Annotated in this window: 50 protein-coding genes (1 of these 50 running past the window's edge); 32 read left to right on the forward strand and 18 right to left on the reverse strand. The window is 33.0% G+C overall.

Going from position 1 to position 57,671, the window contains the following annotated elements; genetic code table 11:
- On the forward strand, positions 1-49 hold the end of the coding sequence (locus F0460_RS06185; protein ID WP_150011310.1) for a hypothetical protein. Its footprint begins 593 nt before the window's first position; only the last 49 of its 642 coding nucleotides appear in the window; the start codon falls outside the window, past its left edge; it ends in the stop codon at positions 47-49.
- A gap of 35 nt (positions 50-84) precedes the next feature.
- Here the strand turns inward: F0460_RS06185 and F0460_RS06190 are convergent, their stop codons facing one another.
- The 3 genes from F0460_RS06190 to F0460_RS06200 are packed head-to-tail and all read right to left on the reverse strand — an operon-like array spanning position 85 to position 2,074.
- Complete coding sequence (locus F0460_RS06190; protein ID WP_150011312.1) at positions 85-801, reverse strand: tRNA threonylcarbamoyladenosine dehydratase; 717 nt, start codon at positions 799-801, stop codon at positions 85-87.
- A gap of 49 nt (positions 802-850) precedes the next feature.
- Entirely contained in the window at positions 851-1,486 is a 636-nt protein-coding gene (locus tag F0460_RS06195) for a TatD family hydrolase (RefSeq protein ID WP_150011314.1), read from the reverse strand.
- Between the two features lie 3 nt (positions 1,487-1,489).
- Positions 1,490-2,074: a DUF1684 domain-containing protein gene (locus F0460_RS06200; RefSeq protein ID WP_150011316.1), complete on the reverse strand. Its 585-nt coding sequence runs from the start codon at positions 2,072-2,074 to the stop codon at positions 1,490-1,492.
- A 90-nt stretch (positions 2,075-2,164) separates the two neighbouring features.
- Between F0460_RS06200 and F0460_RS06205 the strand changes: the two genes are divergently transcribed.
- Positions 2,165-2,617 (forward strand): hypothetical protein, encoded by a 453-nt coding sequence (locus F0460_RS06205; RefSeq protein ID WP_150011318.1) that lies wholly within the window; start codon positions 2,165-2,167, stop codon positions 2,615-2,617.
- A gap of 54 nt (positions 2,618-2,671) precedes the next feature.
- Positions 2,672-3,538 (forward strand): hypothetical protein, encoded by an 867-nt coding sequence (locus tag F0460_RS06210; RefSeq protein ID WP_150011320.1) that lies wholly within the window; start codon positions 2,672-2,674, stop codon positions 3,536-3,538.
- Here the strand turns inward: F0460_RS06210 and F0460_RS06215 are convergent.
- Complete coding sequence (locus F0460_RS06215) at positions 3,535-7,227, reverse strand: metallophosphoesterase (protein WP_190304104.1); 3,693 nt, start codon at positions 7,225-7,227, stop codon at positions 3,535-3,537. The two genes, F0460_RS06210 and F0460_RS06215, sit on opposite strands and share 4 nt — an antisense overlap.
- A 26-nt stretch (positions 7,228-7,253) precedes the next feature.
- On the opposite strand from F0460_RS06215, the gene F0460_RS06220 reads away from it, so the two are divergent.
- Positions 7,254-8,435 (forward strand): Pycsar system effector family protein, encoded by a 1,182-nt coding sequence (locus F0460_RS06220; protein WP_150011324.1) that lies wholly within the window; start codon positions 7,254-7,256, stop codon positions 8,433-8,435.
- Here F0460_RS06220 and F0460_RS06225 read toward each other — a convergent pair.
- Together F0460_RS06225 and F0460_RS06230 are read right to left on the reverse strand one after the other, a co-directional pair.
- Positions 8,422-10,812: a GAF domain-containing protein gene (locus F0460_RS06225; protein ID WP_150011326.1), complete on the reverse strand. Its 2,391-nt coding sequence runs from the start codon at positions 10,810-10,812 to the stop codon at positions 8,422-8,424. The genes F0460_RS06220 and F0460_RS06225 overlap by 14 nt on opposite strands.
- Before the next feature lie 126 nt (positions 10,813-10,938).
- Positions 10,939-11,349, reverse strand: coding sequence for a DUF1573 domain-containing protein (locus tag F0460_RS06230; RefSeq protein WP_150011328.1), 411 nt, complete (start codon positions 11,347-11,349; stop codon positions 10,939-10,941).
- 179 nt (positions 11,350-11,528) lie between these two features.
- Here F0460_RS06230 and F0460_RS06235 point away from each other — a divergent pair, with 179 nt between their 5' ends.
- The 5 genes from F0460_RS06235 (at position 11,529) to F0460_RS06255 (ending at position 18,316) form a co-directional block, all read left to right on the forward strand.
- Positions 11,529-12,785 carry a sensor histidine kinase gene (locus F0460_RS06235; protein ID WP_150011330.1) on the forward strand — a complete coding sequence of 419 codons (1,257 nt, stop codon included), beginning with the start codon at positions 11,529-11,531 and terminating at the stop codon, positions 12,783-12,785.
- 3 nt (positions 12,786-12,788) lie between these two features.
- Entirely contained in the window at positions 12,789-13,466 is a 678-nt protein-coding gene (locus tag F0460_RS06240; protein WP_150011332.1) for a response regulator transcription factor, read from the forward strand.
- A gap of 165 nt (positions 13,467-13,631) precedes the next feature.
- The gene (locus F0460_RS06245) at positions 13,632-15,605 is read left to right on the forward strand and encodes a M43 family zinc metalloprotease (protein ID WP_190304105.1); all 1,974 of its coding nucleotides are present in this window, start codon (positions 13,632-13,634) and stop codon (positions 15,603-15,605) included.
- A 131-nt stretch (positions 15,606-15,736) separates the two neighbouring features.
- Positions 15,737-16,102 (forward strand): BlaI/MecI/CopY family transcriptional regulator, encoded by a 366-nt coding sequence (locus F0460_RS06250; protein ID WP_150011336.1) that lies wholly within the window; start codon positions 15,737-15,739, stop codon positions 16,100-16,102.
- Positions 16,103-16,105: 3 nt separating this feature from the next.
- Positions 16,106-18,316 carry a M56 family metallopeptidase gene (locus F0460_RS06255; RefSeq protein ID WP_150011338.1) on the forward strand — a complete coding sequence of 737 codons (2,211 nt, stop codon included), beginning with the start codon at positions 16,106-16,108 and terminating at the stop codon, positions 18,314-18,316.
- Positions 18,317-18,367: 51 nt separating this feature from the next.
- Here the strand turns inward: F0460_RS06255 and F0460_RS06260 are convergent, their stop codons facing one another.
- Positions 18,368-21,001, reverse strand: a complete 2,634-nt coding sequence (locus F0460_RS06260) for a valine--tRNA ligase (RefSeq protein WP_150011340.1) — start codon at positions 20,999-21,001, stop codon at positions 18,368-18,370.
- Positions 21,002-21,193: 192 nt separating this feature from the next.
- Between F0460_RS06260 and F0460_RS06265 the strand changes: the two genes are divergently transcribed.
- The 4 genes from F0460_RS06265 (at position 21,194) to F0460_RS06280 (ending at position 26,486) form a co-directional block, all read left to right on the forward strand.
- The gene (locus F0460_RS06265; RefSeq protein ID WP_150011342.1) at positions 21,194-21,583 is read left to right on the forward strand and encodes a DUF1573 domain-containing protein; all 390 of its coding nucleotides are present in this window, start codon (positions 21,194-21,196) and stop codon (positions 21,581-21,583) included.
- 232 nt (positions 21,584-21,815) lie between these two features.
- Complete coding sequence (locus tag F0460_RS06270; RefSeq protein ID WP_150011344.1) at positions 21,816-24,038, forward strand: NADP-dependent isocitrate dehydrogenase; 2,223 nt, start codon at positions 21,816-21,818, stop codon at positions 24,036-24,038.
- A 90-nt stretch (positions 24,039-24,128) separates the two neighbouring features.
- Entirely contained in the window at positions 24,129-26,060 is a 1,932-nt protein-coding gene (locus F0460_RS06275; RefSeq protein ID WP_150011346.1) for an AAA family ATPase, read from the forward strand.
- Between the two features lie 24 nt (positions 26,061-26,084).
- Entirely contained in the window at positions 26,085-26,486 is a 402-nt protein-coding gene (locus F0460_RS06280) for an NUDIX hydrolase (RefSeq protein WP_150011348.1), read from the forward strand.
- A 9-nt stretch (positions 26,487-26,495) separates the two neighbouring features.
- Here F0460_RS06280 and F0460_RS06285 read toward each other — a convergent pair whose 3' ends face one another.
- Both F0460_RS06285 and F0460_RS06290 read right to left on the reverse strand, forming a co-directional pair.
- Positions 26,496-27,209 carry a LytR/AlgR family response regulator transcription factor gene (locus tag F0460_RS06285; RefSeq protein ID WP_150011350.1) on the reverse strand — a complete coding sequence of 238 codons (714 nt, stop codon included), beginning with the start codon at positions 27,207-27,209 and terminating at the stop codon, positions 26,496-26,498.
- A complete protein-coding gene (locus F0460_RS06290; protein WP_150011352.1) occupies positions 27,206-28,249 on the reverse strand; it encodes a sensor histidine kinase in 1,044 nt (347 codons plus the stop codon). The genes F0460_RS06285 and F0460_RS06290 overlap by 4 nt, the downstream gene beginning before the upstream one ends.
- Before the next feature lie 175 nt (positions 28,250-28,424).
- Here F0460_RS06290 and F0460_RS06295 point away from each other — a divergent pair, with 175 nt between their 5' ends.
- The 17 genes from F0460_RS06295 (at position 28,425) to F0460_RS06375 (ending at position 46,365) form a co-directional block, all read left to right on the forward strand.
- Positions 28,425-30,797 (forward strand): TonB-dependent receptor domain-containing protein, encoded by a 2,373-nt coding sequence (locus F0460_RS06295; protein ID WP_150011354.1) that lies wholly within the window; start codon positions 28,425-28,427, stop codon positions 30,795-30,797.
- A 97-nt stretch (positions 30,798-30,894) separates the two neighbouring features.
- Positions 30,895-33,267 carry a TonB-dependent receptor gene (locus F0460_RS06300; protein WP_150011356.1) on the forward strand — a complete coding sequence of 791 codons (2,373 nt, stop codon included), beginning with the start codon at positions 30,895-30,897 and terminating at the stop codon, positions 33,265-33,267.
- Between the two features lies 1 nt (position 33,268).
- Entirely contained in the window at positions 33,269-34,078 is an 810-nt protein-coding gene (locus tag F0460_RS06305; RefSeq protein ID WP_150011358.1) for a DUF4249 domain-containing protein, read from the forward strand.
- Positions 34,079-34,141: 63 nt separating this feature from the next.
- Positions 34,142-34,384 carry a hypothetical protein gene (locus F0460_RS06310; RefSeq protein ID WP_150011360.1) on the forward strand — a complete coding sequence of 81 codons (243 nt, stop codon included), beginning with the start codon at positions 34,142-34,144 and terminating at the stop codon, positions 34,382-34,384.
- A complete protein-coding gene (locus tag F0460_RS06315; protein WP_150011362.1) occupies positions 34,366-34,668 on the forward strand; it encodes a type II toxin-antitoxin system RelE/ParE family toxin in 303 nt (100 codons plus the stop codon). Before F0460_RS06310 ends, F0460_RS06315 begins: the two co-directional genes overlap by 19 nt.
- 108 nt (positions 34,669-34,776) lie before the next feature.
- Positions 34,777-35,385 (forward strand): flavin reductase family protein, encoded by a 609-nt coding sequence (locus F0460_RS06320; protein ID WP_150011364.1) that lies wholly within the window; start codon positions 34,777-34,779, stop codon positions 35,383-35,385.
- Positions 35,382-37,673: an oxidoreductase gene (locus F0460_RS06325; RefSeq protein ID WP_150011366.1), complete on the forward strand. Its 2,292-nt coding sequence runs from the start codon at positions 35,382-35,384 to the stop codon at positions 37,671-37,673. The genes F0460_RS06320 and F0460_RS06325 overlap by 4 nt, the downstream gene beginning before the upstream one ends.
- A 2-nt stretch (positions 37,674-37,675) precedes the next feature.
- Positions 37,676-39,256: an AMP-binding protein gene (locus tag F0460_RS06330; protein ID WP_150011368.1), complete on the forward strand. Its 1,581-nt coding sequence runs from the start codon at positions 37,676-37,678 to the stop codon at positions 39,254-39,256.
- 23 nt (positions 39,257-39,279) lie between these two features.
- Positions 39,280-39,699, forward strand: a complete 420-nt coding sequence (locus F0460_RS06335; RefSeq protein WP_150011370.1) for an acyl-CoA thioesterase — start codon at positions 39,280-39,282, stop codon at positions 39,697-39,699.
- Positions 39,700-39,702: 3 nt separating this feature from the next.
- Positions 39,703-40,176 (forward strand): hypothetical protein, encoded by a 474-nt coding sequence (locus F0460_RS06340; protein ID WP_150011372.1) that lies wholly within the window; start codon positions 39,703-39,705, stop codon positions 40,174-40,176.
- Between the two features lie 17 nt (positions 40,177-40,193).
- Positions 40,194-40,667: a DUF1572 family protein gene (locus F0460_RS06345; protein ID WP_150011374.1), complete on the forward strand. Its 474-nt coding sequence runs from the start codon at positions 40,194-40,196 to the stop codon at positions 40,665-40,667.
- Positions 40,668-40,720: 53 nt separating this feature from the next.
- Positions 40,721-41,689, forward strand: coding sequence for a carbon-nitrogen hydrolase family protein (locus F0460_RS06350; protein WP_150011376.1), 969 nt, complete (start codon positions 40,721-40,723; stop codon positions 41,687-41,689).
- Between the two features lie 27 nt (positions 41,690-41,716).
- Positions 41,717-42,826 carry a cupin domain-containing protein gene (locus F0460_RS06355; protein WP_150011378.1) on the forward strand — a complete coding sequence of 370 codons (1,110 nt, stop codon included), beginning with the start codon at positions 41,717-41,719 and terminating at the stop codon, positions 42,824-42,826.
- Entirely contained in the window at positions 42,801-43,907 is a 1,107-nt protein-coding gene (locus F0460_RS06360; RefSeq protein WP_150011380.1) for a serpin family protein, read from the forward strand. Before F0460_RS06355 ends, F0460_RS06360 begins: the two co-directional genes overlap by 26 nt.
- A 23-nt stretch (positions 43,908-43,930) precedes the next feature.
- Positions 43,931-44,563: a DNA alkylation repair protein gene (locus tag F0460_RS06365; protein WP_150011382.1), complete on the forward strand. Its 633-nt coding sequence runs from the start codon at positions 43,931-43,933 to the stop codon at positions 44,561-44,563.
- Positions 44,564-44,578: 15 nt separating this feature from the next.
- A complete protein-coding gene (locus F0460_RS06370; RefSeq protein WP_150011384.1) occupies positions 44,579-45,487 on the forward strand; it encodes a fumarylacetoacetate hydrolase family protein in 909 nt (302 codons plus the stop codon).
- A 128-nt stretch (positions 45,488-45,615) separates the two neighbouring features.
- Positions 45,616-46,365 (forward strand): maleate cis-trans isomerase family protein, encoded by a 750-nt coding sequence (locus tag F0460_RS06375; RefSeq protein WP_317132139.1) that lies wholly within the window; start codon positions 45,616-45,618, stop codon positions 46,363-46,365.
- Positions 46,366-46,501: 136 nt separating this feature from the next.
- Here the strand turns inward: F0460_RS06375 and recN are convergent, their stop codons facing one another.
- The 7 genes from recN to dapA all read right to left on the reverse strand — a co-directional run bounded on the left by recN (position 46,502) and on the right by dapA (position 52,941).
- Positions 46,502-48,154, reverse strand: a complete 1,653-nt coding sequence (gene recN / locus F0460_RS06380) for a DNA repair protein RecN (RefSeq protein ID WP_150011388.1) — start codon at positions 48,152-48,154, stop codon at positions 46,502-46,504.
- Between the two features lie 10 nt (positions 48,155-48,164).
- Complete coding sequence (gene porD / locus F0460_RS06385) at positions 48,165-49,052, reverse strand: type IX secretion system protein PorD (RefSeq protein WP_150011390.1); 888 nt, start codon at positions 49,050-49,052, stop codon at positions 48,165-48,167.
- Entirely contained in the window at positions 49,042-50,250 is a 1,209-nt protein-coding gene (gene coaBC / locus F0460_RS06390; RefSeq protein ID WP_150011392.1) for a bifunctional phosphopantothenoylcysteine decarboxylase/phosphopantothenate--cysteine ligase CoaBC, read from the reverse strand. Before coaBC ends, porD begins: the two co-directional genes overlap by 11 nt.
- Before the next feature lie 6 nt (positions 50,251-50,256).
- Positions 50,257-50,565, reverse strand: a complete 309-nt coding sequence (locus F0460_RS06395; protein ID WP_150011394.1) for a DNA-directed RNA polymerase subunit omega — start codon at positions 50,563-50,565, stop codon at positions 50,257-50,259.
- 4 nt (positions 50,566-50,569) lie between these two features.
- A complete protein-coding gene (locus tag F0460_RS06400; RefSeq protein ID WP_150011396.1) occupies positions 50,570-51,379 on the reverse strand; it encodes an outer membrane protein assembly factor BamD in 810 nt (269 codons plus the stop codon).
- A 153-nt stretch (positions 51,380-51,532) separates the two neighbouring features.
- Positions 51,533-52,045 carry a ferritin gene (locus F0460_RS06405; RefSeq protein WP_150011398.1) on the reverse strand — a complete coding sequence of 171 codons (513 nt, stop codon included), beginning with the start codon at positions 52,043-52,045 and terminating at the stop codon, positions 51,533-51,535.
- A 20-nt stretch (positions 52,046-52,065) separates the two neighbouring features.
- Positions 52,066-52,941, reverse strand: coding sequence for a 4-hydroxy-tetrahydrodipicolinate synthase (gene dapA, locus F0460_RS06410; protein ID WP_150011400.1), 876 nt, complete (start codon positions 52,939-52,941; stop codon positions 52,066-52,068).
- A gap of 103 nt (positions 52,942-53,044) precedes the next feature.
- Between dapA and F0460_RS06415 the strand changes: the two genes are divergently transcribed.
- Complete coding sequence (locus F0460_RS06415) at positions 53,045-53,824, forward strand: 5'-nucleotidase C-terminal domain-containing protein (protein ID WP_150011402.1); 780 nt, start codon at positions 53,045-53,047, stop codon at positions 53,822-53,824.
- The gene (locus F0460_RS06420; RefSeq protein WP_150011404.1) at positions 53,824-54,735 is read left to right on the forward strand and encodes a bifunctional metallophosphatase/5'-nucleotidase; all 912 of its coding nucleotides are present in this window, start codon (positions 53,824-53,826) and stop codon (positions 54,733-54,735) included. Before F0460_RS06415 ends, F0460_RS06420 begins: the two co-directional genes overlap by 1 nt.
- 296 nt (positions 54,736-55,031) lie before the next feature.
- Here F0460_RS06420 and ligA read toward each other — a convergent pair whose 3' ends face one another.
- Both ligA and F0460_RS06430 read right to left on the reverse strand, forming a co-directional pair.
- Complete coding sequence (gene ligA, locus F0460_RS06425; RefSeq protein ID WP_150011406.1) at positions 55,032-57,032, reverse strand: NAD-dependent DNA ligase LigA; 2,001 nt, start codon at positions 57,030-57,032, stop codon at positions 55,032-55,034.
- 18 nt (positions 57,033-57,050) lie between these two features.
- A complete protein-coding gene (locus F0460_RS06430) occupies positions 57,051-57,524 on the reverse strand; it encodes a DUF6495 family protein (RefSeq protein ID WP_150011408.1) in 474 nt (157 codons plus the stop codon).
- Positions 57,525-57,671: the final 147 nt, after the last annotated feature.

The following is a 57,671-nucleotide window of genomic DNA, read 5'->3' on the forward strand; positions in this document are numbered from 1 at the left end:
AAAAGTAAACAAACAAGAGCTTGAATTAAAAAAAGCTCAAATTAAATAAAGCAAAAACGACCTTGAAAATTCAAGGTCGTTTTTTTACTTTTTCAACAAATGTCTAATCACGGTTTCTGCACTGTGAAGTCCGAATAAGCCGGGCATCCAGCTGTTTGTACCAAAAAACGATCTTTTATAGTTTGATCCATCGGTCATTTTTAAACTGCTTTCGTCTGGTTTTTCTATCGAAAAAACGGCTTTAACGCCCTTATTTACGCCCAATTTTCGTAAACGCTTTCTTATTACTTTTGCGAGGGGACAAACATCGGTTTTACTAATGTCTTTTACAACTACTTTATTTACAACCATTTTACCGCCTGCACCCATGTTAGAAATTACTTTTACTTTGGTTTTTTTTGCTGCAACAATTAAATTTAGTTTTGGCGTAATACTGTCAATACAATCTAAAACGTAATCAAAATCTTTGGTAACGATTTCGGTTGCACGTTCTGGCGATAAAAATTCCTGAATACGCGTTAAATTCAATTCCGGATTTATATCCATCAATCGGTCGCCTACTATCTCCACTTTTGGTTGCCCAACGGTTGAATGCAATGCGGGCAATTGTCTGTTAACATTGGTAATATCAACCGTATCACCGTCAACAATGGTAAGGTTTCCAACGCCTGCACGCACAATAAATTCTGCTGCAAACGATCCTACACCGCCTAAACCAACTATTAAAACATTGGCTTTTTTTAATACTTCTAATCCTTCAGGTTTAAATAATAATTCTGCTCTTTCCTGCCAAACAGCCATTAAATACTAAATTGTGTAAAACTTCTTCGATCGAAAAATCGATTCTTTTTTACTGGTTAAAAACTCGGTTATAATTCTCTTCAATTATAGGCTCTAAATTTATATTTAGAACATGTTCTGCCTTGCTGTATACTTCAAAAATCGTTTGATCAATCATGTCGGTTTCTAAAAAAAGCTGATTCAACGGAATCGTTTTCAGTACATTTTCCAATTCAGGATTCTGCAATAGATATTTCCCAAACGATAGATAAAATCCGTTCTTTATCAAACTTTCTGCAACCTGACTATTCTTTGAAAAACCATGAATAACCATTGGAATGGTTAGCTTTAATTCTTTTTTGATTTCAATGATTTCCTGATACGCAGCAACGCAGTGCAAAATTACCGGTTTTTTATATTTTTCGGCTAAAAGTAATTGCGGAATGAGTATTTTTTTTTGAATTTCTATCGAAGTTTCTATCCGTTTGTCCAAACCGCACTCGCCTACTGCTTTAAAATTAGGAAGTTGAATTGTATTTTCAATTACAGCTAAATCATCTAAAAAAGTATTTTCGTTTAGATACCAAGGATGAATGCCCACAGTAAAATTGGGCAATTCGGTATTTATTTCATTCGGATATTGATTGACCAATTCTACAATTTCGCTGTTGTTTGAAAAATGATGCGTATGAATATTGTAATGCATAATTTAGAATTTTACACCGGCTAAAATTTCAGTTTTCAGAAAATTTACGTCGGGCGTTATCGGGCACGAATATCCTAAAGTATACGCACAGTAAGGATGATATGCTTTATTAAAATCTAACACAATTTCGTTTCCGTCAGGAATTTCAATATCTAAATATCGTCCGGCGCCGTAGGTTTCGTTTCCGCTGGTTTCATCGATAAAAGGTAAAAACAAGTGCTTTTTATAACCTTTCATTTTTATTAGATCGATGTTTTGATAAACTTCCAACTGAAATTTTTTATTATCGATTGTAAAATGTAAAATTCCGTAACGTTTATAATCAGGTTGGTTTTTACCAGAAGTCGGCATTTTAAAAACCGGCTGATTTTCTAATTTTTGCAAAGTAGCTTTTACTACAAATTTATCATTGTAAGGATAAAAATTCAATCCTTTAAAATCTTTCAGCTCATCCTCTTTTAAAGGAGTTTTCTCTGGATTAAAATATGATTCGTTCAATTCTTTCTGATATTCAAGAACCTCTTTTTTATTGCTTTGAGAAAAAACTAAATTGGTAAATAGTAGAAAAAGTATAAGTAATTTGTACATGTTCTTTTTTTATCAAAATTACATATTTTGTTTTTTAAACAAACACACTAAATTTTTAAAATGATCGTTATATCCTAAAAACATAAAAACATGAAGAAACTTATTTGTTGTGTTATTGGGTTAACCGGATTATTTGCAAGTGCGCAAGAAACAAGAGTGAAGTCGGAGAAGCCCGAACAATCTGTTTACGCTGTTGAAGTTAAATTAATAGGCTCTAATACGGGATTAATGACTGTTTCAGGAAATTCTACTATGAACGATTTAAAAGAAATCGAAAAAACAGCACAAGATCACGGAATCAGTATTTCGTTTGTGAATCAAAAATTCAACAGAAATCAATTAGAATACATAGAACTTTTGTTCCAAAATAACGGAAAATGGGAAACGTTGACTTTTGGAACTGATGATTTAAGATTATTGCCTTTTAGTATTTCATTTTCAACCGATAAAAAAGAAGGGAAAGAAACCAGGAAATTTTCGATCAAAAACAACAAAAATAATCGCTCTGGAACTTCCTCTGATAACGTTTATCAAATTATCTAACCAAATTAAAAAGACTTTCACGGTCTTTTTTTAATTTTACTCTAAAATTCCGAAATGAAAAAATATATTGTCTTTTTTAGTTTTTCCTTATTATATGCGTGTTCAACAAAATCGCAAGAAAATAATTTTAAAGAAGTTTTTACTTTAAATAAAAAGCATACCGAAGTTTCGGGAATGATTTTTCACCAGCCAACGCAGAAGTTGTGGATGTTGCAGGATAAAGGAAATCCGTCAGAATTGTATATTTATTCGGTTGACGGTACTTTTGAAAATACGGTTACTGTGAATAATCAGGAAAACACCGATTGGGAAGATTTATCGCAAGATACCAAGGGAAACATTTATATTGGAAATTTTGGAAACAACGATAATAAACGTAAAGACTTGCGCATTTTAAAAGTTAATGGATCTGATTTAACTTCTAATTCAATTAATACATCACAAGAAACTACTTTCTATTACGAAGATCAAACCGATTTTCCACCTAAAAAAAGCAATTTATTGTACGATTGCGAAGCTTTTGTAGTAACTAATGATACTTTTTATTTGTTTACCAAAAACAGATCTAAAGGTTTTGATGGAACTTTTTTCGTTTACAAAGTGCCAAATAAAAACGGAAATTTTAAAGCCGAAAAAATTGCAACTTTACAAACATGCAGTCAGTATAAAAGTTGTGCAATTACTGGTGCAGCGCTTAATAAAAACGGAAACGAAATTGCATTATTAACACACGATAAGGTGTTGTTAATTCCGTTTTTGAACGATGATTCTTTTAAACAAGAAAATATAACTATTAAAGAATTAGGTCATAATTCGCAAAAAGAAGCAATTACTTTTAAAAGTGATAAAGAACTTTTTATGGCAGATGAAAGCGAAAAAGGTAAAAAAGGCGGAAAAGTTTTTGTGTTGGATTTAAACTAAAAAGTAAATCCAACACCAAAACTTACCAAACTATTCTCTTTACTTGTAAAAATACCGCCGTAAGCCGTAAACGAATCCAGCGCGTTCAACCATAAACCGCCACCGTAACTGTGATACCATTGATTGTTCGGATCCCATTTATTCCAAACTTTACCAACATCGTATCCGGCATAAAAACCATAACTTAAAGGTAAAACTCCGTTGGTTATGTGTTTCATTTTATAACGGATGTCCTGACTTGTTACAAACGATGTATCGCCCATAAAACGCTGCTGACGATAACCTCGCAACCCGTTATTAGATCCTAACGTGGCAGCCTGATAAAAATGATAATCGTCTCCAAAAATCTTTTCTAACAAATAAGTTGACGACCATGTTAGTTTTTTATCGTTAGAAATCGGCACTACAAAATTCAATTTAGAATTCAAATACTGGTGTGTTTTATTAAAATCATCTACAAAAAAACGATTTCCAAACAAAAGCATAAATCCTAAACCAACCGTTGGTTCTTGCGTATTATCGTAATTCTCGAACTGATATTTCAATCGGGCACCAACAAAATCGGTCTTATCATAAGAATCATTTAACTGCGTAAACAACTGCTCGTCAATCAATCGGTTATTTGTTTTTTCAATTTTTGTCGATTCGTATGTTGCTCCGATCAAAAACGAACCTCCGTTGCGACCTTTCCATTCGTATGTTGGTTTAACTTCCATTTGCGATGTTCTTACTCGGTAATAATTATCTCTGAAAGCACTTTTATCGTACGTAGCCAAATTATCAACCCCAAAAAAGTTTCTTGTAAAGTTTGATGAAGTTGCTAGGGCTTCCACGTTCCAATATCCGGTGTTTGAATAATCTTTGAAACTACCTTTATAGGCTGCAAAAATACCCGAGGTTGCAAAATTGAACTTCATTCGTAACTGATGTTTTTGCGAATACGGATTTTGGTTGAACTTCTTCATGGTGTATGTTCCGTTCAAGCCCAACATCACCCCGTTGTCACGATTATAACCTGCATCGGGTAAAATAGCCAGTACATTTAAAGGCGCTTTGCGATAATCGTACTGGTTTAAATTGTACTGATCGCGCAAAACAACGCTTGCATTTCCTTTTTCTTCGATAGTTACCGGTTTTGAACCATAATCGAAAATTTTTGTGCTTGTTTTTGATGCTACATTATAAACATCGTTATTCTTCCCACCGATTAGCTTTAAACGAATTTTTGATTTTTCACCGTTAACCTTTATATTATCATCATCATCTAAACCATAAATCCAGATTTCTTTGGTTGTTTTTGGCAGATACTTGTAAGATGCCATTAACGTATCGCCCGAATTTTTATTGCGATAATGATTAACAATTACTTCATTTTTTGAAGTATTTACAACAAACGTATCTTTTTTATTGGTTCCTACAACGATTCCGTATTTGAACAATTCTTTGTAATATTTACTTGTAAAAGCGACTAATTTAGATCGACGTTCTTTTAGAATTTCGATAATATCATCGCTGTATTGGTTACGGATTTCTTTTGGAAGACTGTTAAAAGCATCTTCAATAACCTGATCGTTTAGACCGTTTACGACATCATCTGCTGCATTTTTCCAATCTTGCAAAGTTGTATTTTGAAGAAAAACTTTATCTAATGGAAATGCCGATTTTGTTATCCAACGTGGTTTGCCGTAATTCCCTTTAAAATTCTGCATGTGTCGCAAAGGATTCAGCTTATTTGCAAGCATTAGTAATTTTCCGTCGATTTTAGCAAACGCCTGATCGCGATCTCTTGGTATCGGCTGATAAATTACTTCCTTGCCTACTTTCTTTTCAACCCAACGCCATTGATCGGAATGTCTGTCCCAATCGCCAATTAAAAAATCGAAAATTCGGGCACGCAGATACATTTTCTCATCGACTTTATATTTTTCGTCTTTTTCCAAATTCACCAACAAATCTTGTGTGCTGATTATGTCGTCACCTTTTCCTAACGACGAAATATTCGCCTGTGATTTATGCGGACGCTCTTCGATCATATACAATTCGTTTCCATACGTTGCATTGTATTTGCCCAACGCATTTTGTTTGGGAACGTAAAAAAGTTTCGGGTTGCTATGGTACAGACCAACAGCATCAGACAACTGTCCCAAAATAAATGCGGTGTATGGATGTGAAGTGGTGTAATAATCATCGATAAACGTCAGCACAAAAGTATCTTCCAACTTATCTTGAATGTAAGTATCTTTAAAAATTGCCGATTGCAAAAACTGTTTCGAGCTTTTACGCAAGCCTCTCATCACGTATTGCTTTCCATCTTTATCTTCTAACCACAACGATAGCGACTGATTGCCACCACCAGAAATAATTGGTTTTAAACCACCATACAAGCTTTCTAAATTTGCTACAGGTGTGTTCACTTTTGTACCATAAATAATGCGGTAATGATTCCCGAAAAGAAATCTGTAGGTATCTGACTTCTTAGTAACTTCGGGCGGATAAACCGATGCCATGGTAGTTGTTTGCGTAACTTTTGGATAATTTCCACTGTAATCATCAGGACACATAATCGTTTTCTTGAAAACAATTTCTTCGCCAGAATCGGTCATTTTATGAATAAAAACATCTACATGATTGTCTTCGTAAACCTTTAAAGTTGCAAATCCCAAGCTGCCAATTGTATAACTTGTTGGTTGAACGCTTCTGGTTTCTTCGGTTTTTGATCCTGCTCCGCTGATTAATTGCTTAATTCCATCGTTTTCAATATACTGTAAATTATGTTCGTGACCAGAAACAAAAACGACCTGCTCTTTATCTTTTGTAAGCGTTTTTAATCGATCAACCATCATTCGATAATAGGTATGCTGCATATCAGCCGGACTTGCACCCGATGTTTTTCGCAAATAATTTGCTACACTTCCTAAAACCGGCAACGGCACTTTTTTATAAGGAAAAAGATGATTTCTTGCAGAAAAATATCCACCGTGTGAACCATTTGTAATCATGGGATGATGAATGGCAACAACCGTAACCTTATTTTGATTTTTGTTGATTAAACTGCGGAATTCTTCAAAAAAATCTTCACGGGTTTTAATTGCACTTTCTTCATTTATATTCGGATATTTATCCCAATTCTGTATAAACCATTCGCTATCAACCGTTATAATCGACAATTTATCGTTTACCTCAACCACATCAATTGCATCGTGCTTTTTAGGTAGAAACGACTTCTTCCCCAACTTACTTTCAACATATTCTTTCTGATCCAACAAACCATCCAAACCATGATACCAATCGTGATTTCCTGCCAAAAAAATGGTTTTTCCGTTTACAGATTTTGCTAAATCTATCTGTGCATTCAATTTTGCTTCCGCTAACAATCGATCTTTATCGCCCACTTTCGGCATTCCCAACGGATAAATATTATCGCCGATAAAAAGCAAGGTTTTATTGTTATCGTTCTGTTTCAAATACCCTTCAACCGTTTGCAATAATTGTTGCCCTTGCGGTTCGTTGGCATTTCCGGCATCGCCCACAACAACAATTTCATGCAATAATTTACCTTTACCTTCGTTAGTAATCATATCGCGAGAAAAATCCTTACCAACTTGTTCATGAAAAGATGCGCAGGCATTTAACAAAGAAATGGCAAAAGCAAAAACAGAAATCTTTGCAATATGTGAGTTAAATTTCATAATTTTAATTTGTAAAAAATTCATCAATGGAACTTTTATTAAAAGCCGAAGCATATATTTTCAACCTTTTCAAAGATAAACTATCTTCTGAATATATTTATCATGATTATTTACATACTTTACGGGTGGTAACTGCGATAAATGAACTGATAAATGGCGAACATATTTTAGAGCCTGATGCTACGCATTTAAGGGTTGCTGCATGGTTTCACGATGCCGGTTACATAAATGGACCTGAAAATCATGAAGAGAGAAGTTGCGAAATTTTCAAAGATTTCATTAAAGAAAATTCTTCTGAAAATGTAAATATTGATCAGGTTTGTAGTTTGATTTTAGCAACAAAATGTTCACATTTCCCGACAAATTTATTGGAGATGTGTATGAAAGATGCCGATTTTTATCATTTTACATTAGATAATTACAACGAGCTTGGCGAATTATTGAAGAATGAAATTGAAACTACTTGTACAAAACAGCTGACTGATATTGACTGGTGCACAGAAAATTTGACTGTTTTAACTAAAAATCAATATTATTTTACCGATTATGCAAAAACATACTGGCAGCCAAAAAAGGAGAAAAATATTTTTAAACTTCGCGAGAATTTAGAGAAATTAAAACTGAACAAAAAAGGAAAAAATAAAGAACTAAAAGAGAAAAAGCTGGAGAAATTGGATCGACCGGAAAGAGGAATCGATACGCTTTTTCGCACCACTTTAAACAATCATACCCAATTAAGTGCCATTGCAGACAGTAAAGCAAACATTTTACTATCGGTAAACTCCATTCTTATATCAATTTCGTTAACGGCGATTATCCCTAAATTAGACAGTCCGAGTAATGCGCATTTAATTATCCCAACTTTTATATTACTTATTTTCAGCGTTATAACCATTGTTTATACCATTTTGGCTACCAAACCAAAAGTGAGTTCAAACACTGTTACTAAAAAAGAAATTGAACAACGCAAAGTAAATATTTTGTTTTTCGGAAACTTTCATCAACTCCCTTTAAGTGATTTTAACGATGCCATGAACGATTTAATGAAAGACCGCGATTATTTGTACGATACCTTGATTAAAGATTTGTACTATTTAGGTTTGGTTTTGAACAAAAAATATAGAATGTTGAGCATTTCGTACACGGTTTTTATGTACGGAATAATTATTTCGGTAGCTGCTTTTTGTATCGCTTTTATACGAATTTAGTCAGATAATTGATAAAATCAGTGTAAGAGAATATTTTAAAATTATCGATATTAAAATCGGTATTAATTGTTACGCGCAAAGCTTTTAGATCAGTAATATCCTGCAGATCTTCAACCGTTAAGTATTCTATTTCGTCTGTAAAATAATTTTGATCCTTTAAAAAATCGATATAATTCAAATAATCATTTTTATCGGTTTCATTTAAATAAACAATGGTCACTTTATTGGCTTGTACCAAACGTTCGCTGGTATTTTTAACCATTGCTTTCGCCAAACGTTTTTTCATTAATTCAAAGCGGATATCATCGTTACTTTCAACATCAAAACGCTTTTCATCCATTCTAAATTTAATCGAAATAGATTCGTTATAAACTAAAATCAAGCTGGTTAAATCCATATCAAAACTTAACTTCTCCTTTAAATTTTGATGCATTACCACCACTTTACACATAACCTGAAGTTGCCATAAACGTAAATTATACAGATACATAGAATCGTAAATTTGAGTCGGAGTTATGCTGTTGCCAATGAACAAATTGTGTTCTACGCCATCGCTTCTAAATCGTTCAAAATAATGTGGATAAACGGTTTGCACTGCAATTTGCTCGGTATCTAAAACATCGGTCAACTGCTTGTTAACGGTTTGTATGGCTAGATCGTATTTTTTGCGCTGATGCCAGAAACGCTGGTGTTTTTCATCTAACTGCTCATTATACTTTTTAATAATTGTTTGATATTCTTCTTTTTCGCTTAACTGTTTAAACAACGGATGAATCGTGTCAATTATATATCGATGAATCTGCGCTTCGGCTACAAACTGATGAGTTTTTAACTGATTTTGAAAGAAAATAATTTCATTTATGCGCTGTTGAAACAACAATGTTTCTTCTTTCGGTTTGATAAATTCCAACACATTCAGAATTTCTTTTAACTGTCTGCGCAAATCAGTCAGCATGGCATTGTTCCTGAATTTTGTTGAAGACTGAATATCGGTTTCGCCATAAAGCGGATAAATATTTTCGAATTCAATTTCCTTTAAAACCGTTTCGGTATTATGTGTTTTGGCAAAATAATAGTTTTTTGCCTGTTCTTCGAATTTCCAGTTTACGCTTGGGTGGAATGTTGTATATTCTCGCTGAATAATTGCATCCAGTTCATTTTTTACATCGATCTGATATTTTATAAACGTATCGTTAATTAGCGGCATTACATCGTTCAACTTGTTTGCGTTAACAGTGTGCAAAGCAAAAGGAATGCTGCTTGTAATTTCGATATATGCCTGAAAAGCATCGGTTTTTTTAATAGGAGCCAGAATAAAACTGCGAATATTTTTAGTTTGCAGATAATCTAAATATGGAATCCAATCTTTATGGTTGTACAATTCTAAAATATCGGTTACACAGAAATAATCAACCGAATTATTAAACTGTTTAAAAAACTTTTTTGCTGCATTTAAAAGTTCTTTTGAAGCATTTGCAGGAATTTTAAAATCGCTTTTAAAATCGACAACCAAAGGCAATTCTATAAAATCATACGAAAGATCGTTCACAAAGAAAATACCGTAATCTATATTCTTCTCTTTAAATATTGACCTAAAAACCTCTTTCCCTTCTGTAATACTGATACCTTCCTGCCCAGGTTTTAACAAATTTGTTTTTATACTTGATATAGTATTTTCAATGGTAACATCGGTCAAAGTAATAATTCCAAAACCTTTAAGAATCCAACTGTGAATCGGGAATTTTTCTTTCCAAACAGTAATATCGTTATAACTACGCTTCAGCATTTTAATATCGTCTTGCGTAATTTTCAATGCATTTTCGGTAGGAATCAGTTCCGTAAAATCGCCATTAAATGTAATGCGGTAATGTTTCATCACACCATTTTTATCTGGAATATCGTAAAACATTGGTCGCGATAAATCAAAGTTTTCGCCATACCAACTGTTTAAAATCAAGCAACAACTGAAAATGTAATACTGATCGTTATTAAAATCACGAAAATTAATTTCGAATTCCTCACCTGCTTCACTAATTATCTTTTGAAAACGCTGTGTAAAATTAAAGTTGAAATTTTGAAAAGGTAAACTCACCGCTTTTATTTCATTTGCTGTTAACGCAGTAGGAAATAAATCGGCAAGTAAATTATGAATCAACGGCAAATTGTCGTAAATAAGTTTTTTAGAGGTGATTCCTTCATACAATTCGGGTACTTTGGCAACTTCGTCTAACAACGATTGTGCATAAATGGCACGATAAGGCGTTTCGGTTTCCTTGGCGATTTCCTTCAACGCATTAATAACTTTATGGAAAGAAATTACAGAATAAAACGGACTTTGACTAAAATAATCGATACCTAAATTCAACTCGTCATTCATAAATAAACAGCTTTTTACAAATGTACAATTTTGAGTGATTTGTTTTTATTTTGATTATCTAATAAAAAAACGAACACTAATTCAAAGTGCTCGTTTTGAGTAAAGTTAAATTGATCAAGTAATTAATTATTTTGCAACAACCGTTCCTTTGAAAGTCAATTGTTTAGCAGAATCACTGTCGCTTGTCGTTACAGTTACACTTTTTGTAAAGGAGCCCGCACTCGCAGCATTATAAATTGCATTTACATATCCTGTTTTTCCCGGAGCGATTGATTCTTTACTGTAATCTGTTGCAGTACAACCACAAGCAGCTTTAACATTCGTGATCAAAACCGTTTTTGAAGTAGCATTTGTAAATTCAAATTTAATGTTTTTTGGTGTTCCCTGTGGAATTTCACCAACATCAATTGTTTCAGATTTCCATGAAATAACTGCATCCGCAACATTTTCAATGATGTTGTTTACATTTAAAACTGAAGCTGAGGCAGGAATTACCATCAATGAAAGTGCAATTAAAGACGTTTTTAAAATTTTCATAATAAATAATTTAAGATTAAACTAATTTTGATTTGTTATGAAACAAAAGTATAATCTCTATGGTTTTACTGTTGTTAACCGTTTTCAATCTTTTGTTAATGAGTTGTTAATCGTAAATAAACTCGACTCTTTTTAATTAATATTGTCTCAAGAAATCATTATTCATAGCGGAAATTCACTTGAAAATCAAAAAACTAAATATCATCATTGCTCTTGGTTTGGTTGCGACCATCGGGATTCTGATTGCGCAGTTGATCTGGACTTACAAAGCATTTACTTTAGAAGAGAAGAAATTTTCACAGAAAATACACATCGCTTTATTGGAAGTAGCTCGTCAGTTATATGAAAGTAACGGACACGAATTCTCTAGTAAAGACCTTATTCAGAGAGTTTCAAATGATTATTACGTTGTAAATGTAAATGATAACATTGAACCAAAAGTTTTGGAACATTACCTAAAAACGGAATTTTCAAAATTTAATATCGTAACTGATTATGAGTATGCTATTTACAATTGTGAAAGCGATGATATGATGTATGGGAAATACATTTCGATTGATGATGATTTGATTCATAAAAAAACAATTGAATTTCCAAAATCAAATAATCTAGTATATTATTTTGCAATTCGATTTCCACAAGAAACCTCGTATTTGATTAGTTCGTTGCAATTTTGGTTTGTGCTTTCTTTTGCATTGATTGTGATACTTTTGGTTTATGTTTATTCGATTTATACCATTATTCAACATAAAAAATATTCGGAATTGCAGCGGGATTTCATCAACAACATGACGCACGAATTCAAAACGCCTCTCTCGTCTATCCTACTCGCTTCTAACTATTTAAGTAATCAGGATTTAGTTAAAAACGATTCAAAACTTGAAACCTATACTTCCATCATCACAACGCAAGGAAAAAAACTGAACAATCATATTGAAAAAATCCTAAATATTGCCAGAAATGATGAATCAGCATTAGCAATTAATCCTATAAAAATTCAATTATTACCTTTTTTGAATGAAATTATAGAACCTTTAAAATTGAAACATGAAAATTTAAAAATTGAAATTTATGTAATTCCTGCTGAAACAATTTTTGCCGATGAATTTCACTTTACCAATATAGTGCATAATTTAATAGATAATTCCATTAAATACAGTGAAGAAAATCCTGAAATTAAAATTAAATCAACAAGGGATAATAAAGAACTAAAGCTAGATTTTTCAGATAATGGAATCGGAATTCCAACCAAAAATATTTCTTTTATATTTGATAAGTTCTATCGAGTTTCAAACAAAAAAAGCAATGAAGTAAACGGTTTTGGATTGGGCTTATTTTATGTAAAAAAAATAGTTCAGCAGCATCATTGGAAAATTTCTGCTCGAAATAATTCCGAAAAAGGTTTAACGATTTCAATCACTTTCCCTAATTCTTAAAAGATGAAATACAGAATTTTATACGCCGAAGATGACGAAACAATTGCTTTTCTTACGCAGGATAGTTTACAACCTAATTATGAAGTTGTGCATTGCGCAGACGGAAAATCGGCTTTGGAAATGTTCAAATCAGATTCATTTGACATTTGTTTGTTTGATATTATGATGCCAAAATTGGACGGATTTGAATTGGCACAAGAAATTCGTGCTTTAAATTCTGAAATTCCTATCATTTTTATTTCTGCCAAAACCTTGAAAGAAGATAGAATTAAAGGTCTGAAAATCGGTGCCGATGATTATCTGGTAAAGCCTTTCAGTATCGAAGAATTAATTCTAAAAATTGAAATTTTCTTAAAACGAACGCAGAAAAATAATTCTGAAAGTTATTTACCTAAAGTAGGAAAATATGTTTTCGATTCCAAAAACTATAAACTTTCCAACTTATCTGAAACTATCATGTTAACGCAGCGCGAATCGGAATTGCTCAAATATTTTATTGATCATAAAAATACGGTAGTAAAGCGAGAAGAAATTCTAAAAGCACTTTGGGGAGATGATGATTATTTCATGGGGCGAAGTTTGGATGTGTTTATTTCAAGGCTTCGTAAAATCTTTTCAGACGACGATTCTGTTTCCATTGAAAATCTACATGGAATTGGGTTTAGATTTTATGGAACCTAATATCATATCATTCATTGGAAGTGTGTTTTGTTAATCTAAAGTAAAAAATAACATCTTTATTTATTTAAGTTATTCAAACATGTTAATTTTTATTATATTTTTGAAAAAATATAACAATGTATGAAACACTTATTTACTATTTCCTTATTTTTTTATGCCTTATTGTTGAATGCACAAACAGAGCAACATTTAAATAATTGCGGTACAGAGTATGTACTTGAAAAAAACTTTGACAGCCAGTTTGAAAAATTTTACCAAAGTCAGATAGAATTAAAATCTAAAAATCCGGTAACTTATTATATTCCTGTTGTCTTTCACATTATACATGCTGGCGAAGCTCTTGGGATTGGATCAAACATTTCTGATATTGATGTATATACTGCGTTAGAAGTATTAAATAATAATTTTAAAAACAATCACAACCACACAAACGGTAACAGTACCAGCATACAGTTTGTTTTAGCTACTAAAGCACCAAACGGATCATGTTCAACTGGTATAAATCGTATTAATTTTAGTAATAATCAAACCTATATTCAATATGGGAATAGATATTCTGCTACCGACAATGGAGTAGATGCAACTACAATTAGAGCTTTATCTAACTGGAATCCTACACAATACTATAACATTTGGGTAGTAAACAAAATTACTGCTGCACAAGGTGTTTCCGGTTATGCATATTTTCCAACAGAACATGGAAAAATACATGACGGAACAATTATTTCTTATCAATATTTAGTTGGTGAAAGTAGTAAAACACTTACACATGAGCTTGGTCACAGTTTAAATCTAATGCATACTTTTCAAGGATCAACAGGAACAAACTGCCCTGCACAAATCAATGGTTGCGGAGCTGATGGTGATTGTGTTTCGGATACTCCACCTCATCCTCAAACTCATGCAAACGATTTGGTTTTAACTGCTGCAAACAATTGTTCAGGTAACAACAATTCTACATATAAACATAATTATATGTCATATGCAAGACATGAATATAGAAACGTTTTTACACCTTTACAAATTGCAAGAATGCAAAGTGCTATTCCCTTTTACAGATCATCGTATTTGCCTGCTACAAATAGTGTTTTTAAAATGACGCAAGCACCACAATCTCAATTTTTAATTAATAATAGTATTTCATCTTTTAAACAGTTTTTTTGTATTGGAACACCCATTTCTTTAAAAAACACCTCGACTTGTTTTTTGAATACATTTAATAGTACAACTTTGGTAAATTATACAAGTAAATGGGTTATTACAAAAAATGGGCAAACAATACTTACCTCGACGGAACCTAATCCAACAATTACTTTAAATCAAGTAGGAACTTACAGTATAGCCTTAACTTCAACGAATAATTTGGGATCAAACAGTATTATAAAAAGTAATATTATTGAAATTCTTCCACAAAGTTCTAAAAACTATTGTACACCTACTTCTTTTAATGTAGGTAATTTTGTGTACTCAATTAATAATGTTAAGCTGAATTATATCAATAATAGTACAGCAATCGGAATTAACAATGGTTATACAGATTTTAGCTGTACGCACATAACCAAAGCTACTTTTGATAAACCTAACAAAATTGATATTACAGTATCTAACAATCATACTTCCGTTAAAGACAACTTAATATTACAAGGTTATATAGATTATAACGACAATGGAACTTTTGAATCTAGCGAATTAATATTACAAGAAACTGTACCTCCTTCCACAAATAATAAAGTATATTCTTATAATTTTACACCTCCTACAAATGTTAAAAAAGGTGAAGTTTTAAGAATGAGAATTATTAGTGAGCGTACAAGTATTACCAATGCAAAATTAAATTGTACAACACAATATAATATTGGAGACATTGAGGATTACGGAGTTATTTTTGAATCTTACCTTTCTAGTAATGAATTTGAAAAACAGAAATATAACATTTACCCGAATCCTGCTGAAAACACATTAAATATAAATTCTGATAATTCTGAAGAAAAATTGATAACTATATATACAAATTCAGGTCAATTAATAAAAAGTTTAAAAACTACAGATGAAAATTTATCCATCGATGTTTCTCAAATTTCTTCCGGAACATACATTTTAAATATTAATAATGTTCCTTATAAATTCATAAAAAAGTAATAAAAAGCCCTAAAATTATTTAGGGCTTTTTATATATCTAAATATTATCAACTAAAAAAATAGTTTAAAAACTACATGAATAGTTGTATAACTAAAATTTTAGTTTACATTTGTAATATCAAATTTTTAATATGGAAAAGCTGACGAATAAAGAAGAAGAAATAATGCAGGTTATATGGCAATTGAAAAAAGTATTTGTAAACGATATTTTAGACGAGATGCCCGAACCAAAGCCACATTACAACACACTTTCAACAATTGTGCGTTTATTGGAAGAAAAGGGCTTTTTAGCTCATAAAAGCTACGGAAAGTCACATCAATATTATCCCACAATTAGTTTAGAAGCTTATCGTGGAGTTTTTGTGAAAGATTCTATTAAAAAATATTTTGGCAATTCGGTTTCTAATTTGGTTAACTATTTTGTGAAAGAAGAAGAATTATCACAGACTGAAATTGATGAGCTGATGAAAATTATTGAAAACAATCAAAAAAAATAGCCTATGCATCCGTTTCTTGATTACATTTTAAAAGCGAATTTACTGCTGATCTTTTTCGGACTCTTCTATCTAATCTTTTTAAAAAGAGAAACTTTTTATCAGTTAAACCGTTGGTATTTTATAGGATCTATCATTGTTTCAATCAATGCTCCGCTTGTTACTTTTACAAAAACGGTTTTTGTAGAGCCAATTCCGGTTGAATATTTTACGAACGATAATGAAACTGTTTTTATTAATGAAGTTGTTAAAGAACAATCTTTTTTAGAAACCATCGATTTACAACCGATTTCAGTTTACCTGATTCTTTTTATAAGTTCTGTTTTAATAATCAGAAAAATATATGCGGTTGCAAAACTTTATCGTTCCATAAAAAAACTGCCGAGTTTAGGTGCTTCAAACATCAAAATTACTGCAGATATCAAAACTGTTTACTCTTTTTATCAATGGATTGTTGTTCCGGAAAACTTTTTTCAATGGCAAAACCACAAAATCATTTTAGACCATGAAAGCATCCACTTAAACCAAAAACACACATTTGATCTCATTTTAATTGAATTGGTTGCTGCTGTTTTCTGGTTCAATCCGTTGGTAAAAGTAATGCAGCGCGCTATAAACACCAATTTGGAATTTATTGTGGATCAAAAAATGATTGAAACTACAGAAAGTGTTTTGTATCAAAAAAATCTTCTACAGTTTCAAACGAAATACGCCATTCAATTTGTGAATTCGTACAGCGCAAGTGAGATTAAAAATCGCATTTTACAACTAAACTCTAAAAAATCAACCAATATGAAAAAACTTAAATTTTTATTAGCAACACCGGCTTTGGTAGCTTTCTTTGCCTTGTTTCAGATTGAAACGGTAGCACAAGTTAAAGAATCTATTGAGGTGCAGGAAGTTTTTGAAAACGATGAAGTAGAAGGTTCTTTTTATGTAATGATTCACAGTAAATATGACGATGACTATTACAAAAGAACTGTGAAAATGCTTCGTGAAAAATGTAATTTAGATATTACTATTGATAACCTAAAGCGTAATAAAGATGGTGAATTAACATCTATTAAAATTTCTTGTAAAGATGATAATCAGTATTTTTTGAATGAAAAAATGCAATCTAACAAACCATTTGAACCATTCCGTCTTTATGTTTATAAAAATGATTCTGGCAAATATTATATTGAAACGGTTTCAGAAAAAAACGCGAAAGAAAAATTAGCTTCTGTTCCTGAATCTGACTTTTTCATGCTTTTAGATACTGTTGAAAAAGATTTAGAAATATTGAAAAATGATAGAAAAACATTTGATATAGTTGCTTCTAAATTTCCAATAGTAATTGATGGAATTTTAATGAATAAAAATGAATTGAAAAATTTTGATACATCAAGAATTCAATCTGTGCATATTGATGCAGGCAATCCAGAAAAAGGCACTATTGTAAATTTATCAACCAATGATAAAGACAATTTTGGCAGCCGTATGTTTACTTTTAAACTTGCAGATGATAATACTGATAAACCTTCTAATAAAATTCTGATTAATGGTAAAGAATCAACTGAAGAAGAATTAAGAAACTACATTAATAAAATAAATCAGCAAAGAAAAGATAGCCTTTCCTCATCAAACAAAATGCAAGTACAAAAACTAAATGATAAAGACACTCATGTCACTATAAAAGGAATAGGTAGTTCGTCAAATAATAAGATAGTCCATATTGTTGATGGTAAAGAACTAAATTCTGGAGATTTTAGAAAAATTCATCCAAGTGACATAGAACGTATTGATGTTTTAAAGGATAAAAAATCAATTGAAAAATACGGAGATAAAGCAAAAGATGGTGTATTATTAATTACAACAAAAGGTAAAAAAGAAGTTTCGTTTCAACAAAAAACACAAGCTTTAAAAGCAAGAGAATTGTCGAAACAGAAAAAAAACCATTTTATATATGTTCAAAAAAAGGATCTTTCACAACATAAACAAATAGTAGAAAAACAGCGTCAAAAACTTTTAGCAAAAAGAAAAGAAACTGTAATTGTTTCAAACAAAAAATCGGATAAAAAGCTATTAGACGATGATTACAAAACTTTAACTGGTATCTTCAATGATGTTAATAAAACGGTTAAAGAAGTCGAAGATGAAAACTTTAAAATTACATCGGTTAGAGCTTCTATAACTCGGAAAGATGGTACAAAAGTAGAATTATCTGAAGTTTATTAAAACAAAAAAATCCTCTCAATTTGAGAGGATTTTTATTTTGTAAAATCTATATTATTTCAATCCTTTTAAAGAATGTTCAATCGTTGCAATTTTAGATAAAGCATCGGCTTCTTTTTTGCGTTCGTTTGCAATTACCTGTTCCGGTGCGCCGCTTACAAATTTTTCGTTTGATAATTTTCCTTGTACCGAACGTAAAAATCCTTGTAAATACTTTAATTCTTCTTCTAATTTTTTAACTTCTTCTTCGATATTTACTGAACCTGAAATCGGAATAAAATATTCGTTTGAATTTACACGGTACGATAAAGCACCTGAAACCTGCTCGTTCACGTATTCTAAACTCGCAACATTTCCCAGTTTTTCAATAACGGCATCAAAAGTTTTAGAAGCATTATCGTTATTCAATACTTTTAAATCTATTGTTTCTTTAAACGAAATATTTTTGTCTTTACGAATGGTTCTTATTCCTGCAATTACTTCGCTTGCAAAATCAAAATCGGCAATCAACTGTTGATCGAACGATTTAATTTCTGGCCAAGTTGATATAATCAACGCATCTTCTGTTGAACGCTCTGCAATATACTGCCAAATTTCTTCGGTCAAGAATGGCATGTACGGATGCAGTAATTTTAAATTAGCTTCTAACATTTCTGTCGCTGCTTTAAACGTAATCGCATCTATTGGTTGTTGATATCCCGGTTTTATCATTTCTAGAAACCACGAACAAAAATCATCCCAAACCAATTTATAGATTGCCATCAAGGCATCAGAAATTCTGTATTTTTCAAAATGATCTTCAATTTCAGCCAACGTTTTCTGCAATTTTGCTTCGTACCAAGCTACCGCAACTTTTGATGCTTCGGGCTGTGGAATTGTTTCCGATACTTCCCAACCTTGAATCAATCTAAAAGCATTCCAGATTTTGTTTGTAAACGCTTTTCCTTGATTGCACAATTCTTCATCGAACAAAATATCGTTTCCTGCAGACGATGACAATAATAATCCACAACGAACACCATCGGCACCAAATTTCTCGATCAAATCTAAAGGATCAGGAGAATTACCTAATGATTTAGACATTTTACGGCGTTGATTATCGCGTACAATTCCGGTTAAATATACGTTTGTAAAAGGTTTTTCGCCTGTAAACTCGTATCCAGCAATAATCATTCGGGCAATCCAGAAAAATAAAATATCCGGACCAGTAACCAAATCGTTTGTTGGATAATAATATTTGAATTCTTCATTTTCCGGATTCACAATTCCATCAAAAACCGACATTGGCCATAACCAAGACGAAAACCACGTATCCAAAGCATCAGCATCTTGTGTAAGATCAGACGCTTGAAGTTGATTGTTTGATGTTTTGGTTCGAGCTAATTCAACAGCCTTTTCAATGGTTTCAGCAACCACAAAATCTTCTTTTCCACTACCATAATAATAAGCCGGAATTTGATGTCCCCACCATAACTGACGCGAAATATTCCAATCGCGAATATTTTCCATCCAATGACGATACGTATTATTGAAACGGTTTGGATACAGTTTAACTTCTTCGGTTTCTAAAACGGCTTTAATTGCAGGCTTCACCAAATCGTCCATTTTAAGGAACCATTGATCTGATAATCTTGGTTCGATAACTGCTTTGGTACGTTCAGAAGTTCCTACATTATTCAAGTGATTTTCTACTTTTTCCAATGCACCGATGGTTTCTAATTCTTTAGAAATTTCTTCGCGAACCACAAAACGATCTTTACCTTTATAATGTAAACCTAAATCGTTCATTGTAGCATCATCGTTAAAAATATCGATGATTTCCAAATTATGGCGTTCGCCTAAATCTTTATCGTTCACATCGTGCGCAGGCGTCACTTTTAAACAACCTGTACCAAATTCCATATCAACATACTCATCGAAAATAACAGGAATTACTCGGTTTGCAATTGGCACAATGGCGTTTTTTCCACGTAAATGCGCATAACGTTCATCGTTCGGGTTGATACAAATTGCAGAATCCCCCAAAATTGTTTCAGGGCGAGTTGTTGCAATGGTGATAAAATCGTTTGTACCTTCGATCTGATATTTTAAATGATATAATTTTCCCTGACGTTCTTCGTAAATTACTTCTTCGTCTGACAATGTTGTTTTTGCTTCAGGATCCCAGTTAACCATGCGGTAACCACGATAAATCATTCCTTTATTGTATAAATCAACAAACGATTTTATAACGGCAGCAGACAATTCATCGTCCATTGTGAACTTTGTACGTTCCCAATCACAAGAAGCGCCCAACTTTTTTAACTGCTCTAAAATAGTTCCACCGTATTTATCGGTCCATTCCCAAGCATGCTTTAAAAATTCTTCACGCGATAAATCGTTTTTATTAATTCCTTCTGCTTTTAATTTGGCAACAACTTTCGCTTCGGTAGCAATAGACGCGTGATCTGTTCCTGGAACCCAGCAAGCATTGAACCCTTTTAAACGCGCACGACGAATCAAGACATCCTGAATGGTGTTGTTCAGCATGTGCCCCATGTGCAAAACCCCCGTGACGTTTGGCGGCGGAATTACAATTGTATAAGGTGTTCTATGATCTGGTGTTGAACGAAAATAGTTGTTTTTCATCCAATAGTCGTACCACTTGGCTTCAACTTGTTTTGCATCAAACTGTGCAGGAATTGTCATATATTTTACTGTTTAAATCGTGTGATAAAAAAACAAAAATACAATAATCTTTAAAATTTAGTTCACTAATTTTAAATTTGTTAAGTTTGGCACAGGTTTTGAAAATATCATAACGAAATGCAAAAAAAATCAATATTGTTTGGATTTCATTTGAAACTATTTAAATTTACATAATTAAAATTAATTGAAACAATGAAAAAATTTTTAGGAATAGTAGCGATGACATTAGTTGGAGCTGCTTCATACGCACAAACTGGTCCAAAAATTGAGTTTAAAGCTGAAAACAACACAATCGATTACGGTACTGTTGTTAAAGGTGTTGACACAGGCGTAAGAACTTTTGAGTTTACTAACACAGGAGATGAGCCTTTAGTTATTACTAACGTTCGTTCTTCTTGTGGGTGTACGGTACCTTCAAAACCAGAGGCTCCGATTATGCCAGGTAAATCTGACAAAATTGAAGTAAAATACAACATGAATCCAGGTACAATCTCTAAAACTATTACTGTAGAATCGAATGCTAAAAACATCGAGAACGGAACTGTTGCTTTGTACATCAAAGGAAAAGTGGTTGAAAGTTAAAAAATTACTCGTATAAAAAAGGTTGTTCTAAACGAACAACCTTTTTTGTTTTAATACCCTTTGGTATCAAATATTCTTTTTTATTAGATAATATTATCAGTTCTGCAATACTGTTACTGTGCAATTATCAAATTACTAAATCTTACATCATTATCGGTTTACAATCAAAAAAATATAAGTGTATTTATTATATTTGTAAACAAAATTAATTTCGACTTTAATAAATCTTACAATAATGTCAAAATCTAAGATTATCTACACATTAACAGATGAGGCGCCAATGTTGGCAACTTATTCATTTTTACCTATTGTTAAAGCTTTTACTGCACCAGCCGGTATCGAAATGGAAACACGCGATATTTCGTTGGCAGGAAGAATTTTATCAAACTTTCCTGAATTCTTAAAAGAAGATCAAAAAATTGGTGATGCTTTGGCAGAATTAGGTGAATTAGCGAAAACACCTGAAGCTAACATCATTAAATTACCAAATATTTCTGCTTCAATTCCACAGTTAGCAGCTGCTATTTCAGAATTGCAGGCACATGGTTATGCAGTACCTAATTATCCTGCAGATCCAACAAACGAAGAAGAAAAAGCAATTAAAGCTTCTTATGCAAAAGTATTGGGATCAGCAGTAAATCCTGTTCTTCGTGAAGGAAATTCTGACCGTCGTGCTCCAAAAGCTGTTAAGAATTATGCAAAAGCAAACCCACATTCAATGGGTGCTTGGTCTGCAGATTCTAAAACAAAAGTTGCTCACATGGAATCATGCGATTTCTACGGAACAGAAAAATCTGTTACTGTTGAAAACGCTTCTCAGTTTAAAATTGAATTCGTTGGAACAAACGGTTCCGTAAAAGAATTAAAAGGTTTAGCACCTTTAAAAGCTGGCGAAGTGATCGATTCATCTGTATTAAGCATTACCGCATTAAAAGGTTTTGTTGCCGATGTAATTGCAGAAGCTAAAGCAGCAGGCGTATTATTGTCTGCACACTTAAAAGCGACAATGATGAAAGTTTCGGATCCTATTATTTTCGGAGCTATTGTTGAAGTGTATTTTAAAGATGTTTTTGCACAATTTGCAGATTTATTCAAAGAATTAAACATCAATCCAAACAACGGATTAGGTGAATTATACAGTAAAATTGCAGGAAACGCACAAGAAGCTGACGTTAAAGCGGCGATTGATGCTGCAATTGCAAATGGTCCTGCTTTGGCAATGGTAAATTCTGATAAAGGAATTACCAATTTACACGTGCCATCTGATGTTATTGTTGATGCTTCTATGCCGGCAATGATTCGTACATCAGGTCAAATGTGGAACAAAGAAGGTAAACAGCAAGATACATTTGCATTGATTCCAGATAGATCTTATGCAGGAATTTACACTGCAGTTATCGATGATTGTAAAGCAAACGGCGCATTAGATCCAAAAACAATGGGATCTGTTCCTAACGTTGGATTAATGGCTCAAAAGGCAGAAGAATACGGTTCGCACGACAAAACGTTTCAGTCAGATGCTGAAGGGACAATTCGTATTATTGATGCAGAAGGAAATGTGTTTATGGAGCAGCAAGTTGCCGTAGGCGATATTTTCCGTATGTGTCAAACAAAAGACGCACCTATTCAAGACTGGGTTAAGTTGGCAGTAAACCGTGCACGCTTATCTGCAACTCCGGCAGTTTTCTGGTTAGATAAAAACCGTGCGCACGACAGAGAAATCATTAAAAAAGTAAACAAATATTTACCAGATTTTGATACCACAGGATTAGACATCCGCATTTTGGCTCCGGTTGATGCTTGTAAATTCTCTTTAGACAGAATTCGTAAGGGCGAAGACACTATTTCGGTATCAGGAAACGTATTACGTGATTATCTAACCGATTTATTCCCTATTTTAGAAGTTGGAACATCGGCTAAAATGTTGTCAATTGTTCCTTTAATGAACGGTGGTGGATTGTTTGAAACTGGTGCAGGTGGATCGGCTCCAAAACACATCGAACAATTTATTGAAGAAGGTTATTTACGTTGGGATTCGTTAGGTGAATTTTTAGCTTTAGGAGCTTCTTTAGAGCATTTATCGCAAACACAAAACAATCCAAAAGCATTAGTTTTAGCAGATGCTTTAGATGTTGCTACAGAAAAATTCTTAGCTACAGATAAATCTCCGGGAAGAAAATTAGGAACGATAGACAACCGTGGTTCTCATTTTTACCTGGCAATGTATTGGGCAGAAGCTTTAGCAGCACAAACAAAAGATGCAGATTTAGCAGCTTTATTTGCACCAATTGCCCAAGAAATGACAGCAAACGAAGCTAAAATTAACGAAGAATTAATCGCATCGCAAGGGAAAGCTCAAGAAATTAAAGGTTATTACCATCCAGATTTTGATTTAACATCAAAAGCTATGCGTCCGTCTGCAACGTTAAATGCAATTGTTTCTAAATTAGGATAATTCATAATTTACATACATAAAAACCGTCGTAAATTCGACGGTTTTTTTATACTCTTATTTTTATTATTATTGTAGAAACGTAAAAACATTATGAACACGAAAAATAATACTTTTGATTTACACTTAATCTCGGAAAACAGTCATTTTATTGGTCATACTTTTTCATCTTACTTTTTAATAAATGATAATGAACATGCAAATTATTTACCGAATACAAATAACATTAATATTTTCATAGGAAGTAATAATAGTGGTAAAAGTAGATTTATGAGGGAATTGATAAAAATGGAAGAATGGTATTTTTCAGCTAAATTTATTAACAAAGTCTTACTTTATAACAATCTGATTAAAGACTTATATAGTCTATATCAACATAATATTGAACGTTACTACAAACTTGAAGATTTTCAATTTGATTACAAATCATTAATTAACACGGATCTGGAAATAATATCAACTAAAAGTAAAATATCAAGCTTTCCTGATTTATATACTAACAATAAAATTATTACTTTTTTAAAAGAAATTTCAAACTCTTTACCTCAAAAAATAACTGTAAAAAAAATATTTATCCCAACTTTAAGAACAGCACATTCTTTAATTAATACTACAGACAAAAAAATTGAAGAAGACTTCTTTCAACAAACAATATTAAAAAATTACAAATTTAAACTAGATATACACAAAGTTCAAATATTTACGGGGTTACATCTTTATAAGGAAATTTTAAATGCTAGGAATTCAACTAAAGACAAGAGAGTTAGATTTGAATCTTTTGAGAAATTTATCAGTGAAAATTTCTTTAATAGAAAAACTGTAGATATTGTTGCTGAATATAATTTTGATTCCAATTCAAGAGGAGAAAATTCTAGTAATAATATAATTATTCATATTGATGGTGAAGCTGATAGAAAACTTTATGAATTGGGAGATGGTATTCAAGCCTTAATTCTTTTAATGTTTCCAATTTTTATGGCTGAAGAAGGGGCTTATATATTTATAGATGAACCTGAGATCAATTTACATCCAGGAATTCAACGTTTATTTTTAGATCAAATATCTAATAATAAAACTCTTAGAGAAAAGAATTTAAAATATTTTATATCTACACATTCCAATCATTTCTTAGATTTAACAATCAAAAAAGATTCTGTTTCTATTTATTCTTTTTCTCAACGGAAAAATCAAAATGGGAATTACAAACAGTTTGAAATTAGAAATATTAATCAAGGTGACAATTCTATATTAAAGGAAATAGGGGTAAATAATTCATCTGTTTTCTTAGCAAATTGTAGTATTTGGGTTGAAGGTGTATCTGACAGAAATTATATCAAAGCTTTTTTAAAAGCATATATTGACGATACTTCAAACAAAGCTGAAATTTTAAAAGAAGATATTGATTTTGCATTTTTCGAATATGCTGGTTCAAATATAGATCATTATATTTTTGAGCCATTAAGTTCTGAAACGGAAGAAGATATTAAGAAAAACATCAATGCATTAGCTTTAAATAACAAAATTTTTCTTGTAGCAGATTCAGATAATGCTTCAGGTGAAACTTTAAAAGCAACAAGATTAAATAAATTAAAAGAAAATCTAAATATCAAGACAAACATACTAACTAATATAAGAGAAATAGAAAATATACTACCTACTGATATATGGACTGAAGCAATAGATTTTTATTGCAATTCATCATTAATCCGAAAAAATGAAGTTGAAGCAACAGATAAAATTAAGAAGTCTCTAAACAAAATTAAACCCGAAGATTATAAAAAAAAGTATATTGGTGAATTCTTAAATGATTTAAGAAATGATGTTGGAAAAGATGGAAAAGAATATTTTATTAATAAATCTGTTTATAAAACAAATAATTCAATTCCAGGAACGTTAGTTAACAAAAGAGGATTAAGTGAGTTAGTGCTTGATAAAAATATCTCATGGGATATTTATAAGAAAAGTAAAGAAATTGTTAACCTAACAACTTCAATCTATAAGTTCATAAAAGAAAACAAAATATAGATACTTTCTTTATATATTATCAACATGAAAACTTTAAATATAGCATCGGTTGCCATTATCAATCCAAAAAAAGAACTGCTTTTGGTTTGCAAGAAAAATTCAGAATTTTATCAGTTAACCGGCGGTAAAATTCAAAATGGAGAACAGGATATTGAAACCATAATTCGCGAAGCTAAAGAGGAAATTGGTTTGAAAATTCAACCTCATCAATTAACATTTTTAGGATCGCACCAAACAAAAGCCGTAAACGAACACAATACAATGGTACATGGTTACGTTTATTGGTTACATCTGCCCTACTTTTTTGAACCGGTGATAGCAAATGAAATTGATAAATTTGTGTGGATGAACAAAAATAATCATCAAGAATACAGCTGGGCTCATTTAGCTAAAGAATTGGTTCAACCCAAATGGCTATTGCTATAGCTCTAAGCTTTATATAAAACTCTTTACCCAGTCTTGAAATTTTGTTTTATAGGTATCGCCTACCGGAATTATTTTGTTTTGAATAAAAATACGGTTGCGTTCAATACTTTCGATCTGATCTAACCTAACAATGTACGATTTATGTACACGCATAAAGTTATTTGGTAGTTTAAGTTCAAAATCTTTAAGAGTGTCTAAAACTATTAGCTTTTCATTCTTTAAATGTAGATACAGGTAATCTTTTAAACCTTCAACAAACTGTAAATCGTTTAAATTTATTTTAATTAATTTACCATCGGTTTTCACAAATAAAAAATCCTCTGATTTCTCTTCAGCAGTCATCACGTTAGTAAAAGCTTGTTCTTTAAAAACTTCCTGAACTTTAACAACAGCCTTATAAAAACGATCAAACGAAACAGGTTTCAATAAATAATCTATTACATTGTGTTCATATCCCTGCAAAGCATATTCACTGTATGCCGATGTAATTACAAATTTGGTTTTATTGCCCAACATTTCCATTAACTGTATTCCGGTAAGTTCGGGCATTTGAATATCAATAAATATTACATCAACAGAATTGTTATTGGTAAATTCCAGCACTTCAAAAGGATTTGTAGTAGCCTTTACTAAATTTAAGTTTTGAATTTTATCAACATATTTAGAAAGTAAAGCTACAGCCATAGGTTCATCGTCTAAAATAATGCAATTTATTACTCTCATAAATTAATAGTTAATTTAACTTGGTGTTTTTGTTCTTTTATATTGATTTCTAACAAATGTTTATCAGGAAAATACAATTGTAAACGCTTTTTTATGTTATCGATTCCTATTCCAGATTGTTTATCTTTTTTATATTGATTGATTACATTTTCTACTTCTAAAACAAACAAATTACTGTTTTGTTTTAATTTGATAGTGAACGGATGCTCTTCATTATTTACAATGCCGTGTTTAAATCCGTTTTCTATAAAAGGAATCAACAACAATGGTGGAATTCGGTATTGATAATTTTCAATATCCTTTTCAAAAATGATGTTTGGTTTACCTACAATACGCATAGATTCTAACTGAATAAAATCTTCTATATAATCAATCTCATTTTGTATGGCAATGGTTTCGTTTTGGCTTTCATAAGTCATGTATCGCATTAATCCGCTTAATTGTTCTATTGCTTTTAATGATTTTTCAGACTTTTCAAAAACCAGATAATAAATATTATTCAGCGTATTAAAGATAAAATGCGGGTTTATTTGCGATTTAAGAAAATTAATTTCTGTTTCGCGCTTACTTTCAATTAATCGAATTTGATCTTTCTGCAAACGAAACATATTCACAATAAACCATAATACAGACGATGCTACAATTGGGCGGCTTCCGTAATAAATGTTATCATAAATATAATACGGAATTGATACACCATCGTAATAATTATGAAAACCGAAAAGTTTTAAATATAAAAATTCTTCAATAAAGTAACGTAACCCAATAAAAATGGCAAAAAGTGATAGTAATGCCAAAAATATTTGCTTTGTATTATTTACATCAAAAAAACGCGGCAGAGCAACCAAATAGTTTAAGTAAAATATAAAAACATACAAAAAGGTAAACGAATACGTTATGGCTACTTCAGGATTTGAAAAGGTAAACGAAAATAAAGGAATGCTAAGAGTTTGAGTACTTGGGTTTAATGCTACCAATTCTTGTAAAAAGTAATACACCCAAAACAAAATGTGTAAAGCAACTACATATTTCTGTTTCATATTCTTTAATTTATTTATAGTGTAAAAGTAGATTTTTATTAAAAGTCAAGTTTATTATTTCGACAAAATCATGTTTTTATCCGATGAACACATTCGTCGGATTTTTTTTGTTATTGGTCGAAATAAAAATAATATCACCTACATAAAATCAAATTTTGCTAAAAAATAATCTATAATGAAAACAAAAGTATTTTTAGCATGTATCTTTTTTGTGTTTAATATTTCAGCATTTGCGCAAACACATCAATTAAAAGGTTTAGTAAAAGAAAATAACGAAGCCGCAGCTTTTTATGATATTCAATTAATTGCAAACGATACTATTTTTAGCAGCACAAACGAAAACGGTTTATTTGAAATTGAAGCTTCCGAAAAAAACTATAATCTGCAAATTATTTATTTTAATGATATTGTTTATGAGCATACAATTAACTTAACAAGCAATTTAGATCTTGGTATTATTAATGTACAGTCATCAACAAACTTAAACGAGTTGGTTATAGAAACGAGCAAAAAACTTACCGAACGCAAAGCCGATCGTTTTATTTATTATGTAGAAAACAGCACAGCAACAGCTGGTGGAACTGCGTTAGATGCTCTTAAAACCACACCTGGCGTTACTGTTACACAAGAAAACATTGGTATTTCGGGCAAAAATTCTGTATTAGTTTTAATAGACGATAAACCAACTTATATGGATCAACAGGAACTGACTAATTATTTAGAAAGTTTAAGTGCTTCTAACTTATCTAAAATTGAAGTTATTACAACACCACCTGCTAAATATCAAGCCGAAGGTAATAGCGGAATTATTAATATAGTTACAAAACAAATAAAGCAAAACAGCTGGAATTCAACTTTGGGTGCTACTTATCAACGCAGCCGCAGAAACACGCAACAATACAACGCAGCTTTTAACTTACAAAAAAATAAAGTTACACTTCAAAGTTCTTTAAATCTTGGTGAACGCAGATCATTTATTAATTGGAATAACGATATTTATTACAATGATGCTTTTTGGCAAAACGAAAACGCTTCTGATGCTAAAAATAAATACATTAGTGGAAAAATCGCATTAGATTATCAGCTAAACAAAAACTGGAAAGTTGGTACAAAAGCATCAATCTATAATTCAAATTTTGCTGATACACAGCCACAGGTTACAACAATTTTTGATCGTGAAAATGGTTCTGTAAATAAATTTTTAAGAAACAACGCAACTTCTACCGATAAAACTTTTCAGCAGATTTATACTCTTTATTCAGAATATAAATTAGATACTTTAGGTCGAAAATTAAGTATTGATTTTGATTTTGTAAACTATAATTCGCCAAAAACAAACGATTTCACGTACGCAGGTTTTACACCAACAAATGAACTGATTCCAAATTCAACTTATACCGGAATTAACGATATTGATATTAAAATTCAGAATATTTCTGGAAAAGCAGATTTGGAACTCCCTACTAAATTTGCCGATTTTTCAACAGGATTTCGATTTTCACAATCTATATCAAAAAATAATATTTTAGCATTGAGTAAAAATCAGGATGGCGTTTTTGTAAACAATGAAAATTTATCAAACTACTTTAAATATATAGAGAAAAATCAGGCAGTTTACTTTTCGGCAAATAAGAAACTTTCAGAAAAATGGACTTTTCAGGCTGGTTTACGATTAGAAGCTACCCAAACAGAAGGTTATTCGCTACAAAACGATAATCGTCATAAAAACGATTATTTAAAACTGTTTCCTACGTTATATATTATGCACAATTTTACCGATGAAAGCAGTTTAGGTTTCAATTATTCAAGACGAATTAGCCGTCCTAGCTACGAAAGTTTAAATCCTTTTAGAACTATCAACAACGAATTTAGTTACAACGAGGGAAATCCGTTTTTACGTCCTTCCTTTTCACACAATTTTGAATTAACCTACACTTATAAAAAATTAGACAGTAGAATATATGTATCAAGTATGAAAGACGGTGTAAACCAAGCTTCTATGTTAAATGCCGAAACAAAACAGAACAATTACATTTGGATGAATTATGTTGATGCTACAAATATTGGAATTACAGAGAGTTACACAGCAAAAATAACAAATTGGTGGACTAGTGTAAATACTTTTAATTTTGATTATTCAGTTTCGAATATTGCAATTTCAGACCAAACATACAAAGGAACATCAGTATCTTTTTTTACCACAAATGATTTTACTTTAAACGCTAATAAAACACTATTTTTCAGTTTAAGTTACTTTCAAAACTTTGGCGAAACATATCAAAATTTCGAACTAAAACCGTATGCAAAATTTTATTCAACAGTAAAATATTTAATGTTAGACAAAAAATTAGAGTTAAGTGTTAGTGGCAGCGACATTTTTAACGGACGTGAATACAGCAAACAAGAAATGTATGGTGTTACACAAAAATTTAAAAATGTTTGGGATGCACAACGCGTACGCTTTTCACTAGTTTATCGTTTTGGCAACAAAAACATACAAACAAACGAAAGACAATCAGGCAATTCTGATGAGTTACAACGTATTTAATTTATAAAAACAAGTTTATTTTGTAACAAATAAGAGAAATTAAAACATACTAAAGAAACCTTTCATTACGTTACTTATCTAGTTTAATTAAAAACTCATGAAAAAAACACTTTTAGTATTATCGTTATTTGTTACAAGTTTAAGTTTTTCACAAAGTAAATACAAACTATCGGGCAAAGTAACGCAAGCTAAAAATAATACGCCGCTAGCATCAACTACCGTAACAGTTGCTTTAAACAATAATGAAACTGTTTTACAGACCGACGATGTAGGAAATTATTCTTTAATGGCTGCAAGCGGAACCTATCAACTTTCTGTTTATGTGGAAGGATTTGAATACGTTTCACAAAAAATCGATCTTACAAAAGATGTGGTTCAGAACATTTCCCTACAGGCAGACGATAATTCTTTAGATGAAATCGTTATTACTACATCGAACAAAATTAACATTCGTAAACCCGAAATGAGCGTTAACAAACTTACTGCTGCCGAAATTAAAAAAGCGCCGGTGGTTTTGGGTGAAACCGATATTTTAAAAACCATTTTGTTATTGCCGGGAGTTGTAAATTCGGGAGAAGGAACATCTGGTTTTAACGTTCGTGGTGGCGGATCCGATCAAAATTTATTGTTGTTAGATCAAACTTCGGTTTATGGGTCTTCGCATTTATACGGATTTTTCTCGGTTTTTAATAACGATGCGGTTAGCAACATAAAACTGTACAAAGGCGGAATTCCTGCTCGATACGGTGGTCGTGGTTCATCGGTTTTAGAGATCAATCAAAAAGAAGGAGATTATAAAGATCATAAGGCGACTGGCGGAATCGGACTTTTATCAAGCAGATTAATGGTCGAAGGTCCAATTATCAAAGATAAATTATCGTATTTGTTTGCAGGTCGCGCATCGTATGCTCATTTGTTTTTAAAGCTTACAGATATTAAAAGTTCGGCTTATTTTTACGATCTAAATACCAAGTGGAGTTATTTAATGAACGATAAAAATCAGTTGTACTTGACGGGATATTTTGGAAGGGATATTTTTAAATTCAATGATAGTTTTGATAATAAATTTGGTAACACCGTTGCTAATTTAACTTGGAACAGCAAATACTCATCAAAAATAAACAGCGAAGCTTCGGTTAGATATTCTGATTATTACTACGGATTGACTTTAAATTTTGTCGGTTTCAGTTGGGATTCAGGTATTAAGAATTACGATTTCAATTATAAAATCAATCATCAGATCAATGATGAGTTTTCTTTAAAATACGGAATCAGCAGTTTGTACTATAATTTCAATCCGGGTACAATGGAGCCCAACAAGCCCGACTCGCAAATCAATTCGTTCCAAATTCCGCATAAATATGCTTGGGAAAATGCTATTTTTATAGAAGCCGAACAAGAAATCAATTCGTTTTTATCGGTAAATTATGGGTTGCGATACAGCATGTTTAATCGTCTAGGCGAAGAAAATATCAATTTGTACGAGAACAATAATCCGGTGGTTTACAATCAGCAAACCGATACGTATGAAAAAGCAGTTCCGATCGGCACACAGTATTACGGCAAAAATAAAAACATAAGTAAGTTTGATAATTTTGAACCGCGTGTGGCTGTTTCGGTAAAATTAAACGACGATCGTTCGGTAAAAATGAGCTACAACCGTATGGCGCAGTATGTTCATTTAATTTCAAACACTACATCGGCAACTCCGTTAGATATATGGGAACCAAGTGGTCCGTATGTGAAACCGCAAATTGTAGATCAGTATGCTGTTGGATTTTTTCAAAACTTAAACGACAATAAATATTCGTTAGAAATTGAATCGTACTTTAAATTAGGAAAAAATCGTTTAGATTATATCGATGGTGCCGATTTAATAGGAAATCGCGCTATTGAGCAAGTACTTTTAAACGGAAAAACCGAAGCTTACGGTTTGGAATTTTTATTCAGAAAAAACGAAGGAAAATTGACAGGTTGGGTTGCCTACACCATTGCTAAAAGTATACAGCAAACTGCTGGTAGAACTGCAAATGAAACGGGTATAAACAACGGCGAATGGTATAGAACACCACACGATCGTTTGCACGATTTATCAATTGTTGCAAGTTATGATTTCAGCAAAAAATGGAGTTTCAACGCAAGTTTCACCCTTCAATCTGGAAGACCGGTAACGTATCCCGACGGAAAGTATGAATTTTTAGGTGTGCAGGTGCCAAACTACAACAAACGCAACAATTACAGCATGCCGGCTTTTCATCATTTAGATATTTCGGCAACCTACACGCCAACTAAAAACGAGAACCGCAAATGGCAAAGCGAATGGGTTTTTGGAATTTACAACGTGTATAATCGTAAAAACGCAGCGTCAATCAGTTTTAGATCAGTTGAAGATTCTAACAACATGACCGAAACTACCAAGCTTTCTATTTTTGGAATTGTGCCAAGTGTTACCTATAATTTTAAATTTTAATATGAAAAAGTTACTTTACATATTCGCTAGTATTTGCAGTCTGTTTTTTGTTAGCTGCGAAGAAGATATTACGCTTGATTTTGATAAAAACATACCGCGTTTGGTTATTGAAGGAAACCTTTTTCTAGGCGAAACCGATTACAATAAAATTCATCTTTCTACCACAACCGATTTTTATTCAGGCGTTTTCCCAACAGTTGATAATGCGGAAGTTTCTATTAAAGATACCGATAGCAACACGGTTTATCAGTTTGTAAGTATAGGTAGTGGAGATTTCACAAACGAACTTTTTCAGCCAGAAATCGATGGAAATTACGAATTAACTGTTGTTTATAATAACGAAACATATACAGCAACTTCTACCCTATTATCATCGCCTGAAATTTTAAGTGTCGATCAAAAAGACGATGGTGGTTTTGGTGGAGATTCGTATGAAATAATGTTTAATTTTCAAGATGATGCCAACGAAGAAAATCACTATCTCGTACAAATGATTTCGCCTGTTGATAATTATTTTGGTGTAACCAACGATCAGTTTACAAACGGAAACATCATGAACGATCTGTACATTTTTGATAAAGAAGACTTAAAAACTGGCGATACCTTGAATCATTCCATAACATCAATTAGCAAGCAATATCATCAGTATTTGTCAAAATTATTGTCAATTTCCGGCGACAGCGGCAATCCTTTTTCAAGTCCAATGGGAACCATAAAAGGAAACATCGTAAACCAGACAAATCAATCAAATTTTGCATTGGGATACTTTCATATCGCTAAAAGAAATCACTACACGTACACCGTTAAGTAATTGATTTTATGCAATTTTGAAGTTTGAAATAAATTTACAACCTTTGTTATAAATTATTTGATTATGGATACAGCCGATAACATCAGAAATAATATTATAGATAAATTACTTACGATATCTAATAAAGAATATCTAACTGCGCTTTACAAATTAATCAGTAAAAGTTCTGTTGAAAACGATGCCATACAACTTTCATATGATCAATTATTAATGTTGAACATGAGTGAAGACGATATAAAGAACAATCGCATAGTTTCACAAGAAGAATTAGATAAATTGGATTTAGAATGGCTAAAAAATCTGTAGTTTGGACTGAAACTGCGATTAAGCAACGTCGTGAAATCTTAAAATATTGGACCATTCGAAATCAATCGACTCTTTATGCCAAAAAACTCATAGAGCTTATTAAGAAACGTATTGATCTGATCTTAAAAAATCCTTATGCAGGAAAACTTACAAACCATTTAGACACAAGAGAAGCAGCTATGGGAAATTTTAGTATTTACTATAAAATAACCGATTCTAAAATTTTCATTACTGCATTGTGGGATAATCGTCAAAACCCGGCTGATCTTGTAAAACTTCTATAAATAATCAAAAGAAATCACGATATCTACACCGTAAAATAACTTATCAATATCAAAAAAAATCAGCATTATAAATATTTTTTACGTTATTTGTGTAAACTACATTTTTTTATGCAAATTTCTGTAAAAGATACCGATTCCGGTATTTTATATAAATTATTGACAGGTTTGGTAATTCCGCGCCCAATCGGCTGGATTTCTACTGTTGATGAAAACGGAATTAACAATCTTGCGCCTTTTTCGTTCTTTAATGTGGTGGGCGAAGATCCGCCGCATGTGATGTTTTCAACAGTTCGTACGGGCGATAAAAATAAAGATACTTTAAACAATGTTTTGGCAAACAAACAGTTCGCCGTGAATTTGGTTACCGAAGATGTTGTGGAACAAATGAACACTACATCTAACGCGGTTGAAAATGCTGTTGATGAATTTCAGCTGGCAAACCTTACTCCTATTTCTTGCGAATTAATTAAACCTAAACGAGTTGCCGAAGCCAAAGCTCATTTTGAATGCGAAATGGTGCATCATTATTTTCTGGAAGATCATAAAAATGGCGGTGCGTGTATCGTTATCGGTAAAGTACTGATGATGCATATTGCCGATGAAATTCTTCTGGAAAATCACCGAATTAATTTAGACAAATACCAACCTGTTGCCCGTTTAGCCGGATCTAATTACAGCAAACTGGGCGAAACTTTCTCAATAAAACGAAATCTATGAAAATAACGGTTATAGGCGGTGGTCCGGGCGGACTCTATTTTTCAATCTTAACCAAAAAAGCAATGCCCCATTGGGAAATTAACGTGTACGAACGCAACAAACCAGAAGATAGTTTTGGTTTTGGCGTTGTATTTTCCGATGAAACTTTGGGCGAATTTTTAAAACGCGATATGCAGTCGTACGAATTAATTCGAAGCAAATTTGCGTATTGGGACGATATTATTGTGGCTCGCGACGGACAAGAAGTTAGCATTGCCGGTAACGGTTTTTGCGGTTGTTCACGTAAAACCTTACTTAAATTATTACATCAACGTTGCGAAGAAGAAGGTGTGAAATTACATTTTGAACAAAATGTTGATGATCTTTCGCAGTTTAAAGATTCGGACATTATTGTTGCTGCAGATGGAATTGGAAGCGGAATTCGTACCCAGTTTCAAAACGAATTTGGAACGAATATCCAATTAAAATCAAACCGATTTGTATGGATGGGATCTACCAAACCGTTAGATGCTTTTACCTATTTTTTTAGAACAACACCTTACGGAATCATCGTTGCACATACCTATCAATATGAAGAAGGAATGAGCACCTGGATTTTTGAATGTACCGATGAAACTTGGAAAAACCTACAATTTGAAGTAGAAAATGAAGCAGATACCGTAGCAAAACTTTCCGAAATATTTAAAGATGAATTAGACGGTCATTCACTAATTACTAACAAATCGCATTGGCGACAGTTTCCGCATGTAACCAATAAAAATTGGCATCACAACAACATTGTTTTATTGGGCGATGCCAAAGCAACTGCACATTTCTCGATTGGATCAGGTACAAAACTGGCAATGGATTGCGCCATTGGTTTGTTTGATGCGTTAATGGCAAATCCGGATAATGTTCAAAATACGTTTCAACAATACGAGAAAACCAGAAGAAACCCTGTGGAAATGATTCAGTACGCTGCATCGGTTTCGTTGGAATGGTTTGAAAACATGAATCGATACGAAAAATATCCGTTCTATCAATTCTCCTTCGGATGTATGACTCGATCTAAAAAAGTAACCTATGAAAACCTTCGATTAAGAGATCAATCATACACCGATAAAGTATTACAAGAATTCAATCAGAAACATAATAACAACACAAACGCTGCCGCTTTTTCTACCTTTAAATTGCGTGGTTTAGAACTTTCAAACAGAATTGTTATGAGTTCTATGGGGCAATATTCTGCGAATAACGGTTTGGTTAACAATTGGCATTTTCAACATTATACTTCGCGCGCCATTGGCGGTTTAGGCTTGATTGTAACAGAAATGACGGCTGTTGATGCAAACGGACGAATTACTTTAGGCTGTGCCGGAATTTACAATGAAGAACAAATTGCAGAATGGAAAAAAATTACCGATTTTGTTCATGAAAACACTTCAACAAAAATCGGAATTCAGTTAGGACATTCAGGCAGAAAAGGTGCTGTTAAAAAGCCTTGGGAAGGTACAAACGAACCAATTGATAATGCGTGGGAATTACTTTCGGCATCGGCTATTGCGTTCAATGATAAAATGGCAGTTCCAAAAGAAATGACTGCAGATGATATGCAAAACGTAATCAATCAGTTTGCAAATGCGGCTAAAAATTCAGAAAAAGCAGGCTTTGACATGATTGAATTACAAGCTCATCACGGCTTTTTATTGGCATCATTTTTATCGCCTTTAACTAATAATAGAACCGATGAATTTGGCGGATCTTTAGAAAACCGCTTACGTTTTCCAATGCAGGTTTTTAATGCTGTTCGAGAAAATTTCGCATCAGAAAAACCTATTTCAGTTCGTATTTCAGCAACTGATTGGGCAGAAAACGGCATTTCTCAAGAAGATGTTCTTTTTATAGCTTCAGAATTTAAAAAAGCAGGAGCCGATATCATTAATGTATCCACAGGAAATACCGTTGAAAATCAAAACCCGAAAACCGGTAGAATGTGGCAGGTTCCTTTCTCTGATATGGTTAGAAATTCAGCAGATATTCCAACGATTACTGCCGGAACGATTACTGATATCGATCAGATCAACACCATTATTTTAAGTGGAAAAGCCGATTTGGTTGCTCTTGGAAAACCATTGTTGTTAGATCCATATTTTGTTAGAAAAGCACAGGCTTATGAACAAATTACTATTACAGATATTCCATATCAATACCAAAAAGGAATAGAAAACCTATACAGTTCAACAATTTCTGAAAGAAAGCAAACCGAACGTATGAAGAAGGCTTTAAAGCCAAAAAGCAATAAAAAGTAGTTATGAAAGATTTGTTTGCCGTAAATCATTTACCGAATAAAGATTTACAACCCGATTATTTGTTTTTGGATTTACCGCAGTTTAACCACCCGGAAAGTCTGAATTGTGTGGAACGCCTTTTAGACGATCACATTGCTAACGGAAAAGGTTCAAACGTATGTCTGAAAACGTTTAGCGAAACTTGGACATATAACGATTTGTTTGAAAAAGCAAATCAGATTGCGCATGTTTTGGTCGATGATTTAGGATTACAGCCCGGTAACCGTGTTTTGTTGCGTTCGTGCAACAATCCCATGATGGTTGCGTGTTGGTTTGCCGTTTTAAAAGTCGGTGGAATTGTAGTTGCAACTATGCCTTTACTTCGATCAAAAGAATTAAAAACGTTGATCGATTGTGCTGAAATTTCACATGTAATTTGCGACAGTTCGTTGGCAGATGAAATAAATCTGGTAAAATCAGACTTTTTAAAATCGGTTTCTTTTTACAGAAATGGTTCTATTGATGAATTGATGCAATTGAAACCAAAAACGTTTCAAAACTATAACACTAAAAAAGATGATGTTGCCATAATAGGTTTTACTTCGGGAACTACCGGAAATCCTAAAATGACGGCACATTATCATAAAGATATTCTGAATATTTGCGAAGCTTTTCCAAATTACTCGTTGCAACCAACCGAAAATGATATTTTTACGGGTAGTCCGCCAATTGGTTTTACCTTTGGTTTAGGCGGATTGGTTTTGTTCCCAATGTATTTCGGAGCGAGTTCTTTTTTGATTGAAAAACCAAGCCCGGATGTGCTTTTAGAAGTCATTCAAAACGAAAAAATCACCATTTGTTTTACAGCACCAACAGCTTGGCGAATTCTTACCGAAAAATCTAAAGATTACGATTTATCGAGTTTGAGAAGATGTATTTCGGCTGGCGAAACGCTTCCTTTAAAAATTTGGGAAGATTGGTACAACGCAACCGGTTTGAAAATTATCGATGGAATTGGTGCTACCGAAATGCTTCATATTTTTATATCATCGAACCAAGAAAATATGAAACCGGGATCAACCGGAATTGCAATTACAGGTTACGAAGCAAAAATCATCGACAAAAACGGAAACGATGTTCCGTATAATACGCCCGGAAGATTGGCTGTTCGCGGAATTACCGGCTGTAAATATTTAAACCGCCCTGAAAAGCAACAGGAATACGTTGAAAACGGTTGGAATATTACCGGCGATATTTTTAAGCAGGATCAAGACGGTTATTTTTGGTTTGTGGCGCGTGGCGACGATATGATTATTTCATCGGGCTACAATATTGCTGCAATTGAAGTTGAAAGTGTACTGCTTACACATGATGAGATTTTAGAATGTGCCGTTGTAGGCTTGCCCGACGAAGAACGTGGCATGTTGGTTTGTGCCAATATCGTTTTAAAAAATCAGGAAAATGCTTCAACCGAATTGGCTAAAAACATTCAAAACTGGTTTAAAGAAAATGCGGCTCCGTATAAATATCCGCGCGTAATTAATTTTCTTGACAAGTTACCAAAAACCGAAACAGGTAAAATTCAGCGTTTTAAGTTGAAGTAGTATTAAGAATTAAGACACAAATTATGAGTTATTTTATAAAAGAAGAACAAATACGTTTTAGACATACCGATTTTGCAGGAATTGTTTTTTATCCACGATTTTTTGAAATGTTGAACGATTTGGTTGAAGACTGGTTTGACGAAGCATTAGACCGACCTTTTTCTAAAATCCACGAAACCAATGGAATTCCAACGGTTGATTTAAAAGTTCAGTTTAAAAACGCAGCTAGAATTGGAGAAATTCTAACCAAAAAATTATGGGTTAAAGAATTAAAAAGTTCATCGGTAGTTTGCGGATTTCATTTTGTTAATCAGCAAGAAAAAACGGTTTTAGAAGGCGAAGTTACATTGGTAAACGTTGCAATTGCCGAAGACAGAAAAACGATCAAAGCCGAAGCTTTCAATGACGAAGTGAAAGCGAAAATTGAGAAATACGTAATATAAAACATGAAAAGAATTTCTATTTTTATTACATTACTTCTATTCATCAGTACATCAAGACTTTTTGCCTGTGATTGTGGAGAATCGGATTTAAAAAAAATTGACGAGAGAAGTTATAAATATAGTGATCTTATAATTATTGGAGATGTTGTAAAAACAGGTGAAAATTATAAAATTAAAGTTATTGAAGTTCTCAAAGGCGAAGAAAAGGATAAAATAATTAGAGGTACAGTTACTGATGAAAGAGGCTATACAAACAGTTGTTTCACAATTCCGAGAGAAAAAGGAAGATATATTTTTTATCTTAATGAAATTAAAAAAGGAAAATACTTTTATTCTTACTCTAGTTGTTCAGGTTCTCGTCCACTAAATATGTCAGTATATCCAATTTCACTCAAAACAAAAATGGATAAATCTGAATTAATATCTGAAACAAATAATTGGATTGAAATCTTAAGAGAGAATAGAAATAAACTTTAAAAAAATATTAATTAATCATGATGCAATCACTTCAAATAGCTAATCGGTTTCGCGAAGTAATCCTTAACGGAACTTGGATTGCTAATACCAATTTTAAAGATCAGTTGGTAGATTCAGACTGGCAAATTGCAACAAAAAAAGTAGATTCGTTAAACACTATTTCAGATTTAGCGCATCATATACATTATTATATTTCAGGAATTCTGAATGTTTTTAATGGTGGAACATTGGACATAAAAGATCAATTCAGTTTTAGTTTTCCTGTTATCGAATCTCAAAAACAATGGAGTTTGTTTTTAGACCGATTTTGGAATGATTCTGAAAAATTTGCTCTTAAAGTGGAATCAATGAGCGATGAAAAATTAGATTCGGTTTTTGTCGATGAAAAATATGGGACTTTCAAAAGAAACATCGAAGCCATGATCGAACACAGTTATTATCATTTAGGACAAATTGTTCTTATAAAGAAAATGTTATTAAAAGATAAATAAGTTTAAGTCCGTTTATAAATGTCTTAATACTCCAATCTTAATACAATATTATTATGGAATTCAAAAAATTTAAAGCAGCAACGGTTCAAACCTCACCTGTTTTTTTAAACGTAGAAAAAACAATAGATAAAGCCATAGCTTTCATAAAAGAAGCACATGAAAACGAAGCAAAATTAATTGCCTTTCCCGAGGTTTTTATTGCCGGATATCCTTATTGGAACTGGATCATGACACCCGTTCAAGGCAGTAAATGGTACGAAGAATTGTACAAAAAATCGGTTGCTGTTAACGATGCATCTATGCAGAAACTATACAAAGCCGCAAAAGATTTCGATATGAATATTGTCATTGGAATTAACGAACGTGGCGATAGTTTTGGAGAAATTTACAACACCAATTTAATTATTGACAATCACGGAAATTTAATTGGGAAGCATAGAAAACTGGTTCCGACATGGGCTGAAAAGTTAACATGGACATCGGGCGACGGTTCTTCGTTAAAAGTTTATAATACCGAAGTTGGTCCGGTTGGAACATTGGCTTGTGGCGAAAACACCAACACATTGGCTCGATTTACATTGCTTTCTCAAGGCGAATTAATCCACATTGCCAATTATATTTCTTTGCCTGTTGCCCCACCCGATTATGATATGGCGGAAGCAATTAAAATTCGAGCTGCAGCGCATTCTTTCGAAGGAAAATTATTTACCATTGTTTCTTGCTCAACTATTTCGCAGGAAATTAAAGATGCTTTGCGTGCCGACGTTCCGAACGTTGATGAATTGTTAGACAGAAAAAGCAGTGCCTTTTCAGGATTTATCGGTCCAAACGGAGCAGTAATCGGTCAGCCTTTAATTGATGAAGAAGGAATTATTTATGCTGACATCGATCTTTCTAAATGTATCCAACCAAAGCAAATGCACGATATTCTGGGGCATTACAATCGTTTTGATATTTTTGATTTAAGAGTGAATGTTGCTCCCACAAAAAAAATTACCTTTATAAATAAATCCGAAGAATAAACTTTATCTTCTTAAAATATAAATTGTATGGAAACACCGCAATCAGATGATATTTACGGGCGTGCACGAGTTGAAGACACACCGGAATTAGAAGCATATTATAAAGAATTAGAAGGATTAGGCGCCGGTGCATTATGGACTGTTGCTAACGACATTGAGCCTTGGGAACCACGAAGTTCATCAATTCCGATGCTTTGGAAATACGAAGATTTAAGACATTTGGTTTTAAAATCTTCAGAATTGGTTACACCCGAAAAAGCAGGTCGTCGTGTGGTTTATTTAGTGAACGACAAACGCAGAGATGTAAGTGCGGCAGTTGGCTGGCTGTACACTGGCATTCAGGTTACGCGCCCCGGAGAATTTACTTCGGCGCATCGCCACAAGGCTTCGGCATTGCGTTTTATAATGGAAGGCGAAGGTGGCTACACAGTTGTTGACGGTAACAAAATTATGTTGGAAGTTAACGATTTCGTGATTACCCCAAACTCAACCTGGCACGAACACGGCGTAGAAGCGGGTGGAAAAACATGTATTTGGCAAGACGGTTTGGACATTCCGCTGATAAACGCGTTGGAAGCCAATGATTATGCAGTTTACGATGGAACGCAACCGCTAACAACACCAATTAATCATTCGCCAATGACTTACGGCGGTACTGGATTGATTCCGCCTGATAAAGAATGGAACAAACCTTATTCTCCCTTGTTTAAATATTCGTGGAAAACGATTTATCCTGCACTTTTAGAAGCAGAGAAAGTGAACGATGTAAATAGTTTTGATGGAATCATTATGCAATATAGCAATCCGTTAACAGGGGGTCACGTAATGCAAACTATGGGAGCTTCTATTCAGTTACTACCAAAAGGTTTCAGTGGAAAAGCGCATAAACACACCGGTTCATTTGTGTATCAATGTGCAAAAGGAAAAGGCTACACGATTATCAACGGCAAACGTTTCGATTGGAAAGAGCGTGATATTTTCTGTGTTCCAAGTTGGGCTTGGCACGAACATCATAACTTATCTGATTCCGAAGACGCTTGCTTGTTTTCATTTAACGATTTACCTGTTATTGAAAGTTTAGGTTTGTATCAGGAAAAAGTTTTTGAAGATAATGGTGGGAATCAAACTGAAAAATAACATGTTAAAACAAACGATTTTTCTGGCTTTTACAATTACTTTTTTAAGTTGCAAAAACGATACTAAAAATTCAGGTAAAGTAATTAACGATATTATTACTAATGATACAAATTCGTCAGTAAAAAATATTGAAGAAAGATCATTTCCTAAAGAGACCGATCTTTCTGAATATCCAAAAACAGAATTTATTACAACATTAGAAAGTAAAATAAATACCAGTAAAAATAACGTTTATTGTGTAACGATGTTGTATGCTTGGAACGAAGTAAAAAATATAGTAAATGAACCGTTTAAAATAGATTCTAATTTTAAACATTTAACACTTCTTAATAATTCTTCTTCATTTAAAGATGTTTTAAACCCTGATGAATATATTATTAGTAGCGAAATTGATGGCTTTAATATAAAAGCGAAAGCAGAATTTAAAAAATCTCTTACCTTTCAAACAGAACTAGATAGTCATAAAGACCGATTAAAATTTAATAATGAAAAAGTTGAGTCTTTTGGTATTACTGGAATATACAATTATGAGCAATTAAAAATAATTTCTATTCTTTATTATAAAAACGATAATAACTTTGTGATTAAGTTGCATCCAAAAGATTCTAATCACGAAATAATTCTTTTTAAATCTGAAAAGAAATTTGATAAAATGAATGATATAAATTCTGAAATTATCAAGCTTATTGTTCAAGGAAAAGAAGATAAACAGAATGAAAACATAAAGTGGAAATATGAAATTCTAGAAGAAGATGAAATCATCATTCCTAAATTTAACTTCAATATTGAAACTATCTACAAAGATTTAACAGGGAACACTTTTGATACGAAAGAGAAAAGCTACACAATAGAAAGAGCTTGGCAAAGAACAGCATTTATTTTAGATGAAAAAGGAACGGAAGTTGAAAGTGAAGCAGAATTTGCAGTTGCTACCGAAGAAATGGCTGAAGAAGTAAACAAACCAAAACCTAAGAAAATGATTTTTGATAAACCATTTTTTATAATGCTTAAGAAGACAAAGTCTCAAAATCCCTATTTTGGTTTATGGGTAGCAAATACAGAATTAATGAGTAAAAATTAGTAAATGATTTATATCTTTAAATTATGAAACTATCGCCGAAAGCAAAAAATATTTTTGATCAAATTAATACCGAAAACACCAAATTAGGGGATTTGCGTATTCTTGCAAAAGAGATCAAAAAAGATCATGAGTTGGCTATGGAATTATGGTCTACCGAGAATTATTTTGCACGTCAATTGGCAATTTTGATAATGTATAAAAAGTTACTTACACAACAAGTAATTAATCAGTTAGATCACGATATAAACAAACATCCCGAAGACGAAAAACTGCAGCTTATTGATTGGTTAATGGCAAACCAACTTGCTAAAGACAAGAAAACGGTAACGCTGATGGAATCTTGGCAAAACAGTCCGTCAAGTTTACAAAGACGAACATTCTGGTATCATCAGGCTCGTTTGCGTTGGGTTGGTCAAACACCGTCGCCAAATACAGAAGAACTGCTTTCGTTTATTGAAAATGAAGTTGCCGAAGTTCAATGGGCTATGAATTTCACAGCCGCGCAAATCGGCGTTTATCAACAGGAATACCGTAAAAGATGCATTGCTCTTGGAGAACGAACGGGACTTTATAAAGACGAAATGGTGGCAAAAAACTGTACACCAAACTATTTACCCAATTTTATAAACATACAGGTTGCAAAACTTAAAAAATAATATATAAACAATAAAATGAAACTACTTACATACAAAACACAAGACAGCGATTCTCGTTTAGGATTTATTCACAACAATATGGTTGTTGACATGGAAGATTTTGGTGGAATTTCGAATTTTCCGTTACCAAACGATATGTTGGAATTAATTGATATGGGAATTGAAGTGATTGCTGAAATTAATAATTTGGTTGATGATACTCGTGAAGTTGATTTCGAAAATATTTCTTATGCATTAAACGATGTTGAAATTTTGGCTCCGATTGAAAAACCTCGTAAAAACATTATTGGTATTGGTTTGAATTATACCGAACACGTTGCCGAAAGCGCACGTACATTGGATACTACGGGGAAATTGCCTCAAAAACCGATTATTTTCTCAAAACCACCAACAACAGTTACAGGTCCAAATACCAATATTTTATTAAATAGCAAATTGACGCAACAGTTAGATTGGGAAGTAGAATTAGCCGTTGTAATTGGTAAAAAAGGAAAATACGTTGCCAAAGAAAATGCGTTAGATCACGTTTTTGGTTACACGGTTATTAACGATATTTCGGCACGTGATTGCCGCAGAGAAGGACAATGGATTGTTTCTAAAGGACAAGATACGTTTGCTCCAATGGGTCCATTTTTGGTTACAAAAGACGAAATTGAAAATCCGCACAATTTAAATCTTTCCTTAAGACTAAACGGTATTGAAAAACAAAATTCTAACACGCAATTTTTGTTGTTCAACATTAACGATTTAATCGAAGATTTAAGTACAGTGTTTACCATTGAACCAGGTGATATTATTGCAACAGGAACGCCAGCGGGTGTTGGTGCAGGAAGAAATCCGCAGGAATGGATGAAAGACGGCGATATTGTGGAATGTTATGTTGAAAACATTGGAACAATTGTAAATACTGTTAAAGAAATTTAATTACAACAACAACAAAGCGTTAGGGATTGAAGTGAAAATCCTTTAAAATGTTTTTGAATAAAAATATTTTAAAGATTGAAACGAAAAGCCCGACCCGAAGGGTAACGCCAAAAATATAGAAAATAAAAATGAAAAAATACAGAATCGGACAAATAGTTCCATCGAGCAACGTAACCATGGAAACCGAAATACCGGCAATATTCAAGGCGCGCGAAACTATTTTACCTGAACGTTTCACCTTTCATTCAAGCAGAATGCGAATGAAAAAAGTGACGAAAGAAGAGTTGGAAGCAATGGATGCGATGAGTTTAAAATGTGCGTTGGAATTGTCTGATGCGCATGTTGATGTGATGGGTTATGCTTGTTTAGTGGCGATTATGAGCATGGGTCGCGGGTATCATTGCGTGTCTGAAGTGAATCTGCATCAGGAAACAATTGTAAACGGATTTCCTACACCAATTGTAACATCTGCCGGCGCGTTGATTAACGGTTTGAATGTTTTGGGCGCAAAAACGGTTTCGATAGTTACACCGTATATGCGTCCATTAACGGATATGGTTGTTGATTATATTGAACATCAAGGATTTAAAGTAAAAGAAAGTATTGCTTTGGAAATTCCTGATAATTTAGAAGTTGCCGCTCAAAATCCGTTGAATTTATTGGATATTTACAAACAATTGGATTTAACCGGAGTTGATGTTTTAGTAGCATCTGCCTGTGTGCAAATGCCGTCGTTAGAAGCTATTGATAAAATTGAACAGGAAATTGGTATTCCGGTAACATCGGCTGCCGTTTGTACGACTTACGAAATGATGAAAAAATTAGGAATTGAAGCTAAATCTACGATTGGTGGAAGTTTGTTAAAAGGGAATTATTAAGATTCCCTTTTTATTTTTTAATAGAGTAAATTGCGTTTGACATACAATTTGTCATTCTGTGCTTGACACGGAATCGCTTTATCAATTAATCTTGTGAGATGCCGAATCAAGTTCGGCATGACACAGACCGAATATTTTAATTAAGCAATTGTTTTGCGTGTTGCAAAGCCGCATCTGTAATAGTGTTACCTGAAAGCATTTGTGCAATTTCCTGAATTCGTTCTTGAGTATTCAACAATTTTATGGTCGATGTAGTTACTTTGTCGTCATCGAACTTGGTTACTTTAAAGTGTTGGTTTCCTTTTGATGCCACTTGCGGTAAATGCGTTATGGAAAAAATTTGCATGTAATTACCCATTTCCTGCATAATTGTTCCCATTTTATCAGCGACATCGCCCGAAACTCCGGTATCAATTTCATCAAAAATAATGGTCGGTAATTTGCTTTTTTGTGCTAAAATAGATTTAACGGCAAGCATAATTCTGGAAAGTTCTCCGCCCGATGCTGTTTTTTTCAACAAACCAAACTGCATTCCTTTATTTCCGGAAAACAACCAGTTTACTTCGTCTTTTCCATTGCTCAAAAAAGTATCGCTATACGCAAGCTGAATATCAAACTGAGCGTTTGGCATTCCTAAAGGCTTGATCAGATTTTCAATTTCTGAACTCAATGCTTTTAAAACTGATGTTCTTTTTGAATGTAAATCTTGTGCCAAGGCATTTAAATCTCCTTCGGTTTTTTGCAGTAATTTTTCAACTGCATTTATTTCTTCTTCAATATATTCAACACCAGCAACTTTTTGAGATAAATCGTTTTGAATCTCCAATAATTCGTCGATTGATGAAACATTGTGTTTTTTCTGCAACTGATAAATTGACTGTAGTTTTTGATTGATCAATTCTAATTGTTGCGGATCGGCAACCAGTTGTTGTAATTCAGCCTGCAATTCATCTGAAACATCTTCCAGTTCAATAAAACTACTTTCTAAACGTTGATACAAGTTTTCGTATTTTGTGCTGATCTGTGCCAGTTTTTGTATTTGCGATTTTACTTCGTACAACTGCTTGGTAATTCCAAATTCTTCGTTCGATAAAACAGCATAACCCTGTTCTAAAAATCCGCCGACTTTTTCAACGTTCGCCAAAACTTCAAACTGACCTTCTAATTCTTCCTGTTCGCCACTTTTTAAATTAGCCTGACTTAATTCATCTAACAAAAAGGCATTATAATCTTGTTCTTTCGCTGCTTGTGATTGTTGCTCTTTTAAAAGATTCAACTGCTGCTGATACTTTTTAAAACTTTGTAATTGTTGCTGATAATCTTTCAGTAAATTTCCGTTATCGGCATAAACATCAATTAAATTCAACTGATATTTTTCACTGAAAAGATCTTGCGTTTGGTGTTGTGTATGAATATCAATCAGGAAATTCCCTAACTGTTGTAAGTTTTGTAATGTTGTAGGAACATCGTTTACAAAGGCACGTGATTTGCCCGACGGAAGAATCTCGCGTCTTACAATGGTATCGTTTTCATAATCTAAATCTAATTCTGAAAACAATGTGTGCAAATGGTAGGATGTGATATTAAAATGTGCTTCGATCACACATTTTTCTTCGGAATTTCTTAAGGTGTTCAAATCGGCACGTTTGCCCAAAACCAAGCCAAGTGCATCTAACAAAATAGATTTTCCCGCACCGGTTTCTCCCGTAATTATGGTTAAATTATTTGTAAAATCAATAGCGGTATGCGCAATTAAGGCATAATTTGTAATTGATAAGTGTGTTAGCATTGTAGTTGATTTACATTCGGTTCCACTTGGTTCCGTTAATAGAATTAATGCGTGTTAGCGTTTCTACTAATTTTGAAGTATCATACGTTGGACCTGCTCCAAAAACCTTTGTAATTTCGTCTGCTTTTGCATCAAAGAAAATACGTGTAGGTAAAGCATTTGGTCTTGATTTATGAACGTTTGACAGTAAATTTATTGCATTTGCAACGCCTGCTTTTCCTTGTTCGGGACTTGTTGACATTACATCTAACCCTTTTATGTGGTATTCATACAAAGCTTCGCGGTACGGTGCATACATGTTCGACAATAAATCGTTAGACAATGCGTATCTGTTGTTTTGATCGCCCATAACCCAGCCTTTATCACCGTTTTGCTGCATCATTGAAACCACATTTGTTGCTTTCTGATAATTTGCAGTTCCACCGTATAAGGCAAAAGAATCGGCATCTAAACCAATAATGATGTTGGCATAAAAACTTAATATTCCTACTAAATTAGATCCGATTGAACTTTCTGAATAAACCAAAGGTTCAAATTCGATATAATTAAAGTTTATATTTTTATCGCTGAAGTTTAAAAGCGATGTTCCATAACTTGAATTGTAAATAGGTCGGGATGACTGTATTTGAAGTGTGCCTGAAAACGAATTTGAATTTGGATCGTAATCTGTAACTACCAACATTACATTGCAATCGATCAACTCGCTACGTTTTACGTTAAAATTGGTAAATTTTGTATTGTTTAAAAAATCGCGCATACTGTTTTGCAATGTAGTAAACACTTGCTTGTTAGACTGCTGAATTCTTTCGGAATTTACCATAACATTGGCATTTAATTCCTGCGAAAAACCAGAAAAGCTACTTAATAAAACAAAAAACAATACAAACTTATTCAACATAACTCTTTACAATTTGGTCAATAATATCTTTAGCAACAGCTTCTTTCGATTTTAATTCTTGTGGAAAAATAGTAAAATCTTTATCTATAAAGGTAACTTTATTTGTTGGTTTACCAAAACCTGCACCTTTATCGTTTAGTGAATTTAAGACAATTAAGTCTAAATTTTTCTTTTTTAGTTTCGATTTTGCGTATTCTATTTCATTTTCTGTTTCTAATGCAAAACCTACCAGAAACTGATTGGTTTTAATTGCTCCTAACGATGCCAGAATATCCGGATTTTTCTCCAGAACAATGGTAAATTCTTCGTCGTTCTTTTTTATTTTTTGATCGGCAACCACTTTTGGTCGATAATCTGCAACTGCGGCTGCACCAATTACGATATCTGCCGAAGAAAATACTTCGTGACAAGCCTGATACATTTCTTTTGCCGAAAGTACTTTCACAACTTTTATGGAATCATTAGTTGTTGTTAGCGAAGTTGGTCCGGTAATTAAAACTACATCGGCACCGCGCTTTGCAGCTTCATTAGCAATATCGAAACCCATTTTTCCGGTTGAATGATTTCCTATAAAACGTACAGGATCTATTGGTTCGTATGTGGGTCCGGCTGTAATTACAACTTTTTTTGCTTTAAGATATAAAGTCGATTCATTATTGAAAAAATCGGTAATGGTTTGAAGCATATCTTCCGGTTCTGCCATTCTTCCCTGACCGATCAATCCTGAAGCCAGTTCACCATAAGCAGATTCAATTTCTATGTTTCCGTAGCTTTTTAACTTGCGTATATTTTCTTTTGTAGATGGATGTGCAAACATATCCAAATCCATAGCCGGAGCAAAAAACACAGGACATTTGGCAGACAAATAAGTTGCAAGCAATAAATTATCGCACAAACCATTTGCCATTTTTGCAAGCGTGTTTGCCGTTGCTGGTGCCATAATCATTAAATCGGCCCAAAGACCTAATTCCACATGATTGGTCCATTCGCCAAAATCTTTTTCAAACTGCGTGTAAACCGGTCGCTTTGATAAGGTTGCTAAAGTTAGCGGAGTTATAAAAGCACAAGAAGCAGGTGACATGATTACTTGAACCTGCGCACCTGCTTTTATTAATAATCGTACAAAACTTGCCGTTTTATAAGCGGCAATACCACCGGAAATTCCCAGAATAATTTTTTTACCGCTTAAGACAGACATTTGTATCTATTCTTTAAATGTTATATCGCCATTTAACCACTCTTCTACTGCTAAAGCGTGTGGTTTTGGTAATTTTTCGTAGTATTTAGAAACTTCGATTTGTTCTTTGTTTTCAAAAACCTCGTCTAAACTATCGTTGTAAGTTGCAAATTCGTCTAACTTATCAATCAGTTCTTTTTTAATTTCACTGTTAATTTGGTTAGCTCTTTTTGCAATAATTGTAATAGCTTCGTAAATATTACCTGTTGGTTTTTCAATTTCGGCTTTGTTGTAGGTAATTGTGTTTACCGCAGCGTGGGTTTTCTTTAAATCCATTTTCTTATTTTGTTGAAAATTGTTGTAATTCTTTTTTTAATCTTTCAAGCATTCTGTCTGCTTCGTCTTTGTATTTTGTGTTTGCATCGTAAGCAATCAAATCTTCGTGCAAACTTACGGCATTCTTTAAACGTTCTTCCATTTTAGAATAAACACTGTTTAATGCCAGTTTGTAAGCAGAATCGAACTTATAGAACAATGCATCGGTCTTGTAAACTGTTCCAGGATAATCTAACAAAAAGTTATCTAAAGCTACAATTGCCGCATTATAATCTCTTGTGTATTCTCCAATTTTGTTGAACAATCTTGCAGATTCGTATGCTTTGCGTTCAATTTTTTCGGTAAGCTCGCGTTTTTTTGCATTAGCATCTTCTTTATACTGTGATTCAGGAAAAGCCGTTAAAAAACTATCGAACTTTTGAATTCCTTCATACGTTATATGCTGATCCAACGTAAAAACTTCTGACATTTGATAAGCCGACATAGCTTCTAAATACATGGTTTCTTCGCGGTTTGGACTTGCCAAATAAAGCAGATTAAACTTTTGAAACATTGGTTTTGCAGCTTCCCACTTTCTTGCATTATAATACGATTTGCTGTATTTGTAATACATTGACTGGTAATTGGATGTCCAACCTTCCTTTTTTTCTACTTGTTCGTATAAACGAATGGCTTGTTTGTATTTTCCTTTCTCGTATAATTGGTCGGCTACTTCGTTTTTGTAGGCACTGTCATCTACCTTTAAGGCTTTTTGAAGTGGCGAGCAGCTTGCAAACAGTAATGCGGTTAAAAGAATATACGAAATTTGTTTCATAAATTGTTGTTGTTTATACAAAAGCTATGTACTTAATAGCAAACGCAAAGTTAGTATTTATCTTGTTACAGAACAATATCTTTTTAAACAAAAAAAGATGCCCTAAAATAAGACATCTTTCCTGACAATTAAACTTAATGATTCGTTAAATTATTATATGTTTTGATTGGTTTGCTGCTGCGGATAGTTTTTTATATCGTTATCAAACAAATACAAACCACCTTTGTCATCGCCAATTAAATTAATCTTATCTAAAATAGTACGTGCGGTTGATTCTTCTTCAATCTGTTCTGCAACATACCACTGTAAGAAATTATGTGTAGCGTAATCGCGTTCCTGTAAAGAAATATGAACTAAATCGTTGATACTTTGCGATACAAAAACTTCGTGTTCAAACAACTGGTTAAACAATGTTTTGAATGATGAATGATCTAACTGCGGTTGTTCTACATTAGGAATTAATGCTTCGCCTCCACGTTGATTGATGTATTTTATTAGTTTTAGCATGTGCATACGTTCTTCGTCAGATTGAGCGTACATAAAGGTTGCGATACCTTCGAACCCCTGATTTTCTGCCCAAGATGCCATTGCCAAATAAATTTGCGATGAATCGCCTTCTATTTTTACCTGCTTGTTTAAAGCTGTTTGCAAATCTTGTGATAACATAGTTTATTTTCTTTTTATGGTTAGAATTTCTTAACAAAATTAGCCAAACGGTTCGATAAATCATCATTAACATTTACCAAAGGCAGTCTTACATAATTTTCGCACAAGCCTAAATGTTTAAAAACCTCTTTTACACCACCCGGATTTCCTTGCTCAAAAATCATATTAATGGCATCGGTTAATTTGTAATGGATTTTATAAGCTGCATCAACATCTCTCTTCAATCCTAAACGAACCATTTCTGAAAATTCTTTCGGAAACGTTTCTCCGATAACCGAAATCACTCCTGCTCCACCGGCTAAAACCATTGGCAAAGTAATAATGTCATCGCCCGAAATCACTAAAAAGTCGTTTGGAGTACTGCGGATCAATTCCATTGCCTGAACCATATCGCCCGCTGCTTCTTTAATACCAATGATATTTTTAAAATCGGTAGCTAAACGAACCACAGTACTTGGCAACATATTACTTGCTGTACGCCCTGGAACGTTGTAGATTATTATAGGTAAAGGCGAATTTTCGGCAATCATTTTAAAATGCTGATAAATTCCTTCCTGCGTTGGTTTGTTGTAGTAAGGCGATACCGATAAAATTGCATCGAAACCCTTTAAATTATCAGCATTCAACTGGTTAACAACTTCTGCAGTATTATTTCCGCCAACGCCTAAAACCAAAGGTAATTTACCGTTGTTGGCATCAATAATCGTCTGTTTTACCAATGTTTGCTCCTCTTTAGTCAACGTAGCCGTTTCTGCAGTGGTTCCTAAAACAACCAGATATTCTACACCGCCATCAATATTATATTTCACAATGCTTTTTAAAGCTTCAACATCAACCGACAAATCTTTTTTAAAAGGTGTAATCAACGCCACACCGGTACCTATAAATGATTTCATTTTAATAAATTAGTAAGTTAAAAATAATCTTCTCTTAATAAGATACAAATTATTCGTTGTAATTTTGTTTGTAACAAAGTTAACCATTTTCATTAAAAAAAATATGAAATATAAAAACTTGCACAAACAATATTTTCACCTAATTATTGTTAGCGTTGCATCACTTTTAGTCACCAATTGTGCGCCTAAAAAATACACCAATACAAAAATTAACACATCATATATTGAAGTTGCAAATACTGTTGAAACCAATAACGATATTGATACTTTTTTAAAGCCTTACCGCGACCATATTACCAACGATTTATCGAAAGTTTTAGCTAATAATCCGCAAGATTTGGACAAGGCTTCTGAACGATGGCAAAATCCCATGACCAATTTTTATGCCGATGCTATTTTTGAAATTGCTACTCCTGTTTTTGAACAACGAACCGGTAAAAAAATTGATTTTTGTCTGTTGAATTATGGCGGAATTAGAGCAACTATTGCCAAAGGAGCTATTACCACCCGAACTGCTTACGACATTATGCCGTTTGAAAACAATGCGATTGTTTTGGGTTTAAAAGGTGAAACTGTTTACGAACTGGCAAATTTTATTATATCGAATAAAGTAGCGCACCCGTTAAGTGGTATTGAAATTTTTGTCGATAAAAATCAGTTGGTTAAGGATATAAAGATCAATAATCAATTGATCGATAAAAACAAAACGTATTATGTAATTACGAACGATTATCTGGCAAAAGGCGGCGATAAAATGGATTTTCTTTTAAAATCGACCGAAAACTATTCGTTAGATTATAAGCTACGAAACATGTTTATTGCCTATTTTACTAAAATTGACACATTGAATCCTTCTGTTAAACCAAGAATAATTTTCGAATAATGAAACGTCGCGATTTTATCATACAAACATCGGCTGCCACAGTCATAACATTAACAGGTTTTGGCTTAAGCAGTTTTTCATCGGCAAAAACAAAACGCATTACCATTTTGCATACCAACGACACGCATAGTCATTTGGATACTTTTCCGCAAACCGATGCTAAATTTCCAAATCAAGGGGGCACTGCAAAACGTGCTACTATTTTCAATCAAGTAAAAAACGAAAATCCGCACACGTTGATTTTAGATGCCGGCGATATGTTTCAAGGTACACCCTACTTTAATTATTACGGTGGCGAATTGGAAATTAAAGTCATGAATATGTTGCAGTACGATGCCGGAACTTTAGGAAATCATGAGTTTGACAATGGTATTAACAGTTTGGCAGAGCAAATTCACAAAGCAAATTTTGATATTATTAATGCTAATTACGATTTTAAAAACACGTTAATGGACGGTTTAAGCAAGCCTTACAAAGTTTTTATTAAAGACGGAATTAAAATTGGTGTGTTTGGTTTAGGGATAAAGCTGGAAGGTTTGGTTAACAAAAGTGAATACGGCGAAACGGTTTGGAACAATCCTATTGAAATTGCGCAAGATGTTACCCGAATTTTAAAGGATGATTTAAAGTGCGATTTAATCATTTGTTTGTCGCATTTAGGATATAAATTCGGTAGTAATTCACGAATGATTTCAGATTTGGATTTAGCTGCAAAAACAAAAAACATCGACTTGATTATTGGCGGACACACACATACTTTTCTTGAAAAACCAACCATTGTTCTTAATGGGGAACAAAAAGAAGTAATTGTAAACCAGGTTGGCTGTTACGGCGTTCGTGTTGGACAAATTGATTTTTATTTTGATGAATTTAAAAACAAATCAACAACCGCAAGGGTTATAAATGTGTAATAAAAAAACGTTCGATTAAATCGAACGTTTACATTTTAACTAACTAATTCAAATATGATTGCTTTCGCAATCAATTAACCTTCTTTTACATTGTAGTAATTTCCATTTTATAAGTTTGAAAATACTAATACCATTAAGGCAACGTAAACAAACAAACTCATAACTCCTTTTAAAACAGATTTCATTTCAATTGATTTCATATTGCATTTTTTATTACAACACAAAATTACCACAGCTTGGTTATTTGAATATTTCCTAATTATTAAGTAATTATTACTTCTGTTTTTAAAGAATTATTAATTATTAAGTTGATTTACAAAATCATCTTCAGTCCAAATAGGAATTCCGAGTTTTGTCGCTTTTTCCAATTTCGCCGGTCCCATGTCTGCTCCTGCAACAACAATCGAAGTTTTACCGGTGATGGAACTTCCATTTTTCCCGCCGTAATCTTCAATTTTCTGTTTGATTTCATCTCGAGAAAAAGTTTCAAATTTACCAGAAACAACCATCGTCATTCCTTCAAATTTATTTGAAACCTGCGTACTTTCCTTCGCTTCAACTGCAAACTGCAAACCATAATCTTTTAGTCGGTTAATCAATCGCAAATTTCCTTCGTCTTTAAAAAAAGATCGAATACTCAAAGCTATTTTATCGCCAATTTCATCAACATTTATCAATTCATGATAATCTGCCTGCATTAAAGCATCAATGTTTTTATAATGGTTCGCCAGTTTTCTAGCTACAGTTTCACCCACAAATCTAATTCCTAAAGCAAACAAAACACGCTCAAAAGCAATTTCTTTAGATTGCTCAATACTCTTCATTAAATTATCTGCCGATTTTTCTGCCATTCGTTCCAAAGGAAGTACTTGCTCTTTCTTCAAATCATACAAATCGGCGTAATTACTAACCAATCCGTTTTTATAAAGTAAAGTAACCGTTTCGCCTCCCAATCCATCAATATCCATAGCTTTACGGCTGATAAAATGTTCAATTCTACCAATAATCTGTGGCGGACATTCATAAAAATTCGGACAATAATGTTGTGCTTCGCCTGGTTTTCTAACCAATGCTGTTCCACATTCAGGACAATCGGTTATGTATTCTGTTTGAACACTATCTAAAAATCTGTTTTCAAAATCGACACCTATAATCTTTGGAATAATCTCGCCTCCCTTTTCAACAAAAACGCTGTCACCCACTCTAACATCCAACTTTTCAATTTGATCGGCATTGTGTAGCGACGCTCTTTTAACGATTGTTCCCGCCAACTGCACCGGTTTTAAATTAGCTACAGGCGTTATAGCACCGGTTCTACCAACCTGATACGAAATACTTTCTAAAACCGTACTAACCTGCTCTGCCTTAAACTTATATGCAATTGCCCAACGTGGATTTTTCGCAGTATTACCTAATTCTTCTTGCTGAAACAAATCGTTGACTTTAATTACAACGCCATCGGTTTCATAAGGTAAATCGTGTCGATGCGTATCCCAGTAATTTATAAACTGAAAAACTTCATCTAAACTTTTGACTAATTTTGATTGATTTGGAACTTTAAATCCGAACGAACGCGCAGCTTCTAAAGAATTTGCGTGCGTGTTAAAATAATTGTTTGCACCAACGATATTGTATAACAAACATTCTAGCGGACGCTTTGCAACTTCGGCACTGTTCTGTAACTTTAAACTGCCCGATGCCGTATTTCTTGGGTTTGAATAAGGAGTTTCACCAATATCGACCAATTCCATATTCATTTTTTCAAAACCAGCAAGTGTAAGAATTATCTCGCCACGAATATCAAACTTTGGCGGATAATTGCCTTTCAACTGCAAAGGAACCGATTTTATGGTTTTTATATTGTTGGTAACATCATCACCCTGAAAACCATCGCCACGCGTAACCGCGCGAAACAGCTTTCCGTTTTCGTAAGTAATCGAGATCGATGCACCGTCGTATTTTAATTCGCAAACATATTCAACTTCAACATTTCCCAAAACTTTCTGGATACGCTTTTCCCAATCGATTAAATCTTCTTGAGAATACGAATTTTCTAAAGAAAACATACGGTTTTCGTGTACAACTGTATTAAAATTCTTGGTTATACTGCCACCTACTCGCTGTGTTGGAGAATTTTCATCGAAAAATTCAGGATGTTTTTCTTCTAAATCCTGTAACTTTTTTAGCTTTTGATCGAATTCAAAATCTGAAATACTAGGATTATCTAATACATAATAATTGTAATTATGCTGATTTAATTCGTTGCGAAGCGAAACAATTTCTGTTGAAATATCCATTGAAATACTGTTTTGAAATTATTTTTTTAAGATCGATTTTATCTGCTGATATAATTCACCCTGACTCAATATTCCGCCTTGCTGAATAATATCGAAAATTTCTCCGTTACGATCTCCATCAAAAGATTTTGCCCCAAAACGAATTTCCACATCATTTGCATACAAGTTATCGCCTAACCACTGCAAACCTTCTTTCGTCAAAAAATTTACCCGATCATTCGTGGTTTTTATAACAATTGTATCAATTTCGATATCATTAAACTGAAACAGAAAAATATAGTTCTTAGAAAAATGCTCAATGTATTGTGCCGATTTTAAAACACCTTCCCAAACCAAATCTGAAAAAATATCAATTTCCTGTTCCGCAATTTCAGGTTTATCAACCTTTAGCTGCTGCCATTCACTTTTATCAATTTGTTGCGATGCCAAAAAATTAGCAAATTCTATGTGTAGTTCCTCTAACTGCTCTTTTGTTAAACGTGCGTATTTCATTTTAAACATTTTTACAAAAATACAAGGATTAAATTACAGTTAAAAAAAATTTAAAGATATTATTAAATTACATTTCCAGTGTAATCCCTTCCGCTGTTGCTACAGTTCGGGCTTTCGCGAGTCGCTCCATCTCCATTGCGAGGTATT

Origin of the sequence: Paenimyroides baculatum, assembly GCF_008629655.1 — a bacterium.
Taxonomy (GTDB): domain Bacteria; phylum Bacteroidota; class Bacteroidia; order Flavobacteriales; family Flavobacteriaceae; genus Flavobacterium; species Flavobacterium baculatum.

Coding starts and splice junctions, on each gene's coding strand:
- F0460_RS06365 (WP_150011382.1), top strand. CDS start 43,931: ATGAAACTATCGCCGAAAGCAAAAAATATTTTTGATCAAATTAATACC.
- F0460_RS06290 (WP_150011352.1), bottom strand. CDS start 28,249: ATGAAACAGAAATATGTAGTTGCTTTACACATTTTGTTTTGGGTGTAT.
- F0460_RS06305 (WP_150011358.1), top strand. CDS start 33,269: ATGAAAAAGTTACTTTACATATTCGCTAGTATTTGCAGTCTGTTTTTT.
- F0460_RS06220 (WP_150011324.1), top strand. CDS start 7,254: ATGGAACTTTTATTAAAAGCCGAAGCATATATTTTCAACCTTTTCAAA.
- F0460_RS06315 (WP_150011362.1), top strand. CDS start 34,366: ATGGCTAAAAAATCTGTAGTTTGGACTGAAACTGCGATTAAGCAACGT.
- F0460_RS06280 (WP_150011348.1), top strand. CDS start 26,085: ATGAAAACTTTAAATATAGCATCGGTTGCCATTATCAATCCAAAAAAA.
- F0460_RS06360 (WP_150011380.1), top strand. CDS start 42,801: ATGGTGGGAATCAAACTGAAAAATAACATGTTAAAACAAACGATTTTT.
- F0460_RS06215 (WP_190304104.1), bottom strand. CDS start 7,227: ATGAAATTTAACTCACATATTGCAAAGATTTCTGTTTTTGCTTTTGCC.
- F0460_RS06415 (WP_150011402.1), top strand. CDS start 53,045: ATGAAATATAAAAACTTGCACAAACAATATTTTCACCTAATTATTGTT.
- F0460_RS06230 (WP_150011328.1), bottom strand. CDS start 11,349: ATGAAAATTTTAAAAACGTCTTTAATTGCACTTTCATTGATGGTAATT.
- F0460_RS06210 (WP_150011320.1), top strand. CDS start 2,672: ATGAAAAAATATATTGTCTTTTTTAGTTTTTCCTTATTATATGCGTGT.
- F0460_RS06400 (WP_150011396.1), bottom strand. CDS start 51,379: ATGAAACAAATTTCGTATATTCTTTTAACCGCATTACTGTTTGCAAGC.
- F0460_RS06195 (WP_150011314.1), bottom strand. CDS start 1,486: ATGCATTACAATATTCATACGCATCATTTTTCAAACAACAGCGAAATT.
- F0460_RS06205 (WP_150011318.1), top strand. CDS start 2,165: ATGAAGAAACTTATTTGTTGTGTTATTGGGTTAACCGGATTATTTGCA.
- F0460_RS06300 (WP_150011356.1), top strand. CDS start 30,895: ATGAAAAAAACACTTTTAGTATTATCGTTATTTGTTACAAGTTTAAGT.
- F0460_RS06240 (WP_150011332.1), top strand. CDS start 12,789: ATGAAATACAGAATTTTATACGCCGAAGATGACGAAACAATTGCTTTT.
- ligA (WP_150011406.1), bottom strand. CDS start 57,032: ATGGATATTTCAACAGAAATTGTTTCGCTTCGCAACGAATTAAATCAG.
- F0460_RS06265 (WP_150011342.1), top strand. CDS start 21,194: ATGAAAAAATTTTTAGGAATAGTAGCGATGACATTAGTTGGAGCTGCT.
- F0460_RS06250 (WP_150011336.1), top strand. CDS start 15,737: ATGGAAAAGCTGACGAATAAAGAAGAAGAAATAATGCAGGTTATATGG.
- F0460_RS06370 (WP_150011384.1), top strand. CDS start 44,579: ATGAAACTACTTACATACAAAACACAAGACAGCGATTCTCGTTTAGGA.
- F0460_RS06405 (WP_150011398.1), bottom strand. CDS start 52,045: ATGTTATCACAAGATTTGCAAACAGCTTTAAACAAGCAGGTAAAAATA.
- F0460_RS06295 (WP_150011354.1), top strand. CDS start 28,425: ATGAAAACAAAAGTATTTTTAGCATGTATCTTTTTTGTGTTTAATATT.
- F0460_RS06355 (WP_150011378.1), top strand. CDS start 41,717: ATGGAAACACCGCAATCAGATGATATTTACGGGCGTGCACGAGTTGAA.
- F0460_RS06340 (WP_150011372.1), top strand. CDS start 39,703: ATGAAAAGAATTTCTATTTTTATTACATTACTTCTATTCATCAGTACA.
- F0460_RS06320 (WP_150011364.1), top strand. CDS start 34,777: ATGCAAATTTCTGTAAAAGATACCGATTCCGGTATTTTATATAAATTA.
- F0460_RS06420 (WP_150011404.1), top strand. CDS start 53,824: ATGAAACGTCGCGATTTTATCATACAAACATCGGCTGCCACAGTCATA.
- F0460_RS06310 (WP_150011360.1), top strand. CDS start 34,142: ATGGATACAGCCGATAACATCAGAAATAATATTATAGATAAATTACTT.
- porD (WP_150011390.1), bottom strand. CDS start 49,052: ATGTTGAATAAGTTTGTATTGTTTTTTGTTTTATTAAGTAGCTTTTCT.
- F0460_RS06255 (WP_150011338.1), top strand. CDS start 16,106: ATGCATCCGTTTCTTGATTACATTTTAAAAGCGAATTTACTGCTGATC.
- dapA (WP_150011400.1), bottom strand. CDS start 52,941: ATGAAATCATTTATAGGTACCGGTGTGGCGTTGATTACACCTTTTAAA.
- coaBC (WP_150011392.1), bottom strand. CDS start 50,250: ATGTCTGTCTTAAGCGGTAAAAAAATTATTCTGGGAATTTCCGGTGGT.
- F0460_RS06325 (WP_150011366.1), top strand. CDS start 35,382: ATGAAAATAACGGTTATAGGCGGTGGTCCGGGCGGACTCTATTTTTCA.
- F0460_RS06395 (WP_150011394.1), bottom strand. CDS start 50,565: ATGGATTTAAAGAAAACCCACGCTGCGGTAAACACAATTACCTACAAC.
- F0460_RS06330 (WP_150011368.1), top strand. CDS start 37,676: ATGAAAGATTTGTTTGCCGTAAATCATTTACCGAATAAAGATTTACAA.
- F0460_RS06430 (WP_150011408.1), bottom strand. CDS start 57,524: ATGAAATACGCACGTTTAACAAAAGAGCAGTTAGAGGAACTACACATA.
- F0460_RS06345 (WP_150011374.1), top strand. CDS start 40,194: ATGATGCAATCACTTCAAATAGCTAATCGGTTTCGCGAAGTAATCCTT.
- F0460_RS06190 (WP_150011312.1), bottom strand. CDS start 801: ATGGCTGTTTGGCAGGAAAGAGCAGAATTATTATTTAAACCTGAAGGA.
- F0460_RS06335 (WP_150011370.1), top strand. CDS start 39,280: ATGAGTTATTTTATAAAAGAAGAACAAATACGTTTTAGACATACCGAT.
- recN (WP_150011388.1), bottom strand. CDS start 48,154: ATGCTAACACACTTATCAATTACAAATTATGCCTTAATTGCGCATACC.
- F0460_RS06225 (WP_150011326.1), bottom strand. CDS start 10,812: ATGAATGACGAGTTGAATTTAGGTATCGATTATTTTAGTCAAAGTCCG.
- F0460_RS06200 (WP_150011316.1), bottom strand. CDS start 2,074: ATGTACAAATTACTTATACTTTTTCTACTATTTACCAATTTAGTTTTT.
- F0460_RS06375 (WP_317132139.1), top strand. CDS start 45,616: ATGAAAAAATACAGAATCGGACAAATAGTTCCATCGAGCAACGTAACC.
- F0460_RS06275 (WP_150011346.1), top strand. CDS start 24,129: ATGAACACGAAAAATAATACTTTTGATTTACACTTAATCTCGGAAAAC.
- F0460_RS06260 (WP_150011340.1), bottom strand. CDS start 21,001: ATGACAATTCCTGCACAGTTTGATGCAAAACAAGTTGAAGCCAAGTGG.
- F0460_RS06285 (WP_150011350.1), bottom strand. CDS start 27,209: ATGAGAGTAATAAATTGCATTATTTTAGACGATGAACCTATGGCTGTA.
- F0460_RS06350 (WP_150011376.1), top strand. CDS start 40,721: ATGGAATTCAAAAAATTTAAAGCAGCAACGGTTCAAACCTCACCTGTT.